This is a genomic window from Brenneria roseae subsp. roseae, from assembly GCF_003115845.1.
Classification (GTDB): domain Bacteria; phylum Pseudomonadota; class Gammaproteobacteria; order Enterobacterales; family Enterobacteriaceae; genus Brenneria; species Brenneria roseae.
Genome location: NZ_KZ819027.1, coordinates 1 through 57,671 on the forward strand (window position 1 = coordinate 1; position 57,671 = coordinate 57,671).

The following is a 57,671-nucleotide window of genomic DNA, read 5'->3' on the forward strand; positions in this document are numbered from 1 at the left end:
CGATATCACTGAAGTAATGACTTCCGCTTCTGGCACATAGCCGCCTGCCGGATTAGATTGCGCTCAGATCAGCAAAAGAGCCAGATCGAGTATGGGTCAGAACACGCCGATTTATTCAACGACACTCTATAGCGCTTTCCCATAAACCCGCTGCACATACCGCCCACGCCCATCCCCATGCCCTAAATCCATCGATACCAGCGCGCAGGCTTCCCGGTTACTGAATCCCTGTCGCCGATAATAGCACATCGCATCTTGCGCCCATGCGTAACGCAGGCTGTGCGGGGAATATTGCCCTTTAAGTCCTGCCAGAGCTGTTTGTGAGCGCCAGCGGTTCATGGCGCTTTTCAGATCCGGTTTATCAATCAGCCGACCATTGCGGGCAGCGGCTACCGCCAGCGCCTGATTCACTGTTTGTGTTAGCGCTTCCCGCTCCAGAACCCGCGTTTGCCGGGGCCGTCCGCCTTTGGTGCCGAATACCACCGTCAGTTGTTCGTCGCCTCGCTCCAATGCCGCAGCCCACGTCTTGAGCGATTGCGAACACTGCACCGCTTCTTGTGAGCGCAGGCCCATCATTCGAGCCAGTTGCAACGTCAGCGCGAGTCCGGCGTCTTTCTGTTGCAGGGTTGACAGCGCCGCCTGATAGCGCTCCGGCGTAATCGCTTGCCGCGTGCCGTCCCGGCTGGCGCAGCTCAGCCCTAACGCCCTGTTGCTCAATCGGTCCGCATCCGCCAGCTTGCTCCGTCCGGCAGCCCGAAGAATGACACGCACTGCCGCCATTTCATTATGCAGCGTGCGCAGTGTAATTCCCTGTTCTAACCGTTCGGCGATATAGCATTCGATATGTTTTGCTTTCAGATGCTGCACCGTGCGGATCTGAATATTCAAAGACAGCAGGTGACTGGCAAGCCGCTCTGCAATTTTTAGTCGGTCATGTACCGTCTTATGGCTGCCGCCGGCCTGTCGGGCCAGCGTCTGCATTTCCCGACTTAATCGTGACATATGCTATCCCCCGATCCTCAATAACCTCTGTTCTCCGGCGCACGGCGATTTACGACACGGGTTTACCGTGCCGCACTGAACAATACCTGCGCGCCGGAGCGGCAGCGGTTGAGGTATGACGGGGATATCGGTTATGCACTCGGTGCAGCCGCCTGCATCAGCAGGGTAATCCCCTCAGGCTGAAAGCCCGCCTCAGGTATCGGTTCAGTCCTCCTCTGATAAGTGGGTTGATGAGAATTGACGCAGAAAATGTTCGTCAGATGACAGGTCGCGCCGGAAAGCGCTGTGGCGTAAAGGCTGGCGCAGAGATCGTTCGCGGCGTCACTTGCAACGGCTTTGCGCCGTATGAAGTGACGCCGCTGCCTCATGGATGCATTCGCTGAGGCAGCAAAAGGCCGCAGACGGTTGCGCCAGCTATAAGGGATGTACACATCGGTGCATATGCGAAAGGCAAGAACAAACAGGATACGGCACTAAGGCGCTGAAATAAGGTAGCTACCATCGCCGCAGCGATCACCCGCAAACTGGTAGCGAGGCGGGTTGGGAGTCGACCACACAGGCTGTGCCTGTGCGTTGCCTTGAAGGTCGTGGCAACGTGGAGTGCTGCGTGCAGCAGCGGTATAGCACTGACAATTTACTGCGCCAAAATCCGTATATCAAGCGGCTAACGCGCTGCGCTTGTTGGCTCCTTACTGGATTTCTATTCCATAGAAATCCAGTAAGGAGCGTCTAAATCCACTAGCAGTATGAAAAAAATTTTGTAAATTTTTAGTGGCTAATCCGAGGTTCCATCTCGGTATTGTTGATGATGTCCGCTGTTATAGCGCGAAGGCCAGATTTCTTCGGGGCGTTTATGCAAGGCTTCGGCGATTAAGCGTTCTCCTTTAGGCCAATGGCGCGTCAGTGTATTTGCCAAAGTGGAAGAGGCGAGTCCCGCTTCTCTGGAAACCGCAGCCAGCGTTGTGCCTTTCTTTCTTAAACCAGCAATGATATCTGCCGGATGCCAGTCTTGTTCAATCATACGAAGTCACCTAGGTTGATGCCCGTCAGAGGCGATGAAATCGTTTGTTCTGACTGAGGCATATTTTTAATTTCTTCCTTTTTAGCATCAGTTAAGTGACTTTATCTTAAGAGTTACTAAAGACGTGGGGTTGAGGATTTGTCCATTGACGATGAGCGAAAAATAACGCGTCTCCCGCCTCACACCATCACTTGCTTATGGTGTGAGGCGGGAGAGAAAACACGGCCTCATATAATTACCCAATAGCCTTAAGTCCCCGGATCCCGCCTTCCAGTACGCTGCCGTTGTCCGCCGCTTTCACAAAGTCGGCCCACCATTGCATTATGGGGCGACGCTGTTCCAGATAATCGCTGCGGTTATAGGCCCGGCGTACTTCATTTTTATCTACGTGGGCGAGGGCGGCTTCGATGACATCGGGTGGAAAGCCTTGTTCATTGAGCGCGGTGCTGGCAATGGAGCGCATGCCGTGTGATACCAGAATGCCGCCTAATCCGGCGCGTTTTAGCGCGGCGTTGACCGTCTGGCTATTCATTGGCTGTAACGGTTTAATGCGGCTGGGGAAAACATATTCCCGATGGCTGCTTAAAGGCCGCATAAGTTCCAGAATCGCCAACGCCTGTTCTGACAGCGGAACGACATGTACCCGCTTCATTTTCATGCGTTCGGCCGGAATGCGCCATTCTTTAGCGTCCAGATCGATCTCCTGCCAGCGCGTCTCAGCGGCTTCGACAGGGCGGGTGAGGGTGAGAAGCTGCCACATAAACAGACAGCGGGTCGGTAACTCGATATTTGCCAGCCGCATTGTTTGCATCAGTTGCGGTAGTTGATCCGGGCGGATGCTGGGCATGTGCTTTTTCTGCGGTTTCTCGAACGCCTTGCTGATATTGACGCTGGGAGCCGCATCGATCAGACCAACGTTCATGGCATAGATCATCACCTCGTTAATCCGCTGACATAACCGCCTTACCGTTTCCAGCGCGCCTCTGGCCTGCACCGGCTGGATAGCCTGCACCAGCGTGCGCGCTTTGATATCCGTGATGCTGATATCGCCGATGGCGGGAAAGATATCCTTTTCGAGGGATCGCTGGATATCGGAGGCATAGTCGGCGGTGACGCTGCTCTTTTTTAGCTGTAGCCAGCGTTCGGCAACGACCTTAAAGGTGTTGGATTGGGTTTCCAGCGCTTGCCGCTTTAGCGCGTGGTAATGCTCTTGAGGATCGATATCTTTGGCAATTAACGATTTGGTTTCAGTGCGGCGTTTTCGGGCGTCGGCCAGAGTGACGGCAGGATAGGAACCAAAACTCAGTTTTGCGCGCTTTTTGGTTAAAGGTCGATAGTAGCGGAATTGCCAAAGTTTACTGCCGCCGGGTTTGATTAGAAGCTCAAGTCCGTCACCATCATACAGGGAGTAGTCGGCCTCTTTGGGTTTGGCCGCTTTGATCTCGGTATCGCTAAGCGGCCTTGTTTGCCTTGCCATAGGCACCTCCACTAAGTTTAGGCCCAACAGGAATGAGGGAAACTGCATAGAGTGCCTAAAATTGTGCCTAACAATGGTGGAAGTTACAAGATCGCCACAGCGCCCAATAGATGTAAAAAAGCCCGCAGGGCTTGTGCCATGCGGGCTTAGTGGACTTCTTTGGCGTTCTATAGAACAAAATTTGGTGGAGCTGGGGGGATTTGAACCCCCGTCCGGAATTACTCTACCGTTGGTACTACATGCTTAGTCTAATCTTTACATTCGCCTGCCAGCTGCGGATAGACACGCCACTAACAAACTAGCCTGATTGGATTTAACGCTTCAGCCCCAGGCAGGACATCCACGCGATCTCTTTTGGGTTTGACCTCTCTTGATCCCCGTCCTAAGAGCGGAGGCTAGGGAGAGAGGGCTCAGAGCAGGTTATTAAGCTGCTAAAGCGTAGTTTTCGTCGTTTGCGACTATTTTTTTGCGGCTTTTTACGAGGCCAACCGCCCCTCGGCATGCACCTAGGGCTTTGCAAATCCCGTCGAATCCAGAATCAGCCCCAAGGAACTTTCTTTAGTATACCAGAACTTATCCTACTTAAGCCACCGACTTAGCGGTTAGCGTTCTTCATGATACGGGCTTTGTCTAATTTCCATTCACGTTCTTTGATGTCATCACGTTTATCGTGATCTTTTTTACCTTTCGCCACGCCGATTTTGACTTTGCTCCAGGCATTTTTCCAGTACATGGATAAGGCGACGACGGTGTAGCCTTCACGGCTGACTCGTCCGAACAGCGAATCTAATTCTCGCTTGTTGAGCAATAGTTTACGTGTACGCGTAGGGTCACAAACAACATGCGAAGATGCAACGTTAAGCGGTGTGATAGTGGCGCCGAACAGGTACGCTTCACCGTCTCTGAATGTTACATAGCTGTCGCTGATATTGGCTTTGCCCGCACGCAGTGATTTTACTTCCCAACCTTGCAACGAAAGACCGGCCTCAAATTCCTCTTCAATGAAGTATTCGTGGCGGGCACGCTTGTTTTGCGCAATGGTAGCGGAACCGGGTTTGTACGCTTTTTTCTTTGTCATAGTGCCGTCATTATACTGGATGTAAAAGGGAATGAAATCCCCGCCGTGTGTCTGGGTCATTGTTGATGATATTGTGCGATAGTGCGCGCAGAATTTTTATCTGTCGGCTTATCAGTGCTATTATTTTGCGCGTTTTATGAATCACGGAAAATGGTATGCCAAAAATAAGTCGTTCAGCTCTGGTGCCGTTCAGCGCTGAGCAAATGTATCAATTGGTCAATGATGTTTCTTCTTACCCTGCCTTTCTGCCGGGATGTACGGGCAGCCGGATTATTTCATCGACGCCTGATGAAATGACGGCGGCGGTAGATGTGGCCAAAGCGGGTATCAGTAAGACATTCACTACGCGTAATACGTTGACCAATAACCAAAATATCAATATGCAGTTGGTTGATGGACCTTTCCGCCAACTCAGTGGCGACTGGCATTTTACGCCGCTGAGTCCGGATGCCTGTAAAGTGGAGCTGCATCTTGATTTCGAATTCACTAATGTTCTGATTGAACTCGCTTTTGGCAAGGTTTTCAAGGAACTGGCGGGAAATATGGTGCAGGCATTCACGCAGCGCGCCAAAGAGGTTTACAGTGCCTGATATTCGTGTGGTTGTGGTGTACGCATTACCGGAGCGACAGTATCTGCGTACGCTTACTCTGGCGGAGGGCAGTACGGTGGAACAGGCGATTGTCGCATCGGGTCTGCTTGAATTGCGAAGAGATATTGATTTGCAGACCAATAAGGTCGGCATATACAGCCGGACCGCAAAACTTGCCGATGTGCTGAGTGATGGCGATCGGGTTGAGATCTACCGTCCCTTGATTGCCGATCCGAAAGAGTTACGTCGTCAGCGTGCCGAGCGCTCAAAAAAATAAGGCACGGCGTGCCTTATTTTTGTCACCACTTATCCAGTAGTAAAATTCTTTCTTGCTTGCCCGGGATATTTCACCCTGTCAGCGTGATGTTACATGCAACAAAACCGTGACTGAATTAGTTCAGCGTCGGTTTGTTATCAATATTGGTCAGTACACCGTCAGCACTGAAGGTCAGCGTCAACGTTTGCTGTGTTACGGATTCATGGCCAGGCTGCTGGCGGAATACGTAAAACCAGGTATCGCTGCCAAACGGATCCTGCATCATGGGCGTACCCAGCGTATAAGCGACCTGTTGCTTGGTCATTCCGGTATGAATTTTGGCGACGTCACCCGGTGCCAGATAGTTTCCCTGATTGATGTCCGGCCGATAGACCACTTTTTCTAACGTGGAACAACCGGCAGTCAGCATAACAACAACCACCGCGGCGACGACAGTCAGCGTTTTACAGCGCATAGTGATTACATTCCTTAAGGGCATAGGTTGCCGATGATAATAGACCTTGCCTGACTTGAAAACCGGCAAGACCCCAGTATGACCTCAGGAAGGCAAAAAAGTTGAGCTTTTTTACCGTCGTTCGCGTTTCAAGCCGTTGGCTCCGTCTGCCTTATGCCGCCAGCAACTCTTTGGCGTTTGCCAGCGTATTTTTGGTTACGGCGCTGCCGCCGAGTAAACGAGCGAGTTCCTGTAGCCGTGCGCGTTTGTCCAGCGGCTGCATCAGCGTTTCGGTTTCTGCGCCGTCGGTTTGCTTGCTGACAAAGAAATGTTGATGACCACAACCTGCGACCTGTGGCAGGTGAGTGACACACATGACCTGTGTCGATTCCCCGAGTTGGCGCAGCATTTTGCCCACAATCGCCGCCGTCGGGCCGCTGATACCCACATCGACTTCATCAAAAATCAACGCCGGCGTATCCATTTTACGTGCGGTGATGACCTGAATAATCAGGGCAATACGTGACAGCTCCCCGCCAGATGCCACTTTTGCCAGCGGTTGATGTGGTTGGCCGGGGTTGGTTGTGACACAAAATTCAATGCTGTCAGCACCGCTGGCGGTCAGGTATTCGGGGGTAAATTTCACCTGAATGTTGAAGTGACCATGTGGCATGGCCAGCTCATGCATATTGGCCGTGATGAGCTGGGCTAATTCACTGGCGTGATGCTGTCGGCGAACGTGCAATTGTTCCGCGACGTGCAATGCCTGTTGATGGTAGGCGCTGACTGTTGCGCTGAGCGTTTCGTGGTCGCTTTCCTGCTGTTCCAGCAAGCGTTGCTCTTCCAGTAGCTGCTGATAATGAGCGGGTAAGGCTTCTGGCGCGATGTGATGCTTACGGGCCAGCGTCATCTGACGGGATAGCCGTTGCTCAAGTTCGTATAGCCGGATGGGATCGAGATCCATTTGATCGCCGTAGTGACGCAGTTCATCACTGGCTTCGCTAATTTGAATACCGGCTTCTTCCAGCATGCTGAGCACGCCCGACAGCTTTTCATCCATACTGATCAACTCACCGAGCTGATGTTTAACGCTGTGCAGCATGCTGAGTATGTTCCGCTCTTCATTTTCGCTGAGCAATTGCAATGTTTGTTGACTCAAAGCCAGCAGCTGACCGCTGTTCGCCAGCCGTTTGTATTCGGCATCGATTTGCTCGTATTCACCGGACTGGGGGGCGAATTCATTCAGTTCTTTCAATTGATATTGCAGGAGTTCGCGGCGTGCTTCCCGCTCGATAGCCGCCTGCTGCAATTGCGCCAGTTCACGGCAGCTTTGATGCCATTGCTGCCAGATTTGCTGCATCGCCCCAAGTAGTTCGGGTTCATCCGCATACGCATCCAGCAGATATTTTTGATGCTCTGGTTTGAGCAGTAGCTGGTGGGCGTGCTGACCGTGCAGCTGAATCAGCAATTGGCCGAGCTCACGCAGCTGCGACAAGGGCACGGCGGTTCCATTGATAAAACCGCGCGAACGGCCGTCTGCGCCAATCACCCGGCGCAGCAGGCACTCATTGCTGTCGTCCAGCTGATTTTCTTCAAGCCATCGGTGTGCGATGGGGGTATCAACCAGAGAAAAGCGGGCGCAAATATCGGCGCGGGTAGCGCCTGGCCTGACCATGCTGGCGTCGGAGCGATTTCCCAGGCAAAGGCCGAGGGCGTCAATGGCAATGGATTTCCCGGCGCCGGTTTCGCCGGTAATCACGCTCATTCCTGCCTGAAAATCAATTTCTAACTCGCGCACGATGGCGAAGTTACTGATAGTGAGTTGCGCCAGCATGATAGTTTTCCTGTATGTAAAAACAAGGTGTAATTACATACAGTATAAACTGGTTTTATATACAGTAAAGTAGCTGGTGAAAATTTTAGAATAATTTTTTCGACCAGCCGAGCTTTGTGCTTAACGTATTGAAATAACTGTAATCTTTCGGGTGGATCAAATTAAGATAATGTTCGCTGCGACGGATGAACACTTCTTCTCCTTCCTGTACCGGCAGTGAGATTTGGCTGTCGCAGCTGATTTCCAGATCGTTGGTGATATGGGAAAACTTCAACCGAATCGTGCTGCTGCTGTTGATAACCAGCGGACGCGCCGAGAGCGTGTGGGGGAACATCGGCACCAGCGCAATGGCATCAAGCGAAGGGGTGAGGATCGGGCCACCGCCGGAGAGCGAATAAGCGGTAGAGCCTGTGGGCGTGGAGATGATCAAGCCGTCCGAACGCTGTGAAAACGCAAACTTGTCGTCAATATAGACTTCAAATTCGATCATGTGCGCGACTTTTCCGGGGTGGAGTACCACTTCGTTGATGGCGGTGCTGATGCTGTTTGGCTGTTCGGCGCGGCAAATATGCGCTTCCAGCATAAAACGTCGCTCGCTCAGATAATGGCCGTCGAGCACTTCCGAAAGCTGTTGCTGGGCATGATCCGGATCCAGGTCGGTTAGAAAACCTAGGTTGCCGCGGTTAACGCCAATGACGTTGATATCGTAGCGGGACAGAACGCGTGCGGCACCGAGCATATTGCCATCGCCGCCGACCACCACGGCCAGATCGGCCAGCTGTCCGATATCGGCCAGGCTGCCGGTCGGCGCGTCTTGCAGGTTCAGTTCGCGGGCAATCTGCTGTTCAATAAGCACCGAATAACCTTTGCCGCTCAGCCAATGATAAAGCATCTCATGGGTGGCCAGCGCGGTAGGGTGTCGCGGATGGCCGACGATACCAATACAATTAAATGGTTTATTCATTGCTGTCATTGTCCTCAGCGTGGTGTGCCGACGTTCTGCAAAACCAATATACCCGTCATTTTTCAGGTTGCAGGCGCGTTGGTTGCGCTCACTACCCGCTCCATCCGTGGGCCTTGTCCCTGCGGCTGCCGCCTTCCCGCAACTTGAAATCTATTGGGTATATGTGACTGGTTCCCTTGAAACCCCGGTTTTGATCCCCATAATAGCAACTAGCGAGATTAATGCTAAACCGCGGAGAATTTCATGAGTAGTAAAGAACAGAACACGCCTGACGAGCAAGTCTTGGATCAAATGGATGCAGCAAAAAGGCGTCAATCGGAAGCTGTACCAGAGACGACAGACGTAGCTGACCCGCGTGATGAGCGCATTGCCGAACTGGAAGCGCAACTGAGTGAATTGCAGCAGCGCGAACGCGACAGTGTACTGCGTGCCCGCGCTGAAGCCGATAATATTCGCCGTCGTGCGGAGATCGATGTTGAGAAGGCGCATAAATTTGCGGTGGAGAAATTCGCCAGCGAAATGTTGCCGGTGATCGATAACCTTGAGCGCGCATTGGATATGGCGGACAAATCCAATGACGCGTTGGCGTCAATGATTGAAGGTGTTGAACTGACGCTGAAATCCCTGTTGGATGCCGTGCACAAGTTTGGCATTGAAGTGGTCAGCGAGGTGAACGTGCCGTTTAATCCGGAAGTGCATCAGGCGATGACCATGCTGGAGTCTGCCGATCATCAGCCTAACTACGTGATGATGGTGATGCAGAAAGGCTATACGTTGAATGGACGCCTGCTGCGCCCTGCGATGGTGGCCGTTTCCAAGGCGAAAGAATAACCCTGTTCGCCCGCTTCGTTCGTTGACCCAGCGTCAGCGTCAACCCCATGCTCAGGCGTGGGGTTTTTTGTTTATATTTTGTTGGTCTTTTTTGTTAAAAAGATGTTTTTATCCGCGTGATAAATCATCATCTCTGGCTATTGGAAGAATTGGTATTGCCGCTCTGGATGCACTTGATAATCATTATCATTTATGTGAGAGTTGATAAAACAACAGGGTTAGAAGGGGCATACTATGCCGGATAGCCGTACCGTCGGGTCAGTCAGCCGTACATCAAGAAAGATCAAACTTTCTTTGATGGGGCCCGCGTTTATTGCGGCGATCGGGTACATTGACCCGGGTAATTTCGCGACGAATATTCAGTCGGGCGCGGCCTATGGCTATACGCTGCTGTGGGTGGTGGTTTGGGCCAATATCATGGCCATGCTGATCCAACTGCTGTCTGCCAAACTCGGGATCGCGACCGGTAGCAATCTGGCCGAGCTGATCCGCGAGCGTTTTCCCCGGCCTGCGGTTTGGGCTTATTGGGTTCAGGCCGAAATTATTGCCATGGCGACCGATCTGGCGGAGTTTATCGGCGCGGCGATCGGTTTCAAACTGCTGTTGGGAGTATCGCTGCTTGAAGGTGCGACCCTGACGGCCATTGCGACTTTCCTGATTTTAACGTTGCAAAAGCGCGGACAAAAACCGCTGGAGATGGTGATCGGCGGGCTGCTGCTGTTTGTCGCCGCGGCTTACATTGTCGAGCTGGTGTTCTCTCGCCCTGAACTGTCAGCCCTGACAAAAGGGATGATGATTCCCAGTTTGCCGACCTCTGATGCCGTGCTACTGGCTGCCGGCGTGCTGGGGGCGACGATCATGCCTCACGTGATATACCTGCATTCTTCTCTGACGCAGCATGAGGGCAGACATACCCGTGCGGAACGTTATTCCGCCACCAAAGTCGATGTCGCCATCGCCATGACTATCGCCGGTTTTGTGAATCTGGCGATGATGGCGACAGCGGCGGCGGCGTTCCATTTCAGCGGTAATCAGGATATCGCCGATCTCGATCGGGCTTATCTGACGCTGGAACCCTTGTTAGGGCAAGCGGCGGCAACCATTTTCGGGCTGAGTCTGGTCGTGGCTGGGCTGTCTTCAACCGTTGTCGGTACGCTGGCCGGACAGGTGGTCATGCAGGGGTTCGTGCGCTTTCATATTCCGCTGTGGGTACGGCGAACGGTCACGATGTTGCCGTCGTTTATCGTTATTCTCTCTGGTATGGATCCGACCCGCGTACTGGTCCTGAGTCAGGTGGTGCTGAGTTTCGGTATTGCGCTGGCGCTGGTTCCTCTGCTGTCCTTTACCGGCAACAAGGCGCTGATGGGAGATATGGTGAATAGCCGTCTGGTACAGAACACGGGTAAAGCGATCGTCTTTATCGTTGTTTCGCTTAATCTTTATCTGCTCATCAGCACTGCTCTGGGGTGGTGAAGGTTCGTGCATTCCGGCATGCGTCGTCTTATTATCAGGCACTGATTCTTTCTTTAATGGGGTTCAGTTATGTCGTCGCCGATTACTATCATTGAAAAGAAGCTCCTGTCTGACCGTTGGTTTCTTCTTAATAAATATGTGTTTGATTTAAAAAGAAAGAATGGCGGCGTGGTTCGTCAGATCCGTGAGGTGTACGACCGGGGCGATGGCGCGACTATTCTGCTGTATAACCGTGAGAAAGGCACGGTGGTGCTGACGCGCCAGTTCCGGATTCCCACCTATGTCAACGGTAATGAAAGCGGCATGTTGCTGGAAGCCTGCGCCGGATTGCTGGACGATCATTCGCCGGAAGAGTGTATCCGTAATGAAGCGATCGAAGAGACCGGCTATGCGATCGGCAAGGTCGAAAAGTTGTTCGATGCCTATATGTCACCCGGTGGCATCACCGAACGGCTGCACTTCTTCGCGGCGGAGTATGACGAATCTTTGCGTGATAATGCGGGTGGCGGTGTGGACGACGAAGATATTGAAGTGCTGGAACTGCCGTTTACGCAGGCAATGGAAATGATCGGCGACGGCCGGATTAAAGACGGCAAGACCATTATGCTATTACAGCATGCGCAGATTCAGGGATGGTTTGCGAAGTAGCGGGCCCCGACTTTGATTTTTGCTTTCCTGCGCCTCAGGCTCATTGGGTATCATGATGGTAATAGATATTCTCTTTGAATGTTTTGGGCGACATGCCGACAAATTGTTTGAAACGGGCGCAGAAATAAGCGCAATCCGTGAAGCTCGCATGGTAAGCAATATCGGAAATCTTCAGGTCGGTATGGATTAACAGATCGATAGCCAGTGAGATTTTTCTTTTAAGCATAAATTCCTTGAATGTCTGCCCAAAGAAATGCCTGAATGTGCGGGAAAAATAAGAGTCTGACCAGCCGCACTGCTGCGCTGCTTCCATCACGCCGATCGTATAGTTTTTCTGATCGTCAATTTGCTGAATCAGTTTGATAAGCCGCGCGGATTGCTGATGGTATTGCAAAGACGGGTTTGGCGTTGCGTCCCGGGCCAGTTTTGGGGTGGCGAAAATGATAATGGATCGCAGCAGGCTTGATGATAAGTCAGCGGCATGCGGCATACTTTCACCGGCCCAGGCAAACAGTGTTTCAACCTTTTGCGTGTCTTCCTCCTCCAGATAAGCAACCATTGGCTGTATACGCTGAATGGGTTGAACAGGTAAGCGAATATCCTCCAACCAGCTCTCCTCATATTGCAGTAAATATCGTAAATGCCCGTGGCCGGGCTCCAGCGTCATTTCATGCATAAACAGTGTGGGTATATAGACCAGCGTATTATTTCTGATGGGGTAGGCGTTATCCTTGATCACAAATGAGCCGCCGGCCCGTCTGAACCACATAATCTCATTCATCATATGAAAATGTGTTTCGACGTAAAGCCCGCTAAATTGTGCGAAGCGATCCTGACGTAACGTGAATTTTTCCCCCGGCATTACCGGGATATTCTCAAAAGTGGGATATCGGTCACTCATCGAGTTCAGATTCCTTATGTAATTACCCTGTTTATATATATATGCGCAGTAAATAATGCAATAAATTATCAATTCATCATACAACAAGGGCGATAAGAATACAGTAGCGCTATCATGATAGTGAACTCTTAAAAAATAACCGTATTTCTTAAGGTGGGATAGAAATGCTTGCTGTCATATCTGCGCCTTTAATAAAGTTATCTGTAAAAGAAAAATTATATCAATAGCGTCATGAAACGTCCCGATCTGGCTACGCGACTATTATCGGGGAATATTCGTTGCGATGATGTTGTAATATCTATTTAAATATATTGACAAGGTAAAAATGTCTAATTATGCGATGGCATGATAAGCGGCATTGCGATCATTGTTTTATTTATTGAAGCGAAAAATGTTATTTCGATCTTTGCATTGGTTATCGTGATGAATTTTATTCAGCTTGCCGCTACGCCATTATGCATTGCGATTCATTAACCGATGAAAAAATCAGGGAAATAAAAAACAGAAACATCGAATGCGCTCAGCAACCGTACGAAACCACATCATCATATTTGCATTAATAAGAGGAGAGGGCGATGTCATCAATTACCTGGATTAGCAGTAACGATACCCGGCAATGGCAGGTCAATACGGATATCGCCCGCGGAGGGGAAAAGGCGAATCTGTTTTTGGGGGATGCTGACAACCGGGAAATAGAGGGGTTTGGCGGCTGTTTTAATGAATTAGGGATGATTGCGCTTGCCGATCTTGATGACGCGCAGCGGGACGTTATTTTTGACAATCTCTTTTCGCCCGATGGCGAATGCCGATTGAATATGGGGCGAATTCCTATTGGCGCCAGCGATTATGCGAGATCCTGGTATAGCCTGAATGAGACGCCGGATGATTATGCCATGACGCATTTTTCCCTGGCGCGGGACAGGCAGTATTTGATCCCTTACCTTCAGGAAGCCTTACGGCGACAGCCGGAGATGGTGTTATTCGGTTCTCCGTGGAGTCCGCCAACCTGGATGAAGACCCACCCGGTGTATAACTACGGTCGTCTGAAGATGGATGAGGCGACGTTGAATGCTTATGCCCTTTATTTCCAAAAATTTATTGAACATTATCGGGCCGAAGGCATTCGGATTGCGCAGGTTCATATACAGAATGAAGTCGCCGCCGATCAGAAATTCCCGTCCTGTGTCTGGAGCGGCGAGCAACTGCGCCGGTTTATTGCCGACTATCTTGGCCCGCGTTTCAGGGCGTATTTGCCGGAAACGGAAATCTGGCTGGGGACCATCAATGCGCCTGCGTTTATGCAGGAAGTCGGCGAAGATTATGACGATTATGCAAATTATGTCCTGAGCGACACCGCCGCTTATTCCTTCGTGTCCGGCGTGGGTTATCAGTGGGCGGGGAAAAACGCGATTCAGCGCACAGCCGAGAGCTATCCTGAGTTACGTATCTACCAGACGGAAAATGAGTGCGGCGATGGCCGGAATGACTGGTCCTATGCCCACTATGTGTTTGGTTTATTCCGTCATTATCTGGTAAACGGGGCAACGGGATATTTTTACTGGAATCCGGTGTTGGCGACCGGCGGCGAAAGCGCCTGGGGATGGAGGCAAAACAGTATGATTTCTATCGACAGGCAGCAAAAAGCGGTTACCTATAACCCGGAATATTATGTTGTTCGCCATTTCTCCGCACTGGTACAAAAAGGGGCCCATCGGGTCGGCGTAACCGGAAAAATGAGCGGTAATGCGATTGCATTCAGAAATCCGGACCAAAGCCTGATTGTGAACGTCAACAATGCATTTGGCGAGGAACGGGAGCTGTGCTTGTCGGCTGGGGGGGAAAGCTGGCGTTTTAACCTGCCGCCCGGATCGATTAACTCCGTGATCGTCAATCCGTAGCCGGTGAAACAATGTCTCCCGGCGTGATCGGGAGACATGACGTATTAACGGACGATGTTGTTAATCGATCGTTTTACTGAAAGCATCGACGGCGATAATGGCGTGGGCAACATCCTCTGCCGTTATCGCACTGTCCAGATTTTTCAGCGTATCTTCCTGACTGCACGCGAGTTTGCCAACCTTGACCAAATTTTCAAAAGGTTCATTTTCCAGATGCAGATCTTTCAGCAAGGTTGGCATCTTGATCGCCCGGTAGAAACGGATATAGCGGGCAATCTCTTCATCGGCACGTTTCTCCAGTACCATGTGGGTGAGCGTGCCGTATGCGACTTTTTCCCCGTGAGTGAGGTGATGTATATCGCCTTTTATGGCGGTAAAACCGTTGTGGATCGCATGGGCTCCGGCCAGACCGCCATTCTCGAACCCTAATCCGGAAAGCAGCGTATTCGCTTCAACCACGGATTCCACCGCCGGTGTCACGACGCCTTTTTCTACCGCTTTATAGGCGCTATAGCCATAGGCCAGCAGGGTTTTCTCACAAACTTCGGCAATCGCCATCCCTGCCAGTGTGGGTTTGCCGCCCAGCATGGAGAGTGAATGAGAGCGCAGTACGGCCTGTGCTTCGATAAAGGTTGCCAGACCGTCTGCAATACCGGAAGCGAACAGGCGTGCGGGAGCCTGAGCACACACGGCGGTGTCGACCAGAACCAGATCGGGGTTTTTATCGTAAAAACGATAAGATTCAAAGACGCCGTCATCGGTATAAATCACCGACAGGGCGCTGCATGGCGCATCTGTTGACGCGACGGTGGGGACAATCGCTACATTGCATTTCAACTCGTCCGCGATGGCTTTTGCGGTATCCAGGGTTTTGCCGCCGCCCAGTCCGACGATGATATCAGTGCCGGCGTGACGAGCCAGCGCCGCAAGGCGGGTGATCTCATTGCCGGAGGCTTCGCCGTTAAAACGCTCGTAGTGGTGGCTGATGCCCGCCTGCTTTAAGGCGGTTTCCACGCGTTGGCCGATGATGTCCCAAACGGTGCTGTCTGCCATGAGAAACGCTTTCGCTCCTAACGGCTTGAGTTGTTCGCCCAGTTCATCAAGTACGCCGCGGCCCTGAACGTATTTTCTTGGTGAAGAGAAAATGAAGTGGCTCATACTATCTACCTCGATGATGTGTTGGTGAATGATAAGGTTGCAAAGCATGGAAGACGGCTGCGGTCATGGCGTGCCGTGAACCGCTCTCCCGGTATCGACAGCTCACAGTGCAAAAGAAATAAGAATGGCCTTTCGGGGCGATGCAGTGATAACGCCGCAGGTCCGCATGACGAAAACGCATAATCTCAGCGGCGTGTATCTGCTATGTCATCCTGAAAATCTATTGGATATAAGCATAGTCGCTAAAAACGGGATGGGTGAAAAAACGAAATTTTTCAATATGCTGTATCTTGCATAAATTTCAGGAAGCAGAAAGACGATAAATGCATCAGTCCGTCAGCCAGCGCTGGGGATAGGAAAAATGGGAGAACGCAAACGGCCCTACCCCGCGGTGCGCCCGGCTGACCGGATTTGGTTTTTTGCATGCCATCCATGCTCAGCGCGCGGATGGCATTGGCATTCTTTACGGACGGACAGGCTTTACTCTGGACGCTACAGTTTGGCCGCCAGCATCGCTTCCAGCTTCTGCTGGTCAGCGGCGAACAAACGAATGCCTTCAGCCAGTTTATCAACGGCCATCGGGTCCTGATGATGTTCCCAGCGGAATTCCGCTTCGGATAACGGCGACGGTTGATGAAACGCTTCTGTTGATGGCGTTAGCCGGCGCTCTACGGGAGCGCTGCTGTTTTTCAGCTGTTCCAGCAGGGCCGGAGAAATGGTCAGACGATCGCAGCCTGCCAGCGCCAGAATCTGTTCCACTTTGCGGAAGCTGGCTCCCATTATCACGGTTGAGTAGCGGTGGCGCTTATAGTAATCATAAATGTTGCGTACCGACTGGACGCCGGGATCGTTCTCGACCCGATAATCACTGGCAGGTTGTTTGGTCTGATACCAGTCATAAATGCGGCCGACAAACGGTGAAATCAGATATACGCCCGCTTCAGCGCAGGCGCGGGCCTGGGCAAAGGAGAACAGCAGCGTCAGGTTACAGTTGATGCCTTCATGCTCCAGCTCTTCGGCGGCGCGAATACCTTCCCAGGTCGCGGCCAGTTTGATCAGAATGCGTGAGCGGGGAATATCTTTTTCCTGATACAGTCCGATAAGCTTACGGGCTTTTGCCACGCACATTCCACGATCGAACGAGAGTCGGGCGTCCACTTCGGTGGAAATACGGCCCGGAATGCTTTTCAGCACTTCGGCCCCAATATTCACCGCCAGTCTGTCGCTGGCATTGATGAGTTGGGTGTCTTTGCCGCCGCCTTGTTGGCGGGCGTAGGCGAGGGCGTCATCGAAGAGCGGCTGATACTGGGGCAGGCTGGCGGCTTTCAGGATCAGGGACGGATTGGTGGTGGCGTCCTGCGGCGCAAACTGGCGAATGGAGTCGATATCGCCGCTGTCGGCGACGACGACGGTGAACTGTTTAAGGGCTTCTAGTTGGTTCATGGCTAAGCTCCTTGAATAGAAGTGAAAAAGGGGAAGCAAGCGGAATAAAAACCAGTAACGCAGGGCAACACACTGCACCACTCGCAGTCAAAATAACATGCGTTTTCTCTGATTACTGTGATTGGAAAACATCCTGAGGGGCGGTAAGCAACCAGAAAGCTGTCGCAGGCCGGTTCGTCACCGCGCTCCATATCGCCAGAACCCGCCTGTTGGTCTGGCTCTGTTGTATTATAATTTGTACCATTTACGACGTTGTATCAGTATCACGGCGCCGGGATTGAGCCGGGTTCTCCAGCATGTAACAATCTCTTGTCACCACCGGTTTTCATCTGTAGCTATCGCGTCTGTATAAATAGCTTTATGACCGCATAATCTTATTTAAGGAAAATTTTACCAGATGGAAAAGCAACCAGGATCTCAGGAAAACGAACTTCTGACTGAAATTGCCGTCGCCTATTATCAGGACGAAATTACTCAGGAAGAGATCGCAAAGAAGTTTGGTCTTTCACGCATCAAGGTTGGTCGTTTGCTTAAACGGGCAAAGGAGGAAGGGATTGTTGAAATTACCGTGCGTTATCATCCGGTATTCAGTACCCGCCTTGAACAGCAAATGCTGGAGCGGTTTCCGATAAAACGCGCCTTGATCGCCCTGGATTATCAGGATGAAGAAGAGCAGCGGCGACAGGTTGCTGCGCTGGTTTCCAGCCATCTGGCGCTGACTCTCAAGGATGACGCGGTCGTAGCCGTCGGACAGGGGCGCAACGTCGCGGCGGTGGCCGATCACGTCAGTAATGTGGCTGAGCGTAACTGCCGCTTTATCTGCGGTATCGGGGGGACGCATCGCCCCGGCGATGCGATTAACGCCGACCATATTAGCCGCCGTCTGGCGAAGAAGTTCGGCGGCAGCAGCGAAACGCTTTATGCTCCCGCCTATGTCGAGAATCGGGCGCTGAAAGACGCGTTTATGCAGAATGGCACCATCAAGGAAACGCTGGATCGGGCGCGCAAAGCGGATATCGCGCTGGTGGGCATTGGTGATATGAATGAAAACAGCTATATGGTGAAGCTGGGTTGGTTCACTCCGCATGAGATTATCGATGCGAGCCTCAATCAGGGCGTCATTGGCGATATCGCCGGGTATGATTTCTTTAATGCGCACGGACAGCACGTTGATACGGTGATGAACGATCGGGTGATTGGCGTCAGTATTGAAGAACTGCACAAAATTCCTTGTGTGATCGCCATTGCTTCCGAAAACACCAAGGCACTGGCGATCCTCGGCGCGTTGCGCACCGGTGCGATTGATATTATCGCCACCAGCGCGGGTAATATCCGCACCATTCTGAATATGACGCAGTAGCCCTTTCCCGCAGCGTGATGTTTTATCCGACCTGATTTTCGCTGTCTCAACAAAAGTCAGGTTGTGCGTCAGTGCGTAATCGTGTGACCGGCAACGCTGACGATCGGCGCGATCCGCCTGCGCGCAGCGTTATGCGCGTAACGGTAGCGTCTTAATAATGATACATCTGTCGAACAAAAAACCATCAAATAAAATAACTATATTAATCGGTATTCACTTCCGGTTTTTGCCGTCCTTCATAGTTTAACAATTTGCAAACACTATACTGGGTATTCCTGACCCTATATGCATGTCACAACAAAAACCGATAAAGGATTAAAAAATGGATGAACAACTAAAGCAAAGCGCGCTTGATTTTCACCAGTATCCGGTTCCCGGGAAAATTCAGGTTTCGCCCACCAAGCCGTTAGCGACCCAGCGCGATCTGGCGCTGGCTTATTCTCCCGGTGTGGCGGCCCCATGTCTGGAAATAGCTGAAGATCCGCTGGCTGCTTACAAATACACCGCGCGAGGCAATCTGGTCGCGGTGATTTCTAATGGGACCGCTGTTCTCGGCCTCGGCAATATCGGCGCGCTGGCTGGCAAGCCTGTGATGGAAGGCAAAGGCGTCCTGTTTAAAAAGTTCTCCGGTATTGACGTATTCGATATTGAGGTGGATGAGCTGGATCCAGACAAACTGATCGATGTCATTGCTGCCCTTGAGCCAACCTTTGGCGGTATTAACCTGGAAGACATTAAAGCGCCGGAATGTTTCTACATTGAGAAAAAACTGCGCGAGCGCATGAAGATTCCGGTATTCCATGACGATCAACACGGCACCGCCATCATCTGTACCGCGGCGGTGCTTAACGGACTGCGGGTGGTTGAGAAGAATATCGCCGATGTTCGTCTGGTGGTTTCGGGGGCGGGGGCGGCGTCGATCGCCTGTCTGAACCTGCTGGTGGCGCTGGGTATGAAGCCACACAACATCGTGGTTTGTGATTCTCGCGGTGTGATTTACAAAGGCCGTGAAGAAAATATGGCGGAAACCAAAGCCGCTTATGCCATCGATGATAACGGTGCGCGCAAGCTGGCGGACGTGATCCCCGATGCGGATATCTTCCTCGGCTGCTCCGGTCCCGGCGTACTGACGCAGGATATGGTGAAAACCATGGCGCCGTGTCCGTTGATTCTGGCGCTGGCGAACCCGGAACCGGAAATCCTGCCGCCGCTGGTTAAAGAAGTTCGCCCGGACGCGATTATTTGTACCGGCCGTTCCGACTATCCGAACCAGGTGAACAATGTGCTGTGCTTTCCGTTTATCTTCCGTGGCGCACTGGATGTCGGCGCGACCACCATTAACGAAGAGATGAAACTGGCCTGCGTTCACGCGATCGCCAATCTGGCGCTGGCGGAGCAAAGCGAAGTGGTGGCTTCCGCCTATGGCGATCAGGAACTGTCGTTTGGCCCGGAATACCTGATTCCGAAACCGTTCGATCCGCGTCTGATCATCAAGATTGCTCCGGCGGTCGCGAAAGCGGCGATGGAATCTGGCGTCGCGACGCGTCCGATTGAGAATTTCGATGCCTATATCGAAAAACTGACGCAGTTTGTCTACAAAACCAATCTGTTCATGAAGCCGATATTTTCTCAGGCGCGTCAGCAGCCGAAACGCGTCGTGTTCGCCGAAGGTGAAGATGCGCGCGTGCTGCATGCAACGCAGGAACTGGTTACGCTGGGGTTGGCGTTCCCGATTCTGATTGGCCGTCCAAGCGTCATCGAGATGCGTTTACAAAAACTGGGCTTGCAGCTGACCGTCGGTAAAGACTTCGAAGTGGTCAACAATGAATCCGATCCGCGCTTCAAGGAATACTGGAGCGAGTATTTCGAGATCGTGAAGCGCCGCGGCGTGTCGCAGGAACAGGCGCAGCGTGCGGTGATCGGTAATCCGACGTTGATCGGTTCTATCATGGTGTTGCGTGGTGAAGCCGATGCATTGATTTGCGGAACCATTGGGACGTATGAAGAACATTTCGACGTGGTGGAAAAAGTCTTCGGCTATCGCGAAGGCGTCCATGTTGCCGGCGCCATGAACGCATTGATGTTGCCGAGCGGCAATACCTTCATCGCCGATACCTACGTCAACGCCGATCCAACGCCGGAGCAACTGGCGGAAATCACCCTGATGGCGGCGGAAACCGTGCGTCGTTTCGGTATCGAGCCTAAAGTGGCGCTGCTGTCCCACTCCAGTTTTGGTACGTCTGATTCGCCGACGGCGCAGAAAATGCGGGCCACGCTGGCGCTGGTCAATAAACTGGCGCCGGAACTGCAAATCGATGGTGAAATGCACGGTGATTCCGCGCTGGTTGAAGCGATCCGACGTGAGCAAATGCCCGACAGTCCGCTGAAAGGCTCGGCCAATATTCTGATCATGCCCAACATGGAGTCGGCGCGTATCAGCTATAACCTGCTGCGAGTTTCTTCTTCCGAGGGGGTAACGGTTGGGCCGGTGCTGATGGGGGTTGCCAAACCGGTACACATTCTGACGCCGATCGCGTCGGTACGCCGTATCGTCAATATGGTGGCGCTGGCGGTGGTGGAAGCGCAAACACAACCGCTGTAAGCGTTATGACAGCGTCTGGCGCCGTTCGCGGCCTCAGACGCGGGTTTTTTTCTGAATGGCCGCAGATAGAATCTGACTTCGGCCATTTTTTTTGCCCCTTTCATCCCGGAAAGTATTTATCGGGTAATGTGAAGCGGGTTGGCGAAGACATTCACAGAATGTGGGAGGAAAAGCAGTATCGGCGAGCCTGTTAAGGGAAAATGTCGCGTTGACAGATTTCATCAACCGGGGGATGTCGTATGGATCTGAAAAGGCTTCATTGTTTTATCCGGGTCGCTGAATCAGGCAGTTTTACTCAGGCCGCGCTGATTCTGGATCAGTCGCAATCGCTGGTTAGCCGGCAGGTACGGCAGCTGGAAGTGGAACTACAGCAGACGTTATTGCAGCGTAATGGTCGCGGGGTAACGTTGACTGCGGCGGGGCGGCGTCTGCTGGAGCATGGTAAAGGTATTCTGCGGCAGGTTGAGGTGGCGGAACAGGCGCTGAAAAATATCGACGGTATTCACAAAGGTAAAGTCAATGTTGGTATGACCCCCACGCTGGGGAAATTACTGACCGTCGATCTGGTCACCGCTTTTTTTGCCGAATATCCGGATAGCTCACTCTCCATTGCGGAGAATCTGACTTATTGGATACAGAAAAGATTAATATTGGGCGAGCTGGATATTGCGTTATTATATAATCCCGCCCCCAGCGCATACCTTAATTATCAGCTTTTATGGACAGAGAAGTTGTGTCTGATCGCTCCTTCCGCTTTTTCTGACGATACCGTTAATTCCATTGCGCTGCGTGAAATTATTAATTACCCGCTGATTATGCCGGGTGGCAGACATATGATTCGGCATCTGGTCGAAATCGAATGTGCCCGGCATGGCATTGCCCCTAATGTAGTGATTGAAATTGATGCGATTCCCTCTCTACTTTTGCTGGTGAAGAAAGGGTTCGGCTATGCCATCTTACCGGCGAACGCTCTGAATGGGGTGGGGCAGGTGGATGGATTAAAGGCGCTTCCCATTGAGCCGGCATTAATAAATCGGGTTGTTCTGGCAACGTCATCACAGCGGACGCTGACGCCGCTGGCGCAAAAGACCATCGAAATATTACAAAGCGGTATAATTTCCATGGGGTACAACCTTAATTAATACTCTATTCCTCGCTGTTGTGATATTCATCACAATTAAATCCCGTTATGCAAAACATGCAAATCAGCTAGTACCTACATCCTCTTCTTATTATTTATGGCTTTGCTAGTTTAGCGGTTAATCAATAAACGCGAACGGAATGACATTATTATCCAGGCTGAATAAACGAAGAGGTTGGTATGAAAAAAATACCCTGCTGGTTTATGCGTGGCGGGACGTCAAAAGGACCATTTTTTCGTAAAGAGGATTTACCGGACGATATCGCCGAACGCGATCGTATTCTTTTATCCGTCATGGGATCGCCCGATCCCCGACAGATTGACGGCATCGGCGGCGCGGATTCGCTGACCAGTAAAATTGGGATTATTTCGCTTTCCCATGATGACAACGCCGATATCGATTTTCTTTTTGGACAGGTTCTGATTAACGAAGCGCGAGTCGATACCACCCCAAACTGCGGCAATATGCTGGCGGCGGCGGGACCCGCCGCGCTGGAGTCGGGACTGATTCACGCCGACGCCGATCGGACACGTCTGCGGATCCGTACGCTGAATACCGGCATGATTGCCGAGGTGACGTTGAAAACCCCCGGCGGTAAGCCCTGCTATAGCGGCGAAGCCCGCATTGATGGGGTTCCCGGCACGGCCGCTCCCGTATTGCTGAATTTTCTCGACACGGCGGGATCGGTTTGCGGCTCGCTGTTTCCGACGGGAAATCGCAGCGATCATATTGCCGGTGTCCGCGTGACCTGTATCGATAACGGCATGCCTGTGCTGATGGTCGCCGCCCGCGATATGGGGATTTCCGGATATGAAACCAAAGACCAGTTGAACGGCGATAAAGCGCTGGCGGCGCGAATTGAGGCGCTGCGCCTGGCCGCCGGACCATTAATGAACATTGAAAATGTGGCCGGTAAAACGGTGCCTAAAATTTGCCTGGTTGCTCCCCCGAAATCAGGCGGCACGCTCTGTACCCGTACTTTTATTCCTCATACCTGTCACGCCGCGATTGGCGTGCTGGGGGCGGTTACGGTGGCTACTGCCGCCGCGCTGCCGGGAACGGTGGCCAGTGAGTTGGCTCAAACCGTCGCCGGTAGCGAAAAACAGATGGTGATTGAGCATCCAACCGGTGAACTGAGCGTTTATTTAACGCTGAATGAACAGGGGGACGTCGTGCAGGCGGCGCTGATGCGAACCGCGCGTCTGCTGATGCAGGGCGAGGTCTTTTATTCATAGCGAGATGGCGTAAGACGGCTATTTATCTGATTCCAGGAGAAGATATGAACGAACAACGTAAAACGGCATTGGTAGTCAGCGCGCATTCTGCCGATTTTGTCTGGCGCTCGGGCGGCGCGATAGCGCTCTATGCGAAACGTGGCTGGGACATTCACATTGTTTGCCTCTCTTTTGGCGAACGGGGTGAGTCCGCCAAACTGTGGCGTCAGCCCGGCATGGATATGGCGACCGTGAAACAGGCCCGCGAACAGGAGGCGCGACAGGCGGCGGAGATCCTGGGGGCCGGGAATATTCGCTTTCTGGATGTGGGCGATTACCCCATGCGGGTCAACGATGCCGTGCTGTTTGAGCTGGCGGCGTTATACCGTGAAATCCGCCCGGAATTCGTCCTCTCCCACTCATTAAAAGATCCTTATAACTTCGACCATCCGCTCGCCACGCATATTGCGCAGGAAGCAAGAATTATCGCGCAGGCGCACGGTCATCAGCCGGACACGCCGGTAATCGGCGCGCCGCCGGTATTTTTATTTGAGCCGCATCAGCCGGAACAGTGCGAGTGGAAACCCCAGGTACTGCTTGATATCAGCGACGTCTGGGAAATCAAGCGTCAGGCGTTTGAAAGCATGTCTGCACAGGAGCATCTGTGGGAATACTACACCCGCGTCGCGCTACAGCGCGGCGTACAGGCATCACGCAATTCCAATCTGAAAATTAAATATGCGGAAGGCTATCAGCGCATCTTCCCGCAGGTAGCGAACGAACTGGCATAACTAACAACAATAATCAGCGCGAGGAACATCTTATGAAAACCTGTAAAGCTCCCGATCCGCATCCGGTCAAACCTAAAGCGGCGCTCCCTATCGGCGCCTGTGATGCACACTGCCATGTATTCGGACCGGGCCATACCTTTCCCTACGGCGCCAACCGAAAATATACGCCGGAAGATGCGCCGTTTGAAAAGTTGATGGAACTGCACAACTGGCTGGGCATCACCCGCGCCGTGATTGTGCAGGCCAGCTGTCATGGCACCGATAACCGCGCCATGCTGGACGCCATTGCCCGCAGCCAAGGGCGTTATCTTGGCGTGGCGATGATCGACGGATCTGAAAGCGATGAAGAGCTGGAACGTTTGGATCAGGGCGGCGTGCGCGGGATCCGTTTTAATTTCGTTCAGCATTTGGGCGGGGCGCCGGAATTACCGCGCTTCTTCTCTATTTTAGATCGGGTTGAATCTTTTGGCTGGCATGTGGTTTTGCATCTGGATGCGCAGGATATCCTGACCTACGACGAGGTGCTACAGAAGATCCGCCTGCCGTTCATTATCGACCACATGGGGCGGGTAAAAACGGAACGCGGCCTGGAGCAAGCGGCGTTTACCCAGTTACGCGGGCTGCTGGCGGATAATCCGCTGGCCTGGGTAAAGGTCAGCGGTTCGGAGCGTATTTCCGCTGGCAAGCGCCCCTTCAATGATGCGATCCCGTTCGCACAGGCGCTGATTGATACTGCGCCAGACCGGGTATTGTGGGGAACCGACTGGCCGCATCCCAATATCAGCAACGATATGCCGAATGATGGCGAACTGGTCGATCTGATGCTCGATTTTTGTCCTGATACGGCGTTGCGGCAGAAATTGCTGGTTGATAATCCCGCGCGTCTTTACGGGTTTCCGAAAATACACGAATAAAGCGGGATGAAGGGATTCGTTATTCGGTCAATACCTTCGGCACTGTCTGAATCGGAACGGCTATCAGACAGCGCCGGATAACGATACTGGGCTGATAAAAATGAAAAAAAAACCATTTTATAAAGAGCTTTATTTCCAGGTGATTGTCGGCATTGTGATTGGCGTATCTTTAGGTTATTTCTTTCCCGATCTGGCTGTCAAAATGAAACCGCTGGGGGATGGATTTATCAAGCTGATCGCCATGATCATCGGCCCCATTATTTTCTGTACGGTAGTGGTCGGCATTGCCGGCATGCGCGACATGAAAGAACTGGGGCGAGTGGGAGGAAAGGCGTTAATTTATTTCACGGTGATTTCCATCGTCGCATTAATCGTTGGTTTGATTGGCGGGCACATTATTCAGCCAGGTCTGGGATTTAACGTTAACCCCTCAACGTTGGATACGTCGGCATTAGCTAAATATACGGAAAGTGCGAAAGACGTTAATCTGGTTGATTTTGCGATGAGCATTATCCCCTCAACCTTTGTTAATGCATTTTCTTCCGGCAATGTACTGGCTATCCTGCTGGTTTCTATTTTGTTTGGTTATTCACTGTCGGCCATCGGGGAAAAAGGGAAAGTCGTTTTTACCTTCGTTGAAGGCGCATCACGAGTTTTCTTTCACAATGTTCACCTTATTTCAAAACTTTCCTCCATCGGCGCCTTTGGCGCGATAGCCTATACCATTGGCGCTTATGGCCTGTCGTCGCTGATCCCCCTGATAAAAATGGTGCTGGGGTTCTATGTCTTATTAATTACCTTCGTGCTGGCGGTCTACGGTTTTATTGCCTGGTTCTGCCGTTTTAGTCTGCTGGCCTATTTACGTTATATCAAAGAAGAATTGCTGATTATTCTCGGCACCGGATCGTCTTCCGTTGTATTACCGCACCTGATGGAAAAACTGGAACGGATGGGTTGTCCTAAATCGGTTGTCGCGCTGGTCGTACCGGCCGGTTATTCCTTTAATCTCAACGGCACCAATATTTATATGACGATGGCGATTCTGTTTATTGCGCAGGCGACCAATACGGAACTGACGTTAACCAGCCAGATCATTCTGATTCTGGTGGCCATGCTGACATCAAAAGGCGCGGCCGGCATCACCGGCGCCGCGTTTGTCATGCTGACCAGTACGCTTATCGTACTGCCGGTGGTTCCCGTCGCGGGGATGGTGCTGATTCTGGGCATTCACCGGTTTGTCGGTACCGGACTGGCGATTGTGAATCTCATCGGCAATGGTATCGCCGCCATTATTGTGTCGGTATGGGACGGCGTGCTGGACAGAGAAATGATGCAGAAGACGTTTCAGGCGGAACGGACTGGTTCGTCAAACCAGCATTCCCGGCTCATCAAAGAAGAATGAGGTAACGATAATGAGTATTGGATTCAGGGTGTTTACGCGGCGTGACTTACCTGCCCGGGAATTGGTTGAACAATTCAGAACCATTCCGGTGGCGAATATCGCGGATTGCATGGGGCGGCTCAGCGCCATGCAGAGCCGGATCCGTCTGCTGTCCGCGCCGATGCGCGACAATATGGTCGGGGTGGCGCTGACGGTAAAGGCCAGACCCGGCGATAACCTGATGGTGCACAAGGCGCTGAATATGTTATCCGCCGGCGATGTGCTGGTGGTATCAAATGACGGCGCGGAAAATCAATCGTTGATGGGGGAAATCATGATTACCTACGCCGGGCTGCAACAGGCGGCGGGTATCGTGCTGGATGGCCCGGTGCGTGATTTGTACAGCATTCAGAACATGACGCTGCCGGTTTATGGCACGGGCAGCACCCCGGGCGGGCCGTTTAAATCGGGACCGGGGGAGGTCAATGTTCCGATCTCCTGCGGCGGTATTATGGTGAATCCAGGCGATATTATCGTCGGCGACGGGGATGGCGTGATTGCTATCGCCTCTGCTGACGCCGCGTCTTTACTGGAGGAGGCGCGGAAGTATCAAATCCGCGACAGCCAAAAACTGGCGGCTACCCAAGCCGGGCAGGCCGAGCGTTCATGGGTCGATCGTGAGCTGACGGATCAACGCTGTGAAATAATAGACGGCACCTATCATCGCGCCGGTTATATCGGCTGAACGTCAGGAGTCAGCCGGGGCGGAGGCAAGATTTATGGCTTCCCCCTGAGCTGATGCAACCATTTGTCCAGCTCGTTGGCGAACTGCTGCCGATCGCGCTGGCTCAACGTCGCCGGGCCGCCGGTTTGTATCCCGCTGGCCCGCATCGTATCCATGAAATCCCGCATGTTAAGCCGCTCACGGATGGTATCGGGCGTATAGCGTTCGCCGCGGGGATTTAACGCGATGCCCCCTTTTTCGATCACTTCGGCTGCCAGCGGGATATCGCTGGTTACGACTAAATCGCCTGGTCCGACGCGGCGAACAATTTCGTTATCGGCGACATCGAACCCGGCTGAAACGCGCAGCGTGCGGATAAAACGCGACGGCGGCACTTTCAGCGACTGGTTGGCCACCAGCGTGGTCTGCGTTTCCGTACGCTCCGCCGCGCGGTACAGCACGTCTTTGATGACATTGGGACAGGCGTCGGCATCAACCCAAATCTGCATAGTGTGTTACTCCATTTCGGCGACATTGTCGTCATCATTGTCCAGCCAGTCTCTGACCGGGAGGAAATCCCGGTACAGTGCGGCTTCGGGGCTATCGGGCTGAGGGTGATACTGATATTCCCAGCGCGCCAGCGGCGGCATGGACATTAAAATCGATTCGGTACGCCCGCCGCTTTGCAGGCCAAACAGCGTACCGCGATCCCACACCAGATTAAACTCGACATAACGTCCGCGGCGATAAAGCTGGAATTCGCGTTCCCGTTCTCCCCACGGTAGCGCTTTGCGGCGTTCGACAATTGGCAGATAAGCATCCGGAAATCCTTCGCCGACCGCACGGGTAAAGGCAAAAGCGGTATCAAAATCAGGAGTGTTCAGATCGTCAAAGAACAGCCCGCCAATGCCGCGCGCCTCATTTCGATGTTTCAGGAAAAAATAGTCGTCACACCACGTTTTATAGCGCGGATAGACATCGGCGCCAAACGGGCGACACAGATCGCGCGCGGTTTTGTGCCAGTGCACCGCGTCTTCTTTAAAGCCATAAAACGGCGTCAGATCGAAGCCGCCGCCAAACCACCATACGGGATCCTCACCCGGTTTTTCCGCGATGAAGAACCGCACGTTGGCATGACTGGTGGGAACATAGGGATTCTGCGGGTGAATGACCAGTGATACGCCCATCGCCTGATAGCTGCGGCCCGCCAGCTCTGGGCGGTGGGCGCTGGCGGATGGCGGAAGCGAACGGCCGGCGACATGAGAGAAATTAACCCCGGCCTGCTCGAAGACATCGCCGCCGGATAACACCCGGGTGCGTCCGCCGCCGCCCTCGGCCCGCTGCCAGATATCCTCAGCAAAATCGGTTGTGCCATCTGCGTCGGCGAGCTGCTGGCAGATATCATTCTGCAAATTAAGCAGAAATTGTTTTACAGCACTGATGGTTGACATGCGCACATCCTTTTATCCGGTCCGAAGTCGGGCAACAAATGCGGCCAGTATAACGATTATTGATGCGCGATAAAGACGGTCGCGGCGCCAGCGCGTGATGGCCTCCGCCGGTGAACCGCAATTTGAGATTGCGTCTGACAAAAATCACGCGATAATCAGAACAGACCTAATTACAAAGTGGCGAACGTGATGGAAATCCGCATATTCAGGCAAGATGACTTTGAAGAAGTGATCACCCTTTGGGAACGCTGTGATTTGTTGCGTCCGTGGAACGATCCCGAAATGGATATTGAACGTAAGCTGAATCATGACCCGGATCTGTTTCTGGTCGCGGAAGTGGGTGGCGAAGTGGTGGGTTCAGTGATGGGCGGATACGATGGGCATCGTGGCGCCGCGTACTATCTTGGCGTACATCCGGATTATCGCGGCCGCGGTATTGCCAATGCCTTGATCAGTCGGCTGGAGAAAAAACTCATTGCCCGCGGTTGTCCCAAGATCCATATGATGGTGCGGGAAGATAATGACGCCGTTATCGGCATGTACGAAAAGCTTGATTACGAAATCGTTGACAGCGTAACGCTGGGAAAACGCCTGATTGAGGATCAGGAGTATTAAGATAACCTCATATTCGTAGCCCACACATTTTCCTCAGCCTGGCGCCCTCTTGAAAGAAAGCCGGATGCGCCGCCGCTAGCGCATCTCTTTTCATCCATAACTAATTCATATTGTTACTTTCTGTTTTTGTGATCGTTTATATATTTTATTTAGTTTACGAATAGCTTTTATTTGTAAAATAATTCTCATTTGTATTATTATTCGCGAATGTAATTTGTACAGCGTTAATCTCGCTATCCCGCCATATGTGGCGGGCAACGCCGTGTTAGCGGGAATAACGCCGGCATTTTTATCGCCTGGAAGATTGTGACCAACGCTGTAACCCAGGGAATTGTTGTTAAAAAGACGGAGCTGGATCGTGCGTAGTGACAATCTTCATGTATCGGGGACTCAGGCAGCCTCTTTTACTCATCCATATCTGACTACAGGACCGCTGGGATACCGGTCTGGCTGGCGTTCCGCGACGTTTTTTACGTTATCGCTTCTTGCTCACGCGGTTTTAGTGATGCTATTTCTCTGGCGCTATTCTCCACAGGAAAATGTGGAGAAAATGGCGGGTAGCGAAGGTGGAAGCATGCAAGTCATGATGATGCCATCCGCTATCGCTTTGCCGGATCCGTCTGCCGAGCTTTCAGAACAACCCGTCCCCGTCGTACAGGTCAGCATACCCGAACCCTCAGTGACCTTACCCAGCCAGCCAACCGCGGTCATTAAACTGCCTGTCGCCGAACCTAAGCCCGTCACTGCCGCGGTCGAAAAAAAGCCGCTGGCGCGTGAGAAAAAACCGCCTGAAAAGACACGTCAGGAAACGCGCGTTTCCCAACAATCGCAGGTAAAACCGGTAGAAAAACAACCCCCTTCTCAAGTCGCCGCGCGTGAGGTCAGCGATACCCCTTCGCTTAATTCGTCATCGACTTCCGCTATGTCCTCCGGCGCTGTGACCGCGAAGACGGGAGAAAGTGACAGCGGCCAGGCGAAACAGGGCGCGGGCAGTGCGAATACCCAAAGGTTGAAGGCGCTGCATCGTCGCGTGAACTACCCCGCCCGGGCGAAAGCCATGGGCGTTGAGGGTAAAGTTCGCGTCAAATTCGATATCACCGGCAGCGGTACGGTGACCAATATCCGGGTTTTGTCGGAAAACCCTGATGGTGTCTTTGGCGATGACGTGGTGAAAGACATGGCGCGGTGGCGTTATCAAACGCAGACGTCTGTTGAAAATCAGGTCGTTTCCATTGTTTTCAAACTGGATGGTCGTATTCAGTTCGATAATTAGCATTAAACGCGTTAATTAAAACAATAAGTTTATTTTTCAAATAATAAAGTTCACTGGGGATTTTGAATAAATGGAAAAAAACGTCTATTTAGTGATGCTGTTGGCATTATTAGCCGGGCCGGCGCTCGCACAGCAGAATGATACGTCAACCAATAACAATCAGCAGAAAACGGATGTTGAAACAGAGGATGATTCTCTGGATGACGCATCCGGGGATGAAGAGGAAGATACGATTTTAGTCCGTTCCACGCCGACCAGTCAGTCGATGGGGACGCAGATCCTGAGCGCGGAGCAGATTAAAAAGTTGCCGACCGGCAATGGATCGATGACGGAATTGCTGAAAAACAATCCCAACGTGCAGTTTTCCAAAGTGGCGGAAAATAGCAATACGCCGGGGGAAATCGCACCGGAGAATGTCTCGTTTCACGGCGAGAAGTTTTACCAGAACAACTACATGATCGATGGTCTGTCGAACAATAATAATCTGAATCCCGGGGCCAGCGGCGGGAGTTATGAGGAGACGGGATTGCCTAAAAATCCCGATGGTTATAACCCGTGGGATTTACCGGCTGGCGGTGCGCAATCCTTTTGGATTAATTCCGAACTGATTGAGCAACTGGAGGTATTTGACAGTAATGTTTCTGCCAAATACGGCGATTTCACCGGCGGGGTGGTAGACGCCAAGCTGAAAGATCCGGATCTGAGTAAGGTATCGGGTAAAGTTTCCTATCGCACCACGCGCGATAGCTGGACGCGTTATCATGTTGACGTGGACAATCTGGAAAATTTTGAATCAGCAACCCAGCTTTATTACCAACCGCAGTTCAAGAAGCAGTTTTACACCGCCACCTTTAACCAACCGTTGAGCGATAAGGCGGGCTTTATTTTTGCCTATAACCGCCAGCAGTCAGATATCCCGTACTATCACACCTGGCTGGATCAGTGGACGGATCAGGAAAGAATTGCCGAAACCTACCTGTTGAAAGGCACTTACCTGACCGACAACGGCGATACCGTGCGCCTGACCGGCATGTACGCGCCGCATGAGTCCAAATATTACAAGCAAAATGTGAAAGACGGTTCCTATACCAATAACGGGGGCGGTTATCGCTTCAATATTGAATGGGAGCATAACGCCAACTGGGGGAAAATGACCAGTCTGGCGGGATATCAGCATGAGCAGAACAAGATCGAACATGAATCCAATGAGTTCATTAGCTGGGTTTACTACAGCCCGACACTCGGTTTTACTTCTGACTCGCTTGACTGGCAAACGTCGGCTAACACTTCCCAGATCGGCGGGTACGGCACCTATGCCACGGAAAAAAACACCACCACGCTGAAACAGGATTACGAACTGAATCCGCTGGCCTTATGGGGCACGCAGCATCAGCTGGATTTCGGCTGGCAGATGGATTTTTATAACGCGCAATATCGCCGCTTCAGCGATGTTTATGTCGGCCAGGTGTCTGCCAATGCAAACTATGTCAACGCTGGTGTGGTTTGTCAGGCGGGTGATGCCATGTGTATTGATGGCGAACAGTTCGCTTACTTCCGCACGGTATATCCGGCACGTTCTGTTAAAGGCGATTATACCAACTATGCCGCATATCTTCAGGACAGCATCACGTTTGGACGTCTGGAGGTGACGCCGGGCGTGCGCCTGTCTTATGACGATTATCTGGAAAATCTGAATATCGCGCCGCGTCTGGCCGCCTCTTATGATGTGTTTGGCGATCGTTCCACCCGCGTGTTCGGCGGCGCCAACCGCTATTACGCGCAGAATATGCTGGCTTATAAGTTGCGTTCCGGGATCAACGAACGCTATACCCAATCGCGCACCACAAGTGGTGATTGGAATGCGCCAGTTACGCCCAACGTGGCGACTTATGATGTTTCAGGTCTCAATACGCCGTTCAGCGATGAACTGAATCTGGGGCTGTCACAGCGTGTGATGGATACCATCTGGACGGTAAAATGGGTGCATCGTAAAGGCCGTGAGCAGTTCGGCCAGGAAAGTTATCGTGATGCCAATAATAAATGGCACTATTACCTGAGCAACAGCGCCAGCACCGAGGGCAATACCTTCTCTCTGACGGTTGAGCCGATCAGTCCGTATAAGTTCCAGTGGGCGGAAGTGAAGTGGGCGCTGGGCGCCAATATCATGAAGAACAAATCCAGTTCTCAGATGATTTATGACGACAATAGTAATCAGGATGATGTCTGGGTCATCTTTAACGAAAAGCTGATGCAGAGACGCGATATGGATCCTCTGAACTTCAACACGCCGTGGAAGGCGTTCCTGAATGTGGATACCTATTTCCCCGCCGCGCGTCTGACCTGGGGGCAGCGGCTGAGTTACACCTCCGGCTATAAAGGATATCTCAACTCAGGCTATATCACTTGCCCTGGGGCCGATGCCTTGTGCGGTGATTATTCTGGTGAGGCCATCAGGCCGACCATATATACCGGAGTGCAGTATAGCGATTTCTTCTCTTATGACTGGCGTTTCGCCTACTCGCAGCCGGTCTATAAAAACCAGACGGTGGATATTACGCTGGATGTGCTGAACGTGCTTGATAACGTAGTGGAAACCTCTCAGACCTTTGCAAATTCCAATACCAGTGTTGTCTCCTACAAACCCGGCCGCCAGTTCTGGCTGGGCGTCGCCTACACCTGGTAACACCCGATACCCGCTACGCCGATTGTCCGGCGTAGCGGGATAAGGCTTTTCGGCATGCGCGGACAGCCTCAGCGTGAAAATAACAAAAATGAAAGGTCGTTATGAATTGGAAGACATTTTATCGGCTGGCGATAACCGTCAGTCTGTTAATCGCCAGCGCTATCAGCCAGGCTGATGAAATAAAGAGTCCGCTGCCGATAATAAAAGAAGGCGTATTGGCGAATGGATTTAAATATACGCTGGTGCCGCTGGAAGGACAGAATAAACGGGTGGATATCCGCCTGAGCGTCGAAGTGGGTTCGGTTGATGAGCTGGATAATGAGTCCGGCGTGGCGCATATGGTGGAACATATGGTTTTCCGCGCCAGCGAGGCTTTCCCACAGGGCGTGAGCACCGCCCTGCATCAGCAGGGGTGGGTGAGGGCGCAGCACTATAACGCCATGACCAACTATGAGCGGACGACGTACATGATGAGTCCGCCGGCGGGCGGTCGCGATCTCGCGTTTACGTTGCAGGCGCTGAACCAAATGGTCGGCCACGCCAGCCTGCTACCGCGCGATCTGGACGATGAGCGTAAAATTATTCTCGAAGAGTGGCGTGGCAAACTGGGCGTGGCGGAGCGGATGAACCAGCAGCGTGTACAGGCTATTCGCCATGGTTCTCGTTACCCTTCCCGCCCGGTGATGGGCTCGGAACAATCGATTAAAGAAACGCCGGTCAGCGTGTTGCAGACGTTTTATCAACGCTGGTATCGCCCGGCGAATATGCGTCTGTTGCTGATTGGCGATGTGCGGATAGAAGAAGCGGAGCGCGAGATTAAGCGCGTTTTTTCGGCTTTGCCGAACGTTGCCGTCCCGCTGCGGGACTATTATGAACCGCGTTTACAACCACAGTTGAACGTGATGCGGTTGCAGGATAGCCAGAGCGGCAGCAGTCAGGTGTCGTTTGTCTATCGCTTTGAGGATAACGGCGCTAACGGTCGGTCAAATCTTCGTCATCGTCTGCTTAATCAGATTACCCTTTCTGCCTTGAGTCGCCAGGTGCGCCGCCAGAAAGCGGATCTGCCGCCGGAAGTCGGTAGTCTGGTGGTGCGTAAATCGGATATTGGCAAGACCACGGTGGCGCTGGGACTTTTCGCGGATGTCATGCCGGGAGGGCATGATGTCGCGCTGTCCGTGTTGTTGAAAGAGCTGGAAAGAGTAAAACGTTATCCGCTGCGCGAGCGCGACATTATTGACATCAAATCCGAGATACGTGAGGCCGCTCAGCAGATGGTTAACCAACCTGAGGCGCGCTATTTTGCCGATTGGGTGCAGCAACTGGCGACAGTCTGGCTGCAAGGACGCCAGTATGTCGGGAGCCGGCAGCGTGCTCAGGAAGCGATGGGTATTTTGGCCTCCATTACGCCGCAGGACGTCAATAAACACCTGCAAAACTGGTTGTCTGCAACCGATACGCTGGTCCAGTTCAGCGTGCCTGGCGCTGCCCCTTTCACATTGCCTCAGCCCGATGCTATCCGCGCACAGCAACAACAGTGGACGATGGCGGCGCTGGCGCCGCCGCGCGTTCCGGAGGCGAAAGTTATCCCTGAACTGCCTTTCGTCACGCAAAGCGGGAAACGTACGGCGGTAAAAATATTTGCTGAACAAAACGTGACGCAGTGGCAGCTCAGTAACGGCGATCGCGTGGTATGGCTGCGTACGCCAGAGGCTGACAAAAAGATCTATCTGACCGCGATGAGTCAGGCAGGATACCTGGCAAGTTCGCTGAATCCATGGCAATCACAGTTGGCAAGCCAGCTGGTTTCCCAGAGTGGCCCGGCCGACTGGCGTGCGGAAGATCTGAGAAACTGGAAACAGGAAAAATCACTGTCGCTGAGTATCAATCAGGATGCGGATCGGTTAACGATGAGCGGTCAGGCATCGGTCGAGCAACTGGCCGATCTGCTGGGCTTCTATCGTGCGTTGAATGTTTCCCCGGGAATTGATCCTGATGTGATGAAAGAGAGCATGATGCGGCTGGTGCGCCAGCGGATAAACAGCGAACAATCGGTGATGGATATGCGTTCGCGCGAGATAGCCACGCTGCGTTTTGGTCATCCTGCCTGGCAGGAGCCGGAAATTGCCCAGTTAAAGCAGCTCACGGCCTCCACGCTGCTGGCGCAGTGGCATCAGGCTTCAGCCGCACCCGTGACTTATTATCTGCTGGCCGATATGGACGGCGAACAGCTGTTACCGCAGGTTGAACGTTATCTGGCGTCGATTCCGCGCCGTCCGATCGGAGAGATCCGATCTCATCTGGCGCGGGAAGGCAGACACGAAGCCTCGTCAGCAATCAGCATTGAGCCCCGCGCCGATATTCGTACCTGGAGCTTCACGCCTTATACCTGGACGCCGCAGGCGGCGGTTCAGGTGAGTATCGCCCGTAATCTGGCGGATAAATATCTCAAAGCCAGCCTGCGTGACGATGCGCTCGGCATTTATCGCATGCGACTGGACAGCGGGCTGGAGGACACTCGGCAGCGCATTGAAACCGAAGTCAGTTTCACCAGCGCGCCTGAACGGGCGCAGGAGCTGTGGCAACTGGCGGAGCGGGGGTTCGCGGAACTGCCGGCGAAGATTACCCAGCAGGATGTGGATGAGCAAAAGCAGCAGTTTATTCGCGCTGAACAAGGACGCCGGCACGATCTCACGACCATACAGCGCCGTCTGATCCTGAGCTATCGCCACTATGACGATCCTCGTTATTTGACCGATGCCGCCCAACTGGCGGACAGCATTACGCTGGAAGGCGTGCGCGCCATGTCGGCACGGTTGTTCAATCCGCAGAATAGCGTTCTGTATATCTCATTGCCACGCGAGGCGCAGGAATGAAAAAAATTATGGCGCAGCTTGGCGATCTCTGCCGTCCTTTCTGGTGGGGCGCGGGAAGCTGGAAGGCATGGCTGTTATTGCTGGTGGCGGTATCGATGGGTGGGATGATCGTCTATCTCAATGTGCTCATTAATGAATGGAGCAAAGCGTTTTACGATGCGCTGGGGGCATTCAACAGCGGCCTGCTGTTTTCCCTGATGAAAGATTATGGCATTTACATCCTGATTTATATCGTGGTGTTCGTCCATCAGGAATGGTTCACCAAGCTGCTGATTATCCGCTGGCGCAGCGTATTAACCGAGGAGTTGGTCAATAGCTGGATGGCGAAACGAGCGTTCTATCGCATGTCGCTGAACGGCAAAATCGATAACCCGGATCAGCGTATCGCCGAGGATATCAATCTGTTCGTGGACAAGGTGGTCAGCCTGTCGGTCTCATTTTTGATCGTGTCGGCGCAGCTTTCCTCTTTCCTGTTTATTCTGTGGGAACTCTCGGGCGTTCAGCGTTTTACCCTGTTCGGGCAGGAGTGGGTGATCAAAGGTTATCTGGTCTGGGTGGTGCTGCTTTACACGCTGTTTGGCAGCGTGATGACCCATGTTATTGGTAAGAAACTGCACGGCATTAATTATGAAAAGCAGCGTGCCGAAGCGGATTTCCGCGCCGCGCTGCTGCGCAAGCATGATAACGCCGAACAAATCGCGCTGTATGGCGGCGAGCAACAGGAGAAATTGTACCTCAAACGCCATTTCTCCTTTATCGTGTCCAACTGGCGGCGCTTTATGAACGCCGAACGTAATCTGGGTTTTTTCACCACCGGCTATATGCGCGTCAGCCAGATTGTACCGGTGTTCGCCGCGCTGCCGGCGTTTCTCAGTAAAACGGTGACGCTGGGCGGGTTGATGCAGATCCGCGGCGCGTTTAATCAGGTGCATATCGCGCTGAGCTGGTTTATCCGCATGTATCTTGAGATGGTGACGCTATCCGCCAGTATGGAGCGTCTCAGCCAGTTCAAACAGGAGATTCGGCGTTGTCAGTCCGAAGCAGGGGACGTCCCGGTCGGTGAACGGCTACAGGTGGACAAACTCTCTTTTGCGACGCCGCAGGGAACCCCGTTGCTGCAAAATGTGATGTTTAGCTGTGAAGCGGGGAGCTGGAGCAAACTTTCCGGGCATAGCGGATTAGGAAAATCGACGCTGCTGCGTACCCTGAACGGACTCTGGCCTTATTACGACGGTCAGTGGCAGGCGCTTGAAGGACGCAGTTTACTGTTGCCTCAGCAAAGCTATCTGGGCCATGGCTCGCTGGCGGAAATTCTGTGCTACCCGCAGCCCGCGCTGGCTGACAGCGAATATCTGAGTCAGGTACTGGATAAAGTCGGATTGAGCGTTTGGCGCGACAAGCTAAACGAGCAACGGAGCTGGGATCGGATTTTTTCCGGCGGCGAGCGGCAGCGGCTGGCGTTCGCCCGCGCGCTGATCGCCAAACCGGAAACGCTGTATCTGGATGAGGCCACCAGCAACCTTGACCATGCGTCGGCGAGGAAGCTGCTGTTGCTGATCAAACAGGAATTGCCGATGTGTACGGTGGTCGCGGTCACGCATCAGAATGAACTGGATGATATGTTCCCTCACCAATATGACCTGACGGCGTTTCAACACGCCTGATAGGGTTTATTTTGTCCGTTGGTTTCCCCGATCGCCGGAAACCAACGGGCGAGTAGGTTTCTCATCGCATTGTCCCTATAATCCTCACCGTGACTATCCTGTTTTTTACGGCACTTTCCGTCGACCTGATACTCAAACACCTCATCAGGTGATGACGGTTAAAGATAGACGCCATTCAATATTGAGGAGTAAATGTAATGAGATTTCGCCCCCTGCTATTGGGTTTACCGTTATTACTGACCGGATGCGGTACGCTGGCCAATTTTTCCTGGTCCAGTTTGTCGCCGTTTAACTGGTTCGGCAGCGCATTGCAGGTATCGGATGCGGGCGTCGGCGGCATTAATGCGGGAACGCCGTTGTCCGAAGCGGCTTTGCAAAAAGCACTGAATGGTGGTTATCAGCTGCGCAGCGGTATGGGCACGTCCGATGGTCAACTGGTGGCGTTTTATCAGGCGCTGGACGGCAAGGACGTGAAGCTGGTCATCAGCGGCAAGCCCCGCAGCAGCGTCCAGAAAGTTGAGGTAATGGATAGCGCGATCAACAGCGCGTGGGGCGTCAAACTCGGGGATACCTTTGCCTCGTCTTACAGCAAGGCATTTGGTTCATGTCAGCTGGGGCAGGGCGATGACGCGCAAAGCGTCGAGTGCGTCGCGCCGCAAAGTAAACATGTCAGCTACCTGTTTTCAGGCGAATGGAGCGGGCCGGAGGGGCTGATGCCGTCCGACGATATTCTCCAGGGCTGGCGGGTGAGCAAGATTGTCTGGCATGCGCAGGCACGAGACTAATTTTGTTTTCACGCAAAGTAAAAATCAGACATCTTCCGGTATGATAGCGGCATTGCGTCGGCATCCGACGTCGCAACCGTATTAAAAATAACAACAAAAGAAGAATCTGACATTGAGGGAGCAGAAATGACACCAATTCAAAGCGGTATTTTGCTGGAGCATCGCCGTTTTGCCATTTTTATGGAAGCCATGGTCCAGGGGGAATTTGATGCCATCCGGCAGGGATGCAAAAAGTTTTGTCAGACACTGTCGGACTTGCAGCGGCAGTTTCCTGATGCCGGACTGGGCGCGGTTCTGGCGTTTGGCAATGATATCTGGCGCGATCTGGATTGCCAAAACAGCGCGGCGGAGCTCAAGTCCTTCACGCCATTGGGCAAAGGTCTGGCGCCGGCAACCCAGCGCGATCTGCTGATCCATATTCAGTCACTGCGGCATGATGTCAATTTCAGCCTGGCGCAGGCCGCGCTGGCGGCATTTGGCAATGCCATTCATGTTGAAGAAGAAACGCATGGCTTCCGTTGGGTAGACGATCGTGACCTGAGCGGTTTTGTTGATGGTACGGAGAATCCGCAGGGTGAAGATCGTCAAACGGTGGCGATTATCCCCGATGATCAACCCGACGCAGGCGGCAGCTATGTTTTTGTCCAACGCTGGGAGCATAACCTGAAGCAGTTACAGCGCCTTAGCGTTGAACAACAGGAGCAGATAATTGGCCGGACCAAGCAGGATAATGCAGAGCTCGATGCTGAACAGCGCCCGGTCACCTCTCATCTCAGCCGCGTTGATTTGAAAGAAGACGGAAAAGGGCTGAAGATCCTGCGTCAGAGCCTGCCTTACGGTACGGCAAGCGGTAAACATGGGCTGTACTTCATTGCCTATTGTGCGCGCTTGCACAATATCGAGCAGCAATTGCTCAGCATGTTTGGTGAGCGGGACGGCAAGCGCGACGACATGCTGCGCTTTACCCGCGCCGTGAGCGGCAGCTATTTCTTTGCGCCTTCTTTGACTCGTCTGCTGACGCTGTAATCCCTCCTGTTCTTGCAGCCGTCCCGTCATGGTCGTTATGGCGGGGCGGCCTGTCTTACCGCTCTCTTCCTCTCTCGCCGCCATATCGCGGCTATCTGTACAAATCCGTCAGCAGTAGTCCGAATGATGAATAACGGGGTATGATAACCGGGGCATTTAGGAGGCGGTGGACATCTGACAAGCGTCGAACATGATATTTACGGGGATAGGTTTTTTGACAACACTTGAGCATTGTATTGGCAATACCCCGCTGGTGAAGTTACAGCGTTTGACGCAGGGGTTGGACAGCGAAATCTGGCTGAAGCTGGAGGGCAATAATCCGGCGGGCTCAGTCAAGGATCGTGCCGCGCTTTCCATGATCGAGCAGGCGGAAAAACGCGGTGAGATCGCGCCCGGCGACCGGCTGATTGAAGCGACGAGCGGGAATACCGGCATTGCGCTGGCGATGATTGCGGCGGTGAAAGGTTATCGCCTGCGTCTGCTGATGCCAGAAAATATGAGCCATGAACGTCAGATGGCGATGCGCGCCTATGGCGCGGAACTGGTGCTGGTCAACCGCCAGTTGGGAATGGAGGGCGCGCGCGATTTAGCTCGTCAGATGGCGCAGTCGGGCGAGGGCAAAATCCTCGACCAATTCAATAATCCGGATAACGCGCTCGCCCACTTTTTAACCACCGGCCCGGAAATCTGGCGGCAAACGTCGGGTAGATTAACGCATTTTGTTTCCAGCATGGGAACCACCGGCACCATTTCCGGCGTCAGCCGCTATCTGAAACAGCAGAATCATGAAATCTGCACGGTAGGATTACAGCCCGCGGAAGGTAGCCATATTCCCGGCATCCGTCGCTGGACCGCGGATTATATGCCGGGGATTTTCCGCGCCGATCTCGTCGATCGCATCATGGATGTGTCGCAGCCGGATGCGGAGAACACGCTACGTCAGCTTGCGCGTAAAGAGGGCATTTTTTGCGGCGTCAGCACCGGCGGGGCCGTATCCGGCGCATTACGTCTGGCGGCAGAAAATCCGGGCAGTATGATTGTGGCGATAGCCTGCGATCGCGGCGATCGCTATTTATCAACGGACGTGTTTGATGCTTTCTGAAAGCAGAACAAGGATGGAGTCATGTCCATATAATGCCATGGCACGCCAGGAAAGGGATTTAAGAGTGAGTGCGGTCAATTTTCAGTTAGATTCAGAACACAAACAGCAGCGAAGACTTCACATGCCGCACCCCGCATGTTATATCAATAATATGTTGTAGGACAACTTATATACGATAGGCTTCATGAGCATTAAATCAATCCAGAAACACAGTGTGGTCAATGCCGTTTATGAGCAGATTAAGGAAAAACTGCTGGATGGCAGTTGGCCGCCGGGCTGTAAACTTCCCTCTGAGTCTGAACTTACGGCCTCATTCAACGTTAGCCGTGTCAGCATCCGCAGCGCAGTACAGCGATTACGCGATCTGGGTATTGTGATTACCCAACAGGGGAAAGGCAGTTTCGTTACCAAAAATCTCAATTACCATAGTTTGTTCAATGAACAGCAGCCGATCATGCATCTCAGCAGAGAAGAGTTTCATGACATGATGGTATTTCGTCAAACCGTTGAATTCAAATGCATGGAGTTAGCGGTTCAGAATGCCACCGCAGAGGATATTGCGGCGCTGGAACAGGCATTGAATCGTATGCTGATAAACAAAGACGATTATAAAAAATATTCCCAGGCCGATTTCGATTTTCACTTGGCTATCGCGAAAGCTTCTCAGAATAAAGTTTTTTATAATGTGATGAATTCCATTAAGGATATTTACTACTATTATTTGGAAGAATTGAATCGCGCGCTCGGTATCTCACTTGAGAGCGTCGAGGCTCACATCAAGGTATTTATGGCGATTAAGAACCGCGACTCTTCAACGGCTGTCGCGGTGCTTGATGAGGCGATGTCAGAGAATGTGACAGCAATTGAAAAGCTGAAGCAGCAGGAATCAGATGCCGCCGAATGAGTGTTTGAAAATGGCTGCTTAGCAGCCATTGCTTGACCGCTTAAGGACGAGACGCCGTACCATCCGGGGTGCGGGCATTTGTCCAGGACGGAATACCGCCAATACAAGGATATTGCGCAGCCTTATTCTCATCGATATCGATTCCCAATCCAGGACGTTCACTCAGATAGGCATAGCCTTGCTCTATCTCTGGACAACCGGGAAAGACCTCACGCAACGCCTCGTTCATTGGCGTGTATTCCTGAATGCCAAAATTGGTTACGCTCAAATCCAGATGCAGGTTGGCGCAAACACCTACCGGTGAGATATCTCCGGGGCCGTGCCAGGCTGTTCGCACGCCATGAATTTCACTGAACGTTGCCAGTTTCTTCGCTGGCGTAATACCGCCTATTGTGCTGACGTGGCAGCGAATATAGTCAATCAGATTATTGGCGATCAGCGGTTTCCAGTCATTGATATTAGTAAATAGCTCTCCCATCGAAATCGGTGTGGAGGACTGTTGGCGCAGCATCTTCAACCAGTCGATATTTTCAGGCGCTACCGGGTCTTCGAGGTAAAATAATTGATATTGTTCCAATGTTTTTGCCAATTGGATAGCGGCAATCGGCGTCACACGCTCATGGACATCATGGATAAACTCGATGCCGAAGCCGAGTTTGTTGCGCAGATGTTCGAATAAACGCGGAACGCTTTTCACATAGGCTTCCGGATCGAAATAGATACCCGGCGTGCTGCTGCGCGGAGAACGCTTAGGCAGGATGTTTTTCGCCCGTGCCAACTGGGTGGCTATCAGTTTCAGATCGTCGGTACCCGCCCCGCCATACATACCCATCTGGCAACGGACATACTGATATCCCTCTTCCATGCGGGCACGGACATTGTCTTCGACTTCAAACTCGTCGCCACCATCGGTATGAACATACAATGGAATGCCATCACGACATTTGCCGCCAAGCAGCTCATAGACCGGCATCCCGGCCAGTTTGCCTTTGATGTCCCACAGCGCCATGTCCACGCCCGATAGCGCATTATTCATAATCGGGCCGCTGCGCCAGTAACCACTTACGCAGGCAGACTGCCAGATATCCTCAATACGCGTTGGATCCTTACCGATCAGGAAAGGCGTCATATATTCATCAATAGCCGTTTTAACCGCATGAATGCGCTGGGTAAAGGTCGCGCAGCCCAGCCCATAAAGACCCGGTTGGCTGGTTTCAACCTTCACTACCGCCAGGTCAATACCGCCTGGCGCTGTCAGGATGGTCTTCACCGCGGTAATCTTTATATTACTCACAGTAACTCCTTATTTTTAAAGTTAAATATTATATTTCATTGTCCAGTGCGCAGTTGTATGTCCGGCTTTCCACCAACAACCAACGTCTCGCTATTTTTGTTGTAATGTCAGTAGTCGTCCTACAAGTTGGTTTTAGTTATATCATTGTTCAATTAATTGTTGAAGAAGCTTTTAAGTATTATGTCCTTTCATTCAAAATGAAAAATAACTGATTAAAATCAAAATATTAATTTAATATTTTTAATGCAGACAAAGAAGTGTAAGTTAGTTTTGTGATCGGTTCTGCAAAATTAACCGATGTCTGTTGATTTAAAAGTAATCGTAGAACAAGTTAAATATGAGTGATGTCATACAAGTTAATGGCGTTCATCTCTCTTAATGATAAAAATGAGGATTTTCTATGTCTGCTCTGTTTGATTTGACTGGAAAAACGGCACTGATCACGGGATCCGCGCGTGGTCTGGGTTTGGCCTATGCTGAAGGGCTAGCCACTGCCGGCGCCCGTGTGATCTTAAACGACATACGAGAAACGTTACTGGATGAATCAGTACAAAAACTGTGCGAAAAAGGATATCAGGCACATAGCATAGCCTTTGATGTCACCAGCGAAGACGCTGTAGAAAGTGCATTCGCCGCGCTGGATCAGCAAGGCCTGCAAGTGGACATCCTGATCAATAACGCCGGTATCCAATATCGTAAACCGATGGTCGATCTGGAGCTGGAACAATGGCAACGCGTGATTGATACCAACCTGACCAGCACATTTATTGTTTCACGAGCGGCGGCAAAACGCATGATTGCACGGGGAAAGGGCGGGAAAATCATCAATATTGGTTCACTCACCAGTCAGGCTGCCCGTCCTACTGTCGCGCCTTATACCGCCGCCAAAGGAGGGATTAAATTGCTCACCTGCTCCATGGCCGCGGAATGGGCGGAGTTTAATATTCAGACCAACGCTATCGGCCCAGGTTACATTCTTACCGACATGAACACGGCGCTGATTGAAAATCAGGAGTTTGACGCCTGGGTGAAAGCCAGCAACCCCTCTAAACGATGGGGTCATCCGGAAGAGTTGATCGGTACGGCGATTTATCTGTCCTCATCCGCTTCGGACTATGTGAATGGACAGATCGTCTATGTTGATGGTGGCTGGCTGGCCGTATTGTAATTTTTCCTCTGGTAACGAGGGCGCGATTTCCTGTCCCCGCACCGGCGGCACCGATAATGATAACAAATACCTCTGACCGATAATAAATACGGAGTCTACTATGCCATTTCAACCGTTTGTCGGATTAAAGAAAACCGGACTGATCGCGGCGATTACTTTCTGTTGCGTAACCTTTGCCCAGATGGGTAGTGCTCAGACCGTAAAAACAGCCCGGTTGGGACACAGCTTTACCGATCATCATCCGCGCGGCATTGCCATGCAGAAATTTGCCGATGAAGTCAATAAAGCCACCAATGGCGAAATTAAAATTGATGTTTTCGGTTCTGCTTCGCTGGGATCGGAGCAACAGATGTTGCAGGCTACCCAAAGCAACGTACAGCAATTTTATCTGGGATCCGTTTCGCCGTTGGCCGGCCGACAAAAAACGTTGCAGATTTTCGACTTTCCTTTCTTATTCCAGAATCATGACGAAGTCGCCAACGTCCTGGATGGTCCCGTTGGACAGGAGATGCTGAAGAATCTGTCGAAACTCAGGCTGTATGGATTAACGTGGAGCGGCGGTGCATTTCGTGACCTGGCTAACAATAAACATGCGGTGAATACCATGGCCGATATGAAAGGGCTGAAGATTCGCGTGATGCCGACGAAAGTGGCGATCGACAGTTTCCAGGCTATCGGTATGAATCCGGTTCCTCTTTCTTATACCGAAGTTTTTACGGCGTTGGAAACAGGGGTACTGGATGGGCATGAGCATCCGGTGGTTGATATGTACCAGAACAAAGTATATGAGGTCGAAAAATATTTTACCGTTACTCGTCATGTCTACACCCCGGTAGTGCTGGTAGTGGCTGAGAAATGGTTTGATGCGCTTACCCCTCAGCAGAAGGATATTATTCATAAAGTTGCTCAGGAAACTCAGGTATTTCAGCGCGCCGAAGAAATACGTCAGGCTGACGATGCCGTTAATCAACTGGAACAGGCTGGTATGCAAATCAGCGTTCTTCCGCCAGAAGAGCTGGATAAAATCCGTACCGTCGTTAAGCCGGTTATCGAAAAACATACCGATATTATCGGCGCTGATTTTGTCAAAAAATTTATTGATGAGATAGAGAAAGTTCGCCAGCAGACAGTACAATAAAGTGAGTGGCTAAACGGTTTTTACTGTGGTCCGGCGGCGGTGTGCCGGACCTTAATACATAGAAGATAAATATTTCTGTACCGATAGCCGTACTGGTAACGAGGAATATATGGCTTATATCATAAATAAATTATTCAGATTAGTGGATATTATCTTGGTGATATGCATCATCAGTATGGTGGTGATGGTTTTTGGCAATGTGGTTATGCGATATGGTTTTCATTCCGGCTTTCCTGTGTCTGACGAACTATCTCGGTTCTGCTTTTTCTGGGTGATTTTTTTAGGTGTTATTAGTGCATCGCGCGATCAGCGTCATTTAAGTGTGGATACCGTACAGCAGCTATTACCCCGATTATCTCGAAAAATATGCTGGGGGATAACGCAATTACTGGTTATGGTGTGCTGTGTACTGATGTTTTATGGTTTCTGGTTACAACATGAATTATTTGTCGACGATCCTGCTCCGGTCAGCGGTATTCCGCTACTGTTAGTCTATGGGGTGATTTATATTTCATCAGGAAGTATGGCGTTAATATATATTTATAATATTTTTCGATTATTGATGAATAAAGTCAGTGAGGATGAATACTCAATGGCGCCCGGTGGGAAAAAGAAATCCGAAGAGATAGATACTGAAATAGAATAATTCGGTGTGATTCGCCATATGCCACCATATTAGACTGTCAGTTAATTTAGGATAAAATATGATTATAACCCTATTTATTATCACCCTGTTAGGTGCTCTGGCATTAGGCGTTCCAGTGGCATTCGCACTGTTGCTCAGTGGTGTGGTGTTAATGGTGTCCCAGGGGATGTTTGATCCACAAATTATTATTCAAACCATTATTCCTGGCGCTGATAATTTTGCATTGCTGGCGATCCCTTTTTTCCTGCTGGCCGGTGAGTTTATGCTGGCGGGCGGATTGTCAAAGCGTATTGTCAATCTGGCGGTGGCTTGGGTCGGCCATGTTCCCGGCGGGCTTGGTTATGTGGTCATTTTTGCCGCACTGATTATGGCTAGTCTGTCCGGGTCGGCAGTGGCCGACACTGCCGCGCTGGCTGCCATGCTATTACCGATGATGCGGGCGGGGGGTTATGATCTGGGACGTTCTGCTGGTTTGCTGGGCGCTGGCGGTGTTATTGCCCCGGTGTTGCCGCCGTCAGTCGGGTTGATTTTATTTGGAATTATTGGCAACGTTTCTATTACGAAATTATTTATGGCCGGTATTGTGCCCGGTTTATTAATGGCTCTTTCTCTGGTAGTGACCTGGTATATCTTGATGGGGCGTACTGATAAAATAGGTCAGTTGAAAGTTTTTCCGAAAGTCAGTTTGCGTGACCGTTGGCACGAAACACGTCGTAGTGTCTGGGCGCTAATGCTGCCAGTGATTATTATTGTCGGTTTGAGGATGGGGCTATTTACACCGACAGAAGCTGCGGTTGTTGCCGCCGTTTATTCGCTTTTTGTCGGCGTCGTGATTTACCGGGAAATAAAGTTACGTCATATTTTTGAATTGTGTCTGAATGCCGCCAAATTAACCGCGGTGATTATGCTGATGGTTGCTGCCGCAATGCTATCCGCTTATATGATCACCGTTGCCAATATTCCGGCGGAATTCGCCGATATGTTACGTCCTTTTAGTGATAAGCCGATGGTGATGCTGTTGATCATGATGGTGATTATCATCATCATCGGAATGTTTATGGATTTCACGCCAACCATTCTGATTCTCACCCCGGTATTATTGCCAGTTGTGGTACAGGCTGGTATTGATCCTGTCTATTTCGGCGTACTGTTTATTATGAATAACGCGATCGGATTATTAACACCGCCAGCCGGGAATGTGTTAAATGTGGTCAGGGGAATTGCCGGACTTTCTATGAATCAGGCTCTGGTGGGCGTGTGGCCGTTTGTGCTGGCCCAGTTCGTCGTATTATTCCTGCTGGTGATTTTCCCGCAGTTGGTCATGGTCCCGTTGGCATGGCTAACATCCTGAGAGTAATAAGATGGTTGTTTTATAGTAAATTAATAAAATTAGTTGATTATATTTATTATTTAATTATTGCTAACACCAGGGTTTGTTTTTTTATTCAGTTGATGGTCGTTTCAGGCAGCGGACGGTCAGTCGTCCGTGCCAGAAAAAAATGAGGCTGGCGCGTTTTTGAACAGCGCCTCTGCGGCCTATAGTGGGGGCCGCAGAGGCGTGATTTCAGCCTTACTCCCGCTCCAGCGCATGAATGGGTTCCATCCGCGCGGCGCGGCGGGCAGGGAAAAAGCCAAAGACGATGCCAATCAGGCTGGAGCACAGGAAGGCAGCCACAATGGATGTACTGGAATAGACCATCGCGAAGTTACTGCTGAACTGACTAAATACCACGCCGATAGCCAGAGAAAGCGCGACGCCCAGCATGCCGCCGAACAGACAAACCAGCACGGCTTCAATGAGAAACTGTTGCATGATATCGCTGGTTCGGGCGCCTACCGCCATGCGCACGCCAATTTCCCTGGTACGCTCGGTGACTGAAACCAGCATGATATTCATCACGCCAATCCCGCCGACCAACAGCGAGATCAACGCGATCATTGAAATGAGCAGCGTCAGGGTCGTGGTGGTTTTCTCTATCATCTGGCGGATGCTGTCGGTATTCATGACAAAGAAATCTTTTGTGCCGTGCCGTTGCGTCAGAAGTTGTGTAATGCCTTGTTCCGCAACGCTCATGTCAATATCGTCTTTAACCCGAATAGTAATGCTCTTCAGGTATGACTGTCCGACCATCCGTTTCATGACCGTCGTATAGGGCACCCAGACGTTCAGATTTTCATCACTCCCGAACCCACTTTTATTCTTGCTGACCACGCCGATAATCCGGCAGGGAAGCGAACCCAGCAGAATCACTTGCCCAATGGGATCTTCACCGTGAGGAAAGAGTTTGTCACGGGTGTTTTCATCAATCACGGCGTCCTGCGTCAGATTATCAACGCTGCTGCGGGGAAAAATGATGCCGCGGCTTACCGTGTAGCCCCGCACGGTAAAGAACTGTTCACCTACGCCGGAGACACTCGCGGATACCGCGATATTACCGTAGCGTAGCGTGACGCTGGTTGAGATGGATGGCGTCACGCTGTGCACATAGGACTGCTGTGACAGGGGGGAAATATCACTGGCGCGTAATGTCTGGATCGCGCTGGCGTTCATGTCGCCAAAATCTTTACCGGGGAAAATTTCCAGCGTACTGGTGCCCATGGAATTGATATCAGCGAGTACCTGTTCCTGAGAGCCTTTGCCCAGCGCCACGACCGAGACCACCGACGCAATGCCAATGATGATCCCCAGCATGGTCAGAAACGTTCTCATTCGCTGGGCGTTCATGGCCAGCAGCGCCATTTTGAAGGCATCGACGAAGCGATCCCTGAACTGATTCAACGCAGAGGTCACGGGCGGAGTGAACGTTTCCTGACGTGAGCGCGGGGTGGTCGCCGGTTTTGTCTCACGATCGGCGATAACCTCCCCGTCGCGCAGTTCAATGATCCGCTGAGCGTGCTCCGCAATCTGCATATCGTGCGTCACGATGATGACCGTATTGCCCTGCGCATGCAGGTCGCCAAGAATATTGAGCACTTCGTTGCCGCTTTGCGTATCCAGCGCGCCGGTTGGCTCATCCGCCAAAATGACGCCGCCGCCGTTCATCAATGCCCTGGCAATACTTACCCGCTGCTGCTGGCCGCCTGAAAGCTGGTTAGGACGGTAATTGAGGCGGTTTTCCAGCCCCAGCCGGGTAAGCAGTTCTGCCGCCCGCTGACGCCGCGCCTCGCGGCCTTTTCCGGCATAAATCGCCGGGACTTCGACATTGTCTTGTGCGGTCAGATCGCCCAGCAAATGGTAACGCTGGAAAATAAAACCAAAGTGTTCCCGGCGCAGTTCAGCCAACTGATCGTTGTTCAGTTGACCTACGGCGCGTCCGGCGACCAGATAATCGCCTGCCGACGGTTTATCCAGACAGCCCAGAATGTTCATCAGCGTGGATTTCCCTGAACCCGATGCGCCGACAATCGCAACCATTTCACCCTGATTGATCGTCAGGTTGATGTTTTTCAATACGGTGACGGCCTGTTCGCCGTTGGCGAAGCGCCGGGTGATATTGGTCAGCTTGAGTAATGGCGTGGACATCGATTACCTTCCCATTGGCGGACCGGGGTGGGTCGTGGCCGTGTTACCGGATTGCTGGCTGATAATCACCTGTTCGCCCGCGCTGATACCGGAGAGAATCTGGGTGCGGACGTTGTCATTCAGCCCAATGGTAACGGCTCGGGATTCAACTTTTTTATTTGCGTCAACTACCTGAACATACCATTTTCCATCATGCGTGCTCAGCGCGGTAGCCGGTACGACAACGGCATTTTTAACGGACGACAGCAGAATATAAACCTGAGCCGTCATCGAAATGCGTAAGACGCCTTCAGGGTTTTGCACATCGAACAGGCCATTGTAGTAGATCGCGCTGCTGGTGGATGTGGTGGTGGTGCTCGAACTGGACGACGTCGTCGTATCATCATCGATAGAGTCTGGCGCCGGCTCAATTGAGCTAAGCTGCGCCTCATAGCGTTTATCGGGTTCACCCAGAATACTGAACCAGACCGGCATACCGGTTTTGACTTTAACGATATCGGCTTCTGAAATTTGAGCTTTGATCGTCATGGTGTCCAGATTGGCTACTTTGGCAATAGTGGGGGTCGTTTGAATCGCATTGACGGTTTGCCCGGCTTCCACCGGAATGGCAACGACGGTGCCATCTGTCGGGGAGACGATTTTGGTATAGCCCAGATTTAACTGCGCGGTATTAACGGCAATCTGTGCCTGTACAATCTGGGCGTCCAGCGCGTCGATGTTGGCTTGGTCGGCGTCCAGCGTCGCTTTGGCGCTGTCATAATCGGCCTGTGCGCCCACGCCGCGTTTCATCAGCATCTGCTGACGTTGCCAACTTAAGGTGCTATTTCTCCATTCAGCCTGCTTGGCCGCCCGCTGCGCCTGGACATTTTTCAATGCGGCTTCGCTGTTTTTCAGCGCATCCTGTTGGGTGAGGTCATCAATCTCTGCGATCAACTGCCCTTTTTTGACTTTATCACCCAATGCGACATGCAGCGCTTTGATTTGCCCCGAAGCCTGTGCGCCAACGCTAACCAGTTTTTGCGCTTCAATCGTGCCGTCCGCCAGCACGGTTTGCTCAAGATCGGCCACTTCCGCCGTTGCGGTGATATAGTTTGGAGCAGCAGTCGGTTTTGATAAAAACAGGTAAATAAGCACAGCTGCGAACACGGCGCCAACGATAATAGCCATGCGGCGAAAGGTGAAAAATCGTGATTGCATCAGGGGAATTCGTCCTTAATAAATGCATCAGGGCCAAAGTAAATATCAAAAGGGCTAATCTACTCTGAGTGCGTACAGGAATCGGTAATCTTTGCTGAAAGAAATGGTAAGGATTCGGTAAATCTGGCTGCGAAGATTTAATTCAGGCTTGAGAATACACGATACATCCGAGAATGGGGACAGGATATGAAAATCTTACTGGTCGATGATGACGTAGAACTGGGAAATATGCTGGGCGAATACCTGAACGCCGAAGGGTTTGCGACATCAAGGGTATTGACTGGCAAAGAAGGGATTGATGGCGCGATGTCGGGAGAATACACCGCGATTATTCTCGATGTCATGCTACCGGACATGAGCGGCATTGATGTGCTGCGGCAGATAAGAAAAAATCAGCAGTTGCCGGTCATTATGCTGACGGCAAAAGGCGACAATATCGACCGCGTGATCGGATTGGAAATGGGGGCGGATGACTACATGCCAAAACCCTGTTATCCGCGGGAACTGGTGGCCCGACTGAGGGCGGTGCTGCGCCGTTATGCCGAACAGTCGAGTCAAAAGGTGGATGAAAGTCTGGCGGTATCGGGCGATCTGGTGCTCAATCCGGCAACCCGAACCAGCGAGTGGCGGGGAAAAGCTTTTGACCTGACTGCCTCCGAATTTAATCTACTGGAGCTGCTGCTGCGTTCACCTGAGCGCGTGGTGTCAAAAGACGAACTGTCTGAGAAATGTCTGGGTCGCAGACGTGAAGCTTACGATCGCAGTGTGGATGTCCATATCAGCAATATACGTCAGAAACTCAGTGCATTGGACGGTAATCACATGACGATTGAAACCGTACGCAGTGTGGGATACCGGATTCGCTGATGATGATACGCGGATGGCTGTTCTGGAAAATTTTATTGGGGTTCTGGCTGACGTTTATTGTCATTTCACAATTGTTGTGGCTAGCGTTTTCCCTCTATGGCGATCGGCATAAAACGCTGGAAGATATGGCGGTGATGCGTATTGCCGGCATTCAGACTGAGATGGTAACGACGGCATTACGCCATGGCGGTTTGCCCGAGGTCAGCAAAGTGATGCTGTTTCTGTCTGAACGTGAGCGGCAATATATTTCGGTCACGATGTCGCCATTCCCGGAGGCGGCGCCCAAACCTCGCATGACGCCCCCGGGTTTTTTGGGCGCGAATAGCCGGCGCGCCGAGGATATTGTTGAGAGGCTGCGTGGAGCAGATGGCGAGTGGTATCAGGTTCGATACGATGTGGAACAATTACGCGGTGAATTCCGCCCACCGCGTCCGATGGAGTTTCTGAATATCCCGACGCCTTTTGTCTGGATTGCGGGCGTCGGCGGGCTGCTTTTCAGTTGGTTGCTGGCCTGGAACCTGGCCCGGCCCTTGAGTCAAATGCGCGCCGGTTTCGGACGGGTGGCGCAGGGCGATCTCACGGTACGGTTATTCCCGCTGATGCGAAGACGGCATGATGAGATCAGTGCGGTAGCACGGGATTTTGACGCGATGGTAGAGCGGCTGGACGTCCTGGTCAGCGCCCGCGAACAGCTATTGCATGACGTATCGCATGAGCTGCGTTCGCCGTTAGCCCGTCTGCAATTAGCGATTGGGTTAGCCCGTCAACATACGGATAACACGGAAAACTCGCTGCTGCGCATAGAGCGGGAAGCGGAACGTATGGATAAAATGATCGGTGAATTGCTGACGCTGTCGCGAACGCAAAACAGCGGCGTCGAAGAGGAATATTTCGACCTGTTGGGACTGGTTAACGCGGTGGTGAACGATGCGCGTTATGAGGCGCAGATACCCGGCGTAGAGATTCTGTTACAGGCTGATGAGAACGACGATTATACGGTCAAGGGCAACTCGGAATTGATGCGGCGGGCCATCGACAATATTGTGCGTAATGCGCTGCGCTTTTCGGAGCCTGCCCAGCAGGTTTGCGTGGCATTGACCGGTGATGATAATGAATGGACGATCCGGGTATCCGATCAAGGGCCGGGCGTCGAGAAAAGTAAGTTATCCAGTATCTTCGATCCTTTCATTCGTATCGAATCACCGCTTTCGGGCAAAGGGTATGGTCTGGGATTGGCGATTGCCCGTAGGGTTGTGCTGGCGCATGGCGGGAGTATCGAAGCGGAAAATCGGGAGCAGGGCGGTTTGACCATCCGTCTGTGCGTGCCGCGTTTTCGGTCACTTTGATTGATGTTGTCTTATTCGCGCGTGGTGAATCGCACAAACTAAAACGGCACCAGACAGGTGCCGTTTTCCGATCATGCTTGATGATCGATAGGGTGATTTATTTCTTGATACGGATAACCGGCGTTTCGCCGACGACCACAGTGCCGCTCAGCTTAACCAGCTCTTTAATTTCATCCATATTGGAGATAACCACCGGAGTCAGTGTTGACTTGGCTTTCTCTTCCAGCAGCGCCAGATCGAACTCGATAATGAGATCGCCTTTCTTAACCCGCTGGCCTTCCTCAGCAATACGTTTGAAACCTTCGCCTTTCAGTTCAACGGTATCAATACCAAAATGGACGAACAATTCAATGCCGTTGTCTGATTCAATGGAAAAAGCATGGTTGGTTTCAAAAATCTTGCCGATGGTACCATCTACTGGTGCAACAATCTTGTTACCGGTTGGCTTAATCGCAATACCGTCACCCACGATTTTTTCAGCGAATACGACATCTGGAACATCTTCAATATTGACGATTTCGCCGGACAATGGAGCAATGATTTCGATGCTGCCTGTGTCTTTTTTATCATCAGAAACCAGAGATTTCAATTTATCGAACAAACCCATGATTTTCTCCTAAGCATTAATATTGGGCCAGCATATACCCGTCATTTTTCAAGTTGCCGCGACGTTGGCTTCCTTAAATTCCCCGGAAAAAGGATATTGAGCTTCCGGGGATTCGTTCACTGCTACTTAGCCGCGCCTGAAATCTATCGGGTAAGAGCGGAATCAGCAGAGCGTTTTTTCTTTAATGAATCGGCTCACCAAGTTGCTCAATTCCTGGGCTGTTGGTTGGGCCAGAGCCTGTTCCGCCAGCGCCTTCGCATCTTCGTAATTTGCATTACGGATGATTTTTTTGATGCTCGGGATAGAGATTGCACTCATGCTGAACTCGTCGAGACCCATTCCCAATAACAGTAGTGTAGCACGTTCATCTCCAGCGAGCTCACCACACATTCCTGTCCATTTACCTTCGGCATGGGATGCGTCTATGACCTGTTTGATCAGGGTCAGGACTGCTGGAGACATCGGGTTATAGAGATGAGAAATCAGCTCATTACCACGATCAACTGCCAGAGTATACTGGGTTAAGTCATTTGTCCCAATACTAAAGAAGTCGACTTCTTTCGCCAGGTGATGGGCAATGGCCGCCGCCGCAGGCGTTTCAACCATGACACCGACTTCAATAGACTCATCAAAGGCTTTGCCTTCTTCTCTTAACTGCGCTTTCAGCATGTCCAGTTCGGCTTTCAGCTCACGAACTTCTTCTACGGAAATGATCATCGGGAACATGATGCGCAGCTTGCCAAAGCTGGACGCGCGCAGGATAGCACGTAACTGGGCGTGAAGGATCTCTTTGCGATCCAGGCAGATACGGATTGCACGCCAGCCAAGGAACGGGTTCTCTTCCTTTGGCAGGTTCATGTAAGGAAGATCTTTGTCGCCACCGATGTCCATGGTACGGACGATAACGGCCTGAGCGCCAACGGCTTCGGCAACGGCCTTGTAAGCCTGGAACTGCTCTTCCTCGGTAGGTAGAGAGTCCCGGTCCATAAACAGGAACTCGGTACGGTACAGGCCCACGCCTTCGGAGCCGTTACGTTCGGCACCGGCAACGTCACGTACCGTACCGATGTTGGCGCAGACTTCGACCTGATGACCGTCCAGCGTAACTGCTGGCAGGTCTTTCAGCTTGGCGAGTTCATGTTTTTCAGAATGATATTGTTTCTGAACGGCCTTGAGCTCCTCAATGATTTCAGGAGTCGGGTTCTGATAAATTTTGTTGTTGACCGCGTCCAGAATCAGGTAATCGCCGTTTTTAACCTGTTGGGTGACGTTGGTTGTGCCGACGATTGCGGGTAATTCCAACGAACGGGCCATGATGGAGGTATGGGAAGTGCGTCCGCCGAGATCGGTAATGAAACCCAGTACCTTGTTCAGATTCAGCTGTGCGGTTTCAGAAGGCGTCAGGTCGGTTGCGACCAGAATGACTTCTTCCTGAATATCGCCCAGGTCGACGATGGTCATATTTAGAATGTTCTTCAGCAGACGCTTACCGATATCGCGCATGTCTGCCGCACGTTCTTTCAGATATTCATCATCAAGTTCTTCCAGTGCTTTTGCCTGATTTTCAATGACTGAGAATGCGGCAGCGTCAGCAGAAGCGTGTTCATCTTTAATCAGGGCTATGATTTCCTGCTCGAACTCTTCATCTTCCAGCAGCATGATATGCCCTTCGAAGATGGCTTCTTTTTCTGCGCCCAGCGTTTCGCCAGCCTTGGCTTTGATGGCTTCCAACTGTTTGGAAGCTTTGGCCCGGCCGGTCAGAAAACGTTCAACTTCCTGATCTACCTGATCCGCAGCGATTTTTTTCCGGTTGATGACTAATTCATCTTCTTTCAGCAACAGTGCCTTACCAAAAGCAATACCCGGTGATACTAATATGCCTGAAATCATAACCCTACCTTACTCGATTCTGATGCTCACTAAAAAGGCTTGTCTGTTACTCAAGCTCTGCCATCAGCTTAACCAGATGTTCCACTGCTTTTTGTTCGTCTTCGCCTTCTGCTGCGATGGTCACTACCGTTCCCTGCGTCAATCCGAGGGTTTGCAACTTGAACAGGCTTTTGGCGCTGGCGCTTTTGCCGTTGGACGTAACGGTGATTTCTGAAGTAAATCCTTTAGCTTCTTTGACAAACTGGGCAGCGGGACGAGTGTGCAGGCCATTCGGAGCGGTAATAGTCACTTCTTGCTGGAACATTCTGTTTTCCCCAACTTATGGATTAGATTAATGTTGTGGAACTAAAGTTTAGTTTATCCACTGAACTTTAGCCTGTTTGGTTAGCACCTGATTCATGTTACAGGGGCAGGCCGGGATGCGGCAAGGAAACGGTGAACAGTGTTTCCAGAATAAAATACCATCAAATATCACGATGTTCTCGCATCATTATTTGAATCTGGTTCGAAAAACGATGATTGAGCCAATCGTGCGCCGGTTTCAATTGAACGAGAAACCGCGATGTTTGGCGGATATTAATTTCACGCATCAAAATAATTGTTCGGTTAAATACTAAACCTACTACAGAAAAGCAATCTTTATGTGGTGAAAAGTTTGATCTGTACCACAAAAAAGCACCTAAATAGGTGCTTTTTTAACAATCCGCTTACTTTTTGTTTCGGGCGTGGAAAGGCGGTTACTGCTGCAATTCCTGCTCGGTAAAGAGATCGGCGAAAAGCGCGGTGCTCAAGTAGCGTTCGCCAGACGATGGCAGAATCACCACGATGGTTTTATCTTCAAATTCTTTTTCTTTCAGAAGATTGAGCGCGGCGGCAACGGCGGCGCCAGAAGAGATACCGGCCAGAATGCCTTCTTCTTCCATCAGGCGGCGAGCGGTGCTGATGGCTTCTTCGTTAGTGATCTTTTCAACGCGGTCGATCAGCTTGAGATCCAGATTATCCGGGATGAAGCCAGCACCGATACCCTGAATCTTATGCGGACCGGGTTTCAGTTCTTCACCGGCCAGCGCCTGGCTGATGACCGGAGAGTCGGCCGGTTCCACCGCTACGCTGGTGATCGCCTTGCCTTTGGTGTTTTTGATATAACGGCTGACGCCGGTCAGCGTACCGCCAGTACCTACACCGGCAATGAACACGTCAACCGCGCCGTCAGTATCTTCCCAGATTTCCGGGCCGGTGGTTTTTTCGTGGATTTCCGGGTTGGCCGGGTTGCTGAACTGCTGGAGAAGCAGGAAACGCTCGGGATCGCTGGCCACAATTTCTTCTGCTTTGGCGATTGCCCCTTTCATGCCTTTGGCCCCTTCGGTCAGGACCAGTTTCGCGCCCAGCGCCTTCAGCAGCTTACGGCGTTCGATGCTCATCGTTTCTGGCATCGTCAGCGTCAGTTTATAACCGCGGGCGGCGGCGACATACGCCAGTGCGATACCCGTATTACCGCTGGTTGGTTCAACCAGTTCGACACCTGGTTTAAGCACACCGCGTTTTTCAGCATCCCAAATCAGATTGGAACCGATACGGCATTTAACGCTAAAGCTGGGATTGCGAGACTCAACCTTAACCAGAATGCGTCCGTTGCCGATACGGTTCAAACGAACCAGCGGCGTATGGCCGATTGTAAAAGAATTGTCTTCATAGATCTTGCTCATAGCCTGTCCTTATAACTGTATGAAATTTTTGCGAACATAGAGAGAATACTCGTTCACACCCGTCAGTGAAGTAAAGAATTGCTATATCGTTATGTTCTTAAGAAATATCTTTTCATTACAATAGGCAGGACGAGTTCCTGTGCGCCAGTTCTCAATATTGTTTTACATGGATTGCCCTGGCAGCGTCGCCGATAGGTTCCGGTAGCGTTCTACCCACAGCGCGGTCGCACCGCAAACCGCGACCGGCATAATCACCAGATTGAGGAACGGGATCAGGGTAAACAGGCTAATCAACGCCCCAAACTGCATATTGACGATTTTGTGCCGCCGTAATGCCTGCCGCATGGTCGGAAACGCGACCTTATGGTTATCAAAAGGGTAATCGCAGTATTGAATCGCCAGCATCCAGGCGCTGAACAGAAACCAGAGCACCGGCGCGACGGTCTGTCCAATACCGGGAATAAAATACAGCACGAGCAGTACGCAGGCGCGCGGCAGATAATAGGCCAGCTTCTGGACTTCCCGTTTCATGATTCGCGGTACATCTTTGGCTATGCCGAGGATGCCGCTGTCCGGCAGCGTATGCCCGGTCAGGCGGGCTTCCAACTGCTCCGCCAGCAGGCCGTTAAACGGTGCGGCGATAAAATTGGCAAGGGTGCTGAACAAATAGCTGAAAACCAGCAAGATTGACAACACGGCAAGCGGCCAGATGAGATAGCTGAGCCACTGGAGCCAATTCGGGATATGGGACATCAGC

49 protein-coding genes, 1 other RNA gene and 1 pseudogene (1 of these 51 running past the window's edge) are annotated in these 57,671 nt (G+C 51.9%); 29 read left to right on the forward strand and 22 right to left on the reverse strand.

The features are described from left to right. Positions 1 to 126 precede the first annotated feature (126 nt). The 5 genes from DDT52_RS09195 to smpB all read right to left on the reverse strand — a co-directional run bounded on the left by DDT52_RS09195 (position 127) and on the right by smpB (position 4,578). Complete coding sequence (locus tag DDT52_RS09195) at positions 127 to 1,002, reverse strand: integrase domain-containing protein (protein WP_136156089.1); 876 nt, start codon at positions 1,000 to 1,002, stop codon at positions 127 to 129. 775 nt (positions 1,003 to 1,777) lie between these two features. Next, a complete protein-coding gene (locus DDT52_RS09200; RefSeq protein WP_136156090.1) occupies positions 1,778 to 2,023 on the reverse strand; it encodes a helix-turn-helix domain-containing protein in 246 nt (81 codons plus the stop codon). A gap of 235 nt (positions 2,024 to 2,258) precedes the next feature. Further along, positions 2,259 to 3,500: an integrase gene (locus DDT52_RS09205; RefSeq protein WP_136156091.1), complete on the reverse strand. Its 1,242-nt coding sequence runs from the start codon at positions 3,498 to 3,500 to the stop codon at positions 2,259 to 2,261. Between the two features lie 182 nt (positions 3,501 to 3,682). Beyond that, positions 3,683 to 4,046, reverse strand: a transfer-messenger RNA (tmRNA) gene (gene ssrA / locus DDT52_RS09210). A gap of 49 nt (positions 4,047 to 4,095) precedes the next feature. Next, positions 4,096 to 4,578, reverse strand: coding sequence for an SsrA-binding protein SmpB (gene smpB / locus DDT52_RS09215; RefSeq protein WP_109054546.1), 483 nt, complete (start codon positions 4,576 to 4,578; stop codon positions 4,096 to 4,098). 155 nt (positions 4,579 to 4,733) lie between these two features. Here smpB and DDT52_RS09220 point away from each other — a divergent pair, with 155 nt between their 5' ends. Continuing rightward, the gene (locus DDT52_RS09220; protein ID WP_109054545.1) at positions 4,734 to 5,168 is read left to right on the forward strand and encodes a type II toxin-antitoxin system RatA family toxin; all 435 of its coding nucleotides are present in this window, start codon (positions 4,734 to 4,736) and stop codon (positions 5,166 to 5,168) included. Continuing rightward, positions 5,161 to 5,445, forward strand: coding sequence for an RnfH family protein (locus DDT52_RS09225; protein ID WP_136156092.1), 285 nt, complete (start codon positions 5,161 to 5,163; stop codon positions 5,443 to 5,445). Before DDT52_RS09220 ends, DDT52_RS09225 begins: the two co-directional genes overlap by 8 nt. Before the next feature lie 115 nt (positions 5,446 to 5,560). Here DDT52_RS09225 and bamE read toward each other — a convergent pair whose 3' ends face one another. The 3 genes from bamE to nadK form a co-directional block, all read right to left on the reverse strand. Beyond that, the gene (gene bamE / locus DDT52_RS09230; RefSeq protein WP_109054543.1) at positions 5,561 to 5,899 is read right to left on the reverse strand and encodes an outer membrane protein assembly factor BamE; all 339 of its coding nucleotides are present in this window, start codon (positions 5,897 to 5,899) and stop codon (positions 5,561 to 5,563) included. A gap of 151 nt (positions 5,900 to 6,050) precedes the next feature. Next, positions 6,051 to 7,712 (reverse strand): DNA repair protein RecN, encoded by a 1,662-nt coding sequence (gene recN, locus DDT52_RS09235; RefSeq protein WP_136156093.1) that lies wholly within the window; start codon positions 7,710 to 7,712, stop codon positions 6,051 to 6,053. Between the two features lie 85 nt (positions 7,713 to 7,797). Continuing rightward, a complete protein-coding gene (nadK, locus tag DDT52_RS09240) occupies positions 7,798 to 8,676 on the reverse strand; it encodes an NAD(+) kinase (RefSeq protein WP_136156094.1) in 879 nt (292 codons plus the stop codon). A 243-nt stretch (positions 8,677 to 8,919) separates the two neighbouring features. Between nadK and grpE the strand changes: the two genes are divergently transcribed. From grpE to nudK, 3 genes are all read left to right on the forward strand, one after another. Beyond that, a complete protein-coding gene (gene grpE / locus DDT52_RS09245; RefSeq protein ID WP_136156095.1) occupies positions 8,920 to 9,507 on the forward strand; it encodes a nucleotide exchange factor GrpE in 588 nt (195 codons plus the stop codon). Positions 9,508 to 9,741: 234 nt separating this feature from the next. Beyond that, positions 9,742 to 10,980: an Nramp family divalent metal transporter gene (locus DDT52_RS09250; protein WP_136156096.1), complete on the forward strand. Its 1,239-nt coding sequence runs from the start codon at positions 9,742 to 9,744 to the stop codon at positions 10,978 to 10,980. A 69-nt stretch (positions 10,981 to 11,049) separates the two neighbouring features. Further along, on the forward strand, positions 11,050 to 11,628 hold the full coding sequence (gene nudK, locus DDT52_RS09255; protein WP_136156097.1) for a GDP-mannose pyrophosphatase NudK: 579 nt from the start codon (positions 11,050 to 11,052) through the stop codon (positions 11,626 to 11,628). Positions 11,629 to 11,668: 40 nt separating this feature from the next. Here the strand turns inward: nudK and DDT52_RS09260 are convergent, their stop codons facing one another. After that, complete coding sequence (locus DDT52_RS09260; protein WP_136156098.1) at positions 11,669 to 12,529, reverse strand: helix-turn-helix transcriptional regulator; 861 nt, start codon at positions 12,527 to 12,529, stop codon at positions 11,669 to 11,671. 575 nt (positions 12,530 to 13,104) lie between these two features. On the opposite strand from DDT52_RS09260, the gene DDT52_RS09265 reads away from it, so the two are divergent. Further along, positions 13,105 to 14,427, forward strand: a complete 1,323-nt coding sequence (locus tag DDT52_RS09265; protein WP_136156099.1) for a glycoside hydrolase family 30 protein — start codon at positions 13,105 to 13,107, stop codon at positions 14,425 to 14,427. Positions 14,428 to 14,487: 60 nt separating this feature from the next. Here DDT52_RS09265 and DDT52_RS09270 read toward each other — a convergent pair whose 3' ends face one another. The 3 genes and pseudogenes from DDT52_RS09270 to tal all read right to left on the reverse strand — a co-directional run bounded on the left by DDT52_RS09270 (position 14,488) and on the right by tal (position 17,028). Then, complete coding sequence (locus DDT52_RS09270) at positions 14,488 to 15,585, reverse strand: glycerol dehydrogenase (RefSeq protein ID WP_136156100.1); 1,098 nt, start codon at positions 15,583 to 15,585, stop codon at positions 14,488 to 14,490. 377 nt (positions 15,586 to 15,962) lie between these two features. Further along, positions 15,963 to 16,034: pseudogene (locus DDT52_RS21485) on the reverse strand (hypothetical protein); the annotation flags it as partial. 43 nt (positions 16,035 to 16,077) lie between these two features. Next, complete coding sequence (tal, locus tag DDT52_RS09280) at positions 16,078 to 17,028, reverse strand: transaldolase (RefSeq protein WP_136156101.1); 951 nt, start codon at positions 17,026 to 17,028, stop codon at positions 16,078 to 16,080. A 397-nt stretch (positions 17,029 to 17,425) separates the two neighbouring features. Here tal and DDT52_RS09285 point away from each other — a divergent pair, with 397 nt between their 5' ends. From DDT52_RS09285 to DDT52_RS09320, 8 genes are all read left to right on the forward strand, one after another. Beyond that, positions 17,426 to 18,388 (forward strand): sugar-binding transcriptional regulator, encoded by a 963-nt coding sequence (locus tag DDT52_RS09285; RefSeq protein ID WP_136156102.1) that lies wholly within the window; start codon positions 17,426 to 17,428, stop codon positions 18,386 to 18,388. Between the two features lie 322 nt (positions 18,389 to 18,710). Then, positions 18,711 to 20,990: an NADP-dependent oxaloacetate-decarboxylating malate dehydrogenase gene (maeB, locus tag DDT52_RS09290; protein ID WP_136156103.1), complete on the forward strand. Its 2,280-nt coding sequence runs from the start codon at positions 18,711 to 18,713 to the stop codon at positions 20,988 to 20,990. A 239-nt stretch (positions 20,991 to 21,229) separates the two neighbouring features. Then, positions 21,230 to 22,132 (forward strand): LysR family transcriptional regulator, encoded by a 903-nt coding sequence (locus tag DDT52_RS09295; RefSeq protein ID WP_136156104.1) that lies wholly within the window; start codon positions 21,230 to 21,232, stop codon positions 22,130 to 22,132. Between the two features lie 179 nt (positions 22,133 to 22,311). Continuing rightward, positions 22,312 to 23,367 (forward strand): 4-oxalomesaconate tautomerase, encoded by a 1,056-nt coding sequence (locus DDT52_RS09300; RefSeq protein ID WP_136156105.1) that lies wholly within the window; start codon positions 22,312 to 22,314, stop codon positions 23,365 to 23,367. A gap of 44 nt (positions 23,368 to 23,411) precedes the next feature. Then, a complete protein-coding gene (locus DDT52_RS09305) occupies positions 23,412 to 24,137 on the forward strand; it encodes a PIG-L deacetylase family protein (protein WP_136156106.1) in 726 nt (241 codons plus the stop codon). Between the two features lie 32 nt (positions 24,138 to 24,169). Then, positions 24,170 to 25,051: an amidohydrolase family protein gene (locus tag DDT52_RS09310; RefSeq protein ID WP_136156107.1), complete on the forward strand. Its 882-nt coding sequence runs from the start codon at positions 24,170 to 24,172 to the stop codon at positions 25,049 to 25,051. Between the two features lie 100 nt (positions 25,052 to 25,151). Further along, positions 25,152 to 26,453, forward strand: a complete 1,302-nt coding sequence (dctA, locus tag DDT52_RS09315; protein WP_136156108.1) for a C4-dicarboxylate transporter DctA — start codon at positions 25,152 to 25,154, stop codon at positions 26,451 to 26,453. Between the two features lie 10 nt (positions 26,454 to 26,463). Beyond that, entirely contained in the window at positions 26,464 to 27,177 is a 714-nt protein-coding gene (locus tag DDT52_RS09320) for an RraA family protein (RefSeq protein WP_136156109.1), read from the forward strand. Between the two features lie 32 nt (positions 27,178 to 27,209). On the opposite strand, the gene DDT52_RS09325 is transcribed toward DDT52_RS09320, so the two are convergent. Then, positions 27,210 to 27,665, reverse strand: coding sequence for a YaiI/YqxD family protein (locus tag DDT52_RS09325; protein ID WP_109054527.1), 456 nt, complete (start codon positions 27,663 to 27,665; stop codon positions 27,210 to 27,212). A 6-nt stretch (positions 27,666 to 27,671) separates the two neighbouring features. Next, on the reverse strand, positions 27,672 to 28,607 hold the full coding sequence (hemF, locus tag DDT52_RS09330) for an oxygen-dependent coproporphyrinogen oxidase (RefSeq protein WP_136156110.1): 936 nt from the start codon (positions 28,605 to 28,607) through the stop codon (positions 27,672 to 27,674). 189 nt (positions 28,608 to 28,796) lie between these two features. Between hemF and DDT52_RS09335 the strand changes: the two genes are divergently transcribed. The 9 genes from DDT52_RS09335 (at position 28,797) to DDT52_RS09375 (ending at position 41,532) form a co-directional block, all read left to right on the forward strand. Then, the gene (locus DDT52_RS09335) at positions 28,797 to 29,222 is read left to right on the forward strand and encodes a GNAT family acetyltransferase (RefSeq protein WP_136156111.1); all 426 of its coding nucleotides are present in this window, start codon (positions 28,797 to 28,799) and stop codon (positions 29,220 to 29,222) included. Between the two features lie 358 nt (positions 29,223 to 29,580). Continuing rightward, on the forward strand, positions 29,581 to 30,495 hold the full coding sequence (locus DDT52_RS09340) for a TonB family protein (protein ID WP_247595508.1): 915 nt from the start codon (positions 29,581 to 29,583) through the stop codon (positions 30,493 to 30,495). 70 nt (positions 30,496 to 30,565) lie between these two features. Next, positions 30,566 to 33,178, forward strand: a complete 2,613-nt coding sequence (locus DDT52_RS09345; RefSeq protein ID WP_136156112.1) for a TonB-dependent receptor plug domain-containing protein — start codon at positions 30,566 to 30,568, stop codon at positions 33,176 to 33,178. Positions 33,179 to 33,279: 101 nt separating this feature from the next. Continuing rightward, the gene (locus DDT52_RS09350) at positions 33,280 to 36,051 is read left to right on the forward strand and encodes a M16 family metallopeptidase (RefSeq protein WP_136156113.1); all 2,772 of its coding nucleotides are present in this window, start codon (positions 33,280 to 33,282) and stop codon (positions 36,049 to 36,051) included. Next, positions 36,048 to 37,715, forward strand: coding sequence for an ABC transporter ATP-binding protein/permease (locus tag DDT52_RS09355; RefSeq protein ID WP_136156114.1), 1,668 nt, complete (start codon positions 36,048 to 36,050; stop codon positions 37,713 to 37,715). Before DDT52_RS09350 ends, DDT52_RS09355 begins: the two co-directional genes overlap by 4 nt. A 197-nt stretch (positions 37,716 to 37,912) precedes the next feature. Continuing rightward, positions 37,913 to 38,500, forward strand: a complete 588-nt coding sequence (locus tag DDT52_RS09360) for an RpoE-regulated lipoprotein (RefSeq protein ID WP_136156115.1) — start codon at positions 37,913 to 37,915, stop codon at positions 38,498 to 38,500. 126 nt (positions 38,501 to 38,626) lie between these two features. After that, on the forward strand, positions 38,627 to 39,526 hold the full coding sequence (locus DDT52_RS09365) for a Dyp-type peroxidase (RefSeq protein WP_136156116.1): 900 nt from the start codon (positions 38,627 to 38,629) through the stop codon (positions 39,524 to 39,526). 214 nt (positions 39,527 to 39,740) lie between these two features. Continuing rightward, positions 39,741 to 40,628 carry a cysteine synthase CysM gene (gene cysM / locus DDT52_RS09370; protein WP_136156117.1) on the forward strand — a complete coding sequence of 296 codons (888 nt, stop codon included), beginning with the start codon at positions 39,741 to 39,743 and terminating at the stop codon, positions 40,626 to 40,628. A 184-nt stretch (positions 40,629 to 40,812) separates the two neighbouring features. After that, positions 40,813 to 41,532 (forward strand): FadR/GntR family transcriptional regulator, encoded by a 720-nt coding sequence (locus DDT52_RS09375; RefSeq protein WP_136156118.1) that lies wholly within the window; start codon positions 40,813 to 40,815, stop codon positions 41,530 to 41,532. Between the two features lie 40 nt (positions 41,533 to 41,572). On the opposite strand, the gene DDT52_RS09380 is transcribed toward DDT52_RS09375, so the two are convergent. Beyond that, positions 41,573 to 42,826: an enolase C-terminal domain-like protein gene (locus DDT52_RS09380; RefSeq protein ID WP_048636072.1), complete on the reverse strand. Its 1,254-nt coding sequence runs from the start codon at positions 42,824 to 42,826 to the stop codon at positions 41,573 to 41,575. A gap of 400 nt (positions 42,827 to 43,226) precedes the next feature. On the opposite strand from DDT52_RS09380, the gene DDT52_RS09385 reads away from it, so the two are divergent. The 4 genes from DDT52_RS09385 (at position 43,227) to DDT52_RS09400 (ending at position 47,129) form a co-directional block, all read left to right on the forward strand. Next, entirely contained in the window at positions 43,227 to 43,994 is a 768-nt protein-coding gene (locus DDT52_RS09385) for an SDR family oxidoreductase (RefSeq protein ID WP_136156119.1), read from the forward strand. Between the two features lie 100 nt (positions 43,995 to 44,094). Then, positions 44,095 to 45,132, forward strand: a complete 1,038-nt coding sequence (locus DDT52_RS09390; protein ID WP_247595509.1) for a DctP family TRAP transporter solute-binding subunit — start codon at positions 44,095 to 44,097, stop codon at positions 45,130 to 45,132. 109 nt (positions 45,133 to 45,241) lie between these two features. Beyond that, complete coding sequence (locus DDT52_RS09395; protein ID WP_136156120.1) at positions 45,242 to 45,778, forward strand: TRAP transporter small permease; 537 nt, start codon at positions 45,242 to 45,244, stop codon at positions 45,776 to 45,778. A gap of 58 nt (positions 45,779 to 45,836) precedes the next feature. Continuing rightward, positions 45,837 to 47,129 (forward strand): TRAP transporter large permease, encoded by a 1,293-nt coding sequence (locus DDT52_RS09400; RefSeq protein WP_136156121.1) that lies wholly within the window; start codon positions 45,837 to 45,839, stop codon positions 47,127 to 47,129. A 219-nt stretch (positions 47,130 to 47,348) separates the two neighbouring features. On the opposite strand, the gene DDT52_RS09405 is transcribed toward DDT52_RS09400, so the two are convergent. Next, entirely contained in the window at positions 47,349 to 49,301 is a 1,953-nt protein-coding gene (locus DDT52_RS09405; RefSeq protein WP_136156122.1) for a MacB family efflux pump subunit, read from the reverse strand. A 3-nt stretch (positions 49,302 to 49,304) separates the two neighbouring features. Continuing rightward, on the reverse strand, positions 49,305 to 50,498 hold the full coding sequence (locus DDT52_RS09410; RefSeq protein ID WP_136156123.1) for an efflux RND transporter periplasmic adaptor subunit: 1,194 nt from the start codon (positions 50,496 to 50,498) through the stop codon (positions 49,305 to 49,307). Positions 50,499 to 50,684: 186 nt separating this feature from the next. On the opposite strand from DDT52_RS09410, the gene DDT52_RS09415 reads away from it, so the two are divergent. Both DDT52_RS09415 and DDT52_RS09420 read left to right on the forward strand, forming a co-directional pair. Continuing rightward, a complete protein-coding gene (locus DDT52_RS09415) occupies positions 50,685 to 51,365 on the forward strand; it encodes a response regulator transcription factor (protein WP_109054511.1) in 681 nt (226 codons plus the stop codon). Next, positions 51,365 to 52,711, forward strand: a complete 1,347-nt coding sequence (locus DDT52_RS09420) for an ATP-binding protein (protein WP_136156124.1) — start codon at positions 51,365 to 51,367, stop codon at positions 52,709 to 52,711. Before DDT52_RS09415 ends, DDT52_RS09420 begins: the two co-directional genes overlap by 1 nt. A 97-nt stretch (positions 52,712 to 52,808) precedes the next feature. On the opposite strand, the gene crr is transcribed toward DDT52_RS09420, so the two are convergent. The 5 genes from crr to cysZ form a co-directional block, all read right to left on the reverse strand. Further along, a complete protein-coding gene (crr, locus tag DDT52_RS09425; protein WP_109054509.1) occupies positions 52,809 to 53,318 on the reverse strand; it encodes a PTS glucose transporter subunit IIA in 510 nt (169 codons plus the stop codon). A gap of 162 nt (positions 53,319 to 53,480) precedes the next feature. Next, a complete protein-coding gene (gene ptsI / locus DDT52_RS09430) occupies positions 53,481 to 55,208 on the reverse strand; it encodes a phosphoenolpyruvate-protein phosphotransferase PtsI (protein ID WP_136156125.1) in 1,728 nt (575 codons plus the stop codon). Between the two features lie 46 nt (positions 55,209 to 55,254). Then, positions 55,255 to 55,512, reverse strand: a complete 258-nt coding sequence (gene ptsH, locus DDT52_RS09435; RefSeq protein WP_005971891.1) for a phosphocarrier protein Hpr — start codon at positions 55,510 to 55,512, stop codon at positions 55,255 to 55,257. A gap of 433 nt (positions 55,513 to 55,945) precedes the next feature. After that, the gene (gene cysK / locus DDT52_RS09445; protein ID WP_109054506.1) at positions 55,946 to 56,914 is read right to left on the reverse strand and encodes a cysteine synthase A; all 969 of its coding nucleotides are present in this window, start codon (positions 56,912 to 56,914) and stop codon (positions 55,946 to 55,948) included. 162 nt (positions 56,915 to 57,076) lie between these two features. Next, positions 57,077 to 57,671: the 3' portion of a sulfate transporter CysZ gene (cysZ, locus tag DDT52_RS09450; RefSeq protein WP_136156127.1), read on the reverse strand. It continues 182 nt past the right edge of the window; 595 of the gene's 777 nt are visible here — the last part of the coding sequence; its start codon lies beyond the right edge, outside the window — the gene reads right to left on this strand; it ends in the stop codon at positions 57,077 to 57,079.

Excerpts from the sequence above, each read along its gene's own strand:
- DDT52_RS09195 (WP_136156089.1), bottom strand. The coding sequence starts at position 1,002 with ATGTCACGATTAAGTCGGGAAATGCAGACGCTGGCCCGACAGGCCGGC.
- DDT52_RS09200 (WP_136156090.1), bottom strand. The coding sequence starts at position 2,023 with ATGATTGAACAAGACTGGCATCCGGCAGATATCATTGCTGGTTTAAGA.
- DDT52_RS09205 (WP_136156091.1), bottom strand. The coding sequence starts at position 3,500 with ATGGCAAGGCAAACAAGGCCGCTTAGCGATACCGAGATCAAAGCGGCC.
- smpB (WP_109054546.1), bottom strand. The coding sequence starts at position 4,578 with ATGACAAAGAAAAAAGCGTACAAACCCGGTTCCGCTACCATTGCGCAA.
- DDT52_RS09220 (WP_109054545.1), top strand. The coding sequence starts at position 4,734 with ATGCCAAAAATAAGTCGTTCAGCTCTGGTGCCGTTCAGCGCTGAGCAA.
- bamE (WP_109054543.1), bottom strand. The coding sequence starts at position 5,899 with ATGCGCTGTAAAACGCTGACTGTCGTCGCCGCGGTGGTTGTTGTTATG.
- recN (WP_136156093.1), bottom strand. The coding sequence starts at position 7,712 with ATGCTGGCGCAACTCACTATCAGTAACTTCGCCATCGTGCGCGAGTTA.
- nadK (WP_136156094.1), bottom strand. The coding sequence starts at position 8,676 with ATGAATAAACCATTTAATTGTATTGGTATCGTCGGCCATCCGCGACAC.
- grpE (WP_136156095.1), top strand. The coding sequence starts at position 8,920 with ATGAGTAGTAAAGAACAGAACACGCCTGACGAGCAAGTCTTGGATCAA.
- DDT52_RS09250 (WP_136156096.1), top strand. The coding sequence starts at position 9,742 with ATGCCGGATAGCCGTACCGTCGGGTCAGTCAGCCGTACATCAAGAAAG.
- nudK (WP_136156097.1), top strand. The coding sequence starts at position 11,050 with ATGTCGTCGCCGATTACTATCATTGAAAAGAAGCTCCTGTCTGACCGT.
- DDT52_RS09260 (WP_136156098.1), bottom strand. The coding sequence starts at position 12,529 with ATGAGTGACCGATATCCCACTTTTGAGAATATCCCGGTAATGCCGGGG.
- DDT52_RS09265 (WP_136156099.1), top strand. The coding sequence starts at position 13,105 with ATGTCATCAATTACCTGGATTAGCAGTAACGATACCCGGCAATGGCAG.
- DDT52_RS09270 (WP_136156100.1), bottom strand. The coding sequence starts at position 15,585 with ATGAGCCACTTCATTTTCTCTTCACCAAGAAAATACGTTCAGGGCCGC.
- tal (WP_136156101.1), bottom strand. The coding sequence starts at position 17,028 with ATGAACCAACTAGAAGCCCTTAAACAGTTCACCGTCGTCGTCGCCGAC.
- DDT52_RS09285 (WP_136156102.1), top strand. The coding sequence starts at position 17,426 with ATGGAAAAGCAACCAGGATCTCAGGAAAACGAACTTCTGACTGAAATT.
- maeB (WP_136156103.1), top strand. The coding sequence starts at position 18,711 with ATGGATGAACAACTAAAGCAAAGCGCGCTTGATTTTCACCAGTATCCG.
- DDT52_RS09295 (WP_136156104.1), top strand. The coding sequence starts at position 21,230 with ATGGATCTGAAAAGGCTTCATTGTTTTATCCGGGTCGCTGAATCAGGC.
- DDT52_RS09300 (WP_136156105.1), top strand. The coding sequence starts at position 22,312 with ATGAAAAAAATACCCTGCTGGTTTATGCGTGGCGGGACGTCAAAAGGA.
- DDT52_RS09305 (WP_136156106.1), top strand. The coding sequence starts at position 23,412 with ATGAACGAACAACGTAAAACGGCATTGGTAGTCAGCGCGCATTCTGCC.
- DDT52_RS09310 (WP_136156107.1), top strand. The coding sequence starts at position 24,170 with ATGAAAACCTGTAAAGCTCCCGATCCGCATCCGGTCAAACCTAAAGCG.
- dctA (WP_136156108.1), top strand. The coding sequence starts at position 25,152 with ATGAAAAAAAAACCATTTTATAAAGAGCTTTATTTCCAGGTGATTGTC.
- DDT52_RS09320 (WP_136156109.1), top strand. The coding sequence starts at position 26,464 with ATGAGTATTGGATTCAGGGTGTTTACGCGGCGTGACTTACCTGCCCGG.
- DDT52_RS09325 (WP_109054527.1), bottom strand. The coding sequence starts at position 27,665 with ATGCAGATTTGGGTTGATGCCGACGCCTGTCCCAATGTCATCAAAGAC.
- hemF (WP_136156110.1), bottom strand. The coding sequence starts at position 28,607 with ATGTCAACCATCAGTGCTGTAAAACAATTTCTGCTTAATTTGCAGAAT.
- DDT52_RS09335 (WP_136156111.1), top strand. The coding sequence starts at position 28,797 with ATGGAAATCCGCATATTCAGGCAAGATGACTTTGAAGAAGTGATCACC.
- DDT52_RS09345 (WP_136156112.1), top strand. The coding sequence starts at position 30,566 with ATGGAAAAAAACGTCTATTTAGTGATGCTGTTGGCATTATTAGCCGGG.
- DDT52_RS09350 (WP_136156113.1), top strand. The coding sequence starts at position 33,280 with ATGAATTGGAAGACATTTTATCGGCTGGCGATAACCGTCAGTCTGTTA.
- DDT52_RS09355 (WP_136156114.1), top strand. The coding sequence starts at position 36,048 with ATGAAAAAAATTATGGCGCAGCTTGGCGATCTCTGCCGTCCTTTCTGG.
- DDT52_RS09360 (WP_136156115.1), top strand. The coding sequence starts at position 37,913 with ATGAGATTTCGCCCCCTGCTATTGGGTTTACCGTTATTACTGACCGGA.
- DDT52_RS09365 (WP_136156116.1), top strand. The coding sequence starts at position 38,627 with ATGACACCAATTCAAAGCGGTATTTTGCTGGAGCATCGCCGTTTTGCC.
- DDT52_RS09375 (WP_136156118.1), top strand. The coding sequence starts at position 40,813 with ATGAGCATTAAATCAATCCAGAAACACAGTGTGGTCAATGCCGTTTAT.
- DDT52_RS09385 (WP_136156119.1), top strand. The coding sequence starts at position 43,227 with ATGTCTGCTCTGTTTGATTTGACTGGAAAAACGGCACTGATCACGGGA.
- DDT52_RS09390 (WP_247595509.1), top strand. The coding sequence starts at position 44,095 with ATGCCATTTCAACCGTTTGTCGGATTAAAGAAAACCGGACTGATCGCG.
- DDT52_RS09395 (WP_136156120.1), top strand. The coding sequence starts at position 45,242 with ATGGCTTATATCATAAATAAATTATTCAGATTAGTGGATATTATCTTG.
- DDT52_RS09400 (WP_136156121.1), top strand. The coding sequence starts at position 45,837 with ATGATTATAACCCTATTTATTATCACCCTGTTAGGTGCTCTGGCATTA.
- DDT52_RS09405 (WP_136156122.1), bottom strand. The coding sequence starts at position 49,301 with ATGTCCACGCCATTACTCAAGCTGACCAATATCACCCGGCGCTTCGCC.
- DDT52_RS09410 (WP_136156123.1), bottom strand. The coding sequence starts at position 50,498 with ATGCAATCACGATTTTTCACCTTTCGCCGCATGGCTATTATCGTTGGC.
- DDT52_RS09415 (WP_109054511.1), top strand. The coding sequence starts at position 50,685 with ATGAAAATCTTACTGGTCGATGATGACGTAGAACTGGGAAATATGCTG.
- DDT52_RS09420 (WP_136156124.1), top strand. The coding sequence starts at position 51,365 with ATGATGATACGCGGATGGCTGTTCTGGAAAATTTTATTGGGGTTCTGG.
- crr (WP_109054509.1), bottom strand. The coding sequence starts at position 53,318 with ATGGGTTTGTTCGATAAATTGAAATCTCTGGTTTCTGATGATAAAAAA.
- ptsI (WP_136156125.1), bottom strand. The coding sequence starts at position 55,208 with ATGATTTCAGGCATATTAGTATCACCGGGTATTGCTTTTGGTAAGGCA.
- ptsH (WP_005971891.1), bottom strand. The coding sequence starts at position 55,512 with ATGTTCCAGCAAGAAGTGACTATTACCGCTCCGAATGGCCTGCACACT.
- cysK (WP_109054506.1), bottom strand. The coding sequence starts at position 56,914 with ATGAGCAAGATCTATGAAGACAATTCTTTTACAATCGGCCATACGCCG.